The organism is Candidatus Bathyarchaeota archaeon, from assembly GCA_030739585.1.
Taxonomy (GTDB): domain Archaea; phylum Thermoproteota; class Bathyarchaeia; order TCS64; family TCS64.
In genome coordinates this window covers 114,799-155,329 of the sequence record JASLYX010000004.1, presented here as the reverse complement: position 1 = coordinate 155,329, position 40,531 = coordinate 114,799, and the positions used below count along the sequence as shown (strand labels likewise).

General features: G+C 47.1%; 33 protein-coding genes, 1 tRNA gene and 1 pseudogene (1 of these 35 cut by a window edge). 22 read left to right on the top strand and 13 right to left on the bottom strand.

Annotation, left to right across the window (positions count from 1 at the left end):
- Window positions 1-115 precede the first annotated feature (115 nt).
- From QGG23_05415 to QGG23_05395, 5 genes are all read left to right on the top strand, one after another.
- Window positions 116-1,273, top strand: coding sequence for a glycosyltransferase family 4 protein (locus tag QGG23_05415; protein MDP6048864.1), 1,158 nt, complete (start codon window positions 116-118; stop codon window positions 1,271-1,273).
- Window positions 1,203-2,081: a glycosyltransferase gene (locus QGG23_05410; protein ID MDP6048863.1), complete on the top strand. Its 879-nt coding sequence runs from the start codon at window positions 1,203-1,205 to the stop codon at window positions 2,079-2,081. The genes QGG23_05415 and QGG23_05410 overlap by 71 nt, the downstream gene beginning before the upstream one ends.
- A 350-nt stretch (window positions 2,082-2,431) precedes the next feature.
- Window positions 2,432-5,314, top strand: a complete 2,883-nt coding sequence (locus QGG23_05405) for an alpha-(1->3)-arabinofuranosyltransferase family protein (protein ID MDP6048862.1) — start codon at window positions 2,432-2,434, stop codon at window positions 5,312-5,314.
- A gap of 121 nt (window positions 5,315-5,435) precedes the next feature.
- Entirely contained in the window at window positions 5,436-7,136 is a 1,701-nt protein-coding gene (locus QGG23_05400) for a hypothetical protein (protein ID MDP6048861.1), read from the top strand.
- 141 nt (window positions 7,137-7,277) lie between these two features.
- A complete protein-coding gene (locus tag QGG23_05395; GenBank protein MDP6048860.1) occupies window positions 7,278-8,000 on the top strand; it encodes a glycosyltransferase in 723 nt (240 codons plus the stop codon).
- A 402-nt stretch (window positions 8,001-8,402) separates the two neighbouring features.
- On the opposite strand, the gene QGG23_05390 is transcribed toward QGG23_05395, so the two are convergent.
- Both QGG23_05390 and QGG23_05385 read right to left on the bottom strand, forming a co-directional pair.
- On the bottom strand, window positions 8,403-8,645 hold the full coding sequence (locus QGG23_05390; GenBank protein ID MDP6048859.1) for a zinc-ribbon domain-containing protein: 243 nt from the start codon (window positions 8,643-8,645) through the stop codon (window positions 8,403-8,405).
- Between the two features lie 471 nt (window positions 8,646-9,116).
- Window positions 9,117-9,395 carry a hypothetical protein gene (locus QGG23_05385; protein MDP6048858.1) on the bottom strand — a complete coding sequence of 93 codons (279 nt, stop codon included), beginning with the start codon at window positions 9,393-9,395 and terminating at the stop codon, window positions 9,117-9,119.
- Between the two features lie 543 nt (window positions 9,396-9,938).
- Here QGG23_05385 and QGG23_05380 point away from each other — a divergent pair.
- The 10 genes from QGG23_05380 to QGG23_05335 all read left to right on the top strand — a co-directional run bounded on the left by QGG23_05380 (window position 9,939) and on the right by QGG23_05335 (window position 19,076).
- Window positions 9,939-10,385, top strand: a complete 447-nt coding sequence (locus QGG23_05380) for a 30S ribosomal protein S15 (protein ID MDP6048857.1) — start codon at window positions 9,939-9,941, stop codon at window positions 10,383-10,385.
- Between the two features lie 53 nt (window positions 10,386-10,438).
- A complete protein-coding gene (locus QGG23_05375; GenBank protein ID MDP6048856.1) occupies window positions 10,439-11,821 on the top strand; it encodes a DHH family phosphoesterase in 1,383 nt (460 codons plus the stop codon).
- Complete coding sequence (locus QGG23_05370; protein MDP6048855.1) at window positions 11,796-12,059, top strand: KEOPS complex subunit Pcc1; 264 nt, start codon at window positions 11,796-11,798, stop codon at window positions 12,057-12,059. Before QGG23_05375 ends, QGG23_05370 begins: the two co-directional genes overlap by 26 nt.
- Before the next feature lie 513 nt (window positions 12,060-12,572).
- Window positions 12,573-13,148 (top strand): 30S ribosomal protein S3ae, encoded by a 576-nt coding sequence (locus tag QGG23_05365; GenBank protein ID MDP6048854.1) that lies wholly within the window; start codon window positions 12,573-12,575, stop codon window positions 13,146-13,148.
- Between the two features lie 47 nt (window positions 13,149-13,195).
- Window positions 13,196-13,810, top strand: a complete 615-nt coding sequence (locus QGG23_05360) for a nucleotidyltransferase domain-containing protein (protein ID MDP6048853.1) — start codon at window positions 13,196-13,198, stop codon at window positions 13,808-13,810.
- Window positions 13,807-15,162: a phosphoglucosamine mutase gene (glmM, locus tag QGG23_05355; protein ID MDP6048852.1), complete on the top strand. Its 1,356-nt coding sequence runs from the start codon at window positions 13,807-13,809 to the stop codon at window positions 15,160-15,162. Before QGG23_05360 ends, glmM begins: the two co-directional genes overlap by 4 nt.
- Entirely contained in the window at window positions 15,159-16,433 is a 1,275-nt protein-coding gene (locus QGG23_05350) for a sugar phosphate nucleotidyltransferase (protein ID MDP6048851.1), read from the top strand. Before glmM ends, QGG23_05350 begins: the two co-directional genes overlap by 4 nt.
- A 45-nt stretch (window positions 16,434-16,478) precedes the next feature.
- Window positions 16,479-16,811, top strand: coding sequence for a DUF2095 family protein (locus QGG23_05345; GenBank protein ID MDP6048850.1), 333 nt, complete (start codon window positions 16,479-16,481; stop codon window positions 16,809-16,811).
- 113 nt (window positions 16,812-16,924) lie between these two features.
- A complete protein-coding gene (locus QGG23_05340) occupies window positions 16,925-18,136 on the top strand; it encodes a redox-regulated ATPase YchF (protein MDP6048849.1) in 1,212 nt (403 codons plus the stop codon).
- A 10-nt stretch (window positions 18,137-18,146) separates the two neighbouring features.
- Window positions 18,147-19,076, top strand: coding sequence for a hydroxyacid dehydrogenase (locus QGG23_05335; protein MDP6048848.1), 930 nt, complete (start codon window positions 18,147-18,149; stop codon window positions 19,074-19,076).
- Window positions 19,077-19,145: 69 nt separating this feature from the next.
- Here QGG23_05335 and QGG23_05330 read toward each other — a convergent pair.
- The 8 genes and pseudogenes from QGG23_05330 to QGG23_05295 all read right to left on the bottom strand — a co-directional run bounded on the left by QGG23_05330 (window position 19,146) and on the right by QGG23_05295 (window position 30,336).
- A pseudogene (locus QGG23_05330) lies at window positions 19,146-19,586 on the bottom strand (50S ribosomal protein L15e).
- A 130-nt stretch (window positions 19,587-19,716) separates the two neighbouring features.
- Window positions 19,717-21,723 (bottom strand): sodium-translocating pyrophosphatase, encoded by a 2,007-nt coding sequence (locus QGG23_05325; protein ID MDP6048847.1) that lies wholly within the window; start codon window positions 21,721-21,723, stop codon window positions 19,717-19,719.
- 82 nt (window positions 21,724-21,805) lie between these two features.
- Entirely contained in the window at window positions 21,806-24,553 is a 2,748-nt protein-coding gene (locus QGG23_05320; protein ID MDP6048846.1) for a cation-transporting P-type ATPase, read from the bottom strand.
- Window positions 24,554-24,950: 397 nt separating this feature from the next.
- Window positions 24,951-25,400, bottom strand: a complete 450-nt coding sequence (locus tag QGG23_05315) for a hypothetical protein (protein MDP6048845.1) — start codon at window positions 25,398-25,400, stop codon at window positions 24,951-24,953.
- A complete protein-coding gene (locus tag QGG23_05310) occupies window positions 25,364-26,608 on the bottom strand; it encodes a translation initiation factor IF-2 subunit gamma (protein MDP6048844.1) in 1,245 nt (414 codons plus the stop codon). The genes QGG23_05315 and QGG23_05310 overlap by 37 nt, the downstream gene beginning before the upstream one ends.
- A gap of 355 nt (window positions 26,609-26,963) precedes the next feature.
- Entirely contained in the window at window positions 26,964-27,593 is a 630-nt protein-coding gene (locus tag QGG23_05305; protein MDP6048843.1) for a ribulose-phosphate 3-epimerase, read from the bottom strand.
- Window positions 27,594-27,701: 108 nt separating this feature from the next.
- Complete coding sequence (locus QGG23_05300; GenBank protein MDP6048842.1) at window positions 27,702-28,856, bottom strand: Xaa-Pro peptidase family protein; 1,155 nt, start codon at window positions 28,854-28,856, stop codon at window positions 27,702-27,704.
- A 196-nt stretch (window positions 28,857-29,052) separates the two neighbouring features.
- Complete coding sequence (locus tag QGG23_05295; GenBank protein MDP6048841.1) at window positions 29,053-30,336, bottom strand: MFS transporter; 1,284 nt, start codon at window positions 30,334-30,336, stop codon at window positions 29,053-29,055.
- Between the two features lie 202 nt (window positions 30,337-30,538).
- Here QGG23_05295 and QGG23_05290 point away from each other — a divergent pair, with 202 nt between their 5' ends.
- The 3 genes from QGG23_05290 (at window position 30,539) to QGG23_05280 (ending at window position 32,423) form a co-directional block, all read left to right on the top strand.
- Window positions 30,539-31,753 carry a phosphoglycerate kinase gene (locus QGG23_05290; GenBank protein ID MDP6048840.1) on the top strand — a complete coding sequence of 405 codons (1,215 nt, stop codon included), beginning with the start codon at window positions 30,539-30,541 and terminating at the stop codon, window positions 31,751-31,753.
- Between the two features lie 45 nt (window positions 31,754-31,798).
- Window positions 31,799-31,875: transfer RNA gene (locus QGG23_05285), tRNA-Pro, on the top strand.
- 413 nt (window positions 31,876-32,288) lie between these two features.
- Window positions 32,289-32,423: a hypothetical protein gene (locus tag QGG23_05280; protein ID MDP6048839.1), complete on the top strand. Its 135-nt coding sequence runs from the start codon at window positions 32,289-32,291 to the stop codon at window positions 32,421-32,423.
- Window positions 32,424-32,524: 101 nt separating this feature from the next.
- Here the strand turns inward: QGG23_05280 and QGG23_05275 are convergent, their stop codons facing one another.
- Entirely contained in the window at window positions 32,525-33,298 is a 774-nt protein-coding gene (locus tag QGG23_05275; protein ID MDP6048838.1) for a nitroreductase family protein, read from the bottom strand.
- Between the two features lie 453 nt (window positions 33,299-33,751).
- Here QGG23_05275 and arsB point away from each other — a divergent pair, with 453 nt between their 5' ends.
- The 4 genes from arsB to QGG23_05255 all read left to right on the top strand — a co-directional run bounded on the left by arsB (window position 33,752) and on the right by QGG23_05255 (window position 38,832).
- The gene (arsB, locus tag QGG23_05270) at window positions 33,752-34,789 is read left to right on the top strand and encodes an ACR3 family arsenite efflux transporter (protein MDP6048837.1); all 1,038 of its coding nucleotides are present in this window, start codon (window positions 33,752-33,754) and stop codon (window positions 34,787-34,789) included.
- A gap of 661 nt (window positions 34,790-35,450) precedes the next feature.
- Window positions 35,451-35,810 carry a nucleotide pyrophosphohydrolase gene (locus QGG23_05265; GenBank protein ID MDP6048836.1) on the top strand — a complete coding sequence of 120 codons (360 nt, stop codon included), beginning with the start codon at window positions 35,451-35,453 and terminating at the stop codon, window positions 35,808-35,810.
- A 154-nt stretch (window positions 35,811-35,964) separates the two neighbouring features.
- On the top strand, window positions 35,965-37,014 hold the full coding sequence (locus QGG23_05260) for a PrsW family intramembrane metalloprotease (GenBank protein MDP6048835.1): 1,050 nt from the start codon (window positions 35,965-35,967) through the stop codon (window positions 37,012-37,014).
- A 663-nt stretch (window positions 37,015-37,677) separates the two neighbouring features.
- Entirely contained in the window at window positions 37,678-38,832 is a 1,155-nt protein-coding gene (locus QGG23_05255) for a CoA transferase (protein MDP6048834.1), read from the top strand.
- 253 nt (window positions 38,833-39,085) lie between these two features.
- Here QGG23_05255 and QGG23_05250 read toward each other — a convergent pair whose 3' ends face one another.
- Complete coding sequence (locus QGG23_05250) at window positions 39,086-40,093, bottom strand: NADH:flavin oxidoreductase (protein ID MDP6048833.1); 1,008 nt, start codon at window positions 40,091-40,093, stop codon at window positions 39,086-39,088.
- Between the two features lie 106 nt (window positions 40,094-40,199).
- Window positions 40,200-40,531: the 3' end of a pyridoxal-phosphate dependent enzyme gene (locus QGG23_05245; protein ID MDP6048832.1), read on the bottom strand. Its footprint extends 643 nt past the window's final position; 332 of the gene's 975 nt are visible here — the last part of the coding sequence; the start codon falls outside the window, past its right edge; its stop codon occupies window positions 40,200-40,202.

Below are 40,531 nucleotides of genomic sequence, written 5' to 3'. Positions count from 1 at the left end.
CGCGATGATATATGGATCTAATATGTGGGCGCTACTCATTGTGGGTTTGCTCCGAGATTTCATTATTCTGTTTGCTCGGTAGATATAATTAGCTGTCAGGTTAGAGAGTTGAATAATGAAAATTGGGTTCATCACTGACAAGATTTATCCCTTTTATGTCGGTGGCTATGAAACCCGTTTTTGGGAGTTAGCGAGAAGATTAGCGGGGGATAATGATGTTCATGTTTTCACTTCCTGTCCGAAGAATTATGTTATTGAGGGCGTGCATTTTCACAAAATTGCCCCCTATGTTTCATATGTTGACGAGTTTGGATACCGCCTTTTTTTAAAAGATTTTTTTTATATGATTCAACTTTATAAAAAACTCTTGAGTAAAATGGATGTTATTGATTGTAATACAATCCCCTTTTTTCATTTACCATTTGTAAAGTTGCTTTCAAAGATGAATGGGGAGCTTATGGTTGCCACTGTTCATGAGGCGTTGTTTTCTGGGTTATCTCATTATTTTGGGAAATATACTGAGCATAAAGGGGCGATCACTAGAGCTTTTTTCATGAGTAATTTTCCCTTCATTTTTCTGAATGAAGTCCTGAAGCTCCCTGATGAGGTAGTAGCTGTCTCCAGAATTACCAAGAGTGTCCTAACAAATCAATTTGGTTTATCTAATGTCACTCTTTCTTCTAACGGTGTTACTCTTCCTGAATATCCTATTCCCTCGATGAATGAGCGTAATGATAGTCTCGTCTATATTGGTCGGTTGGCCCCGGAAAAGAGAGTGGATGACCTCATTTCTGCTATGGCCGTTGTGATAAAGGATCATCCGACAGTAAACTGTCATATTATCGGTGCCGGATCTGACTCCAAGAAATTAAGCCGTTTAGTAAAGGCAAATGGACTTTCTAACTCAGTTATTTTACATGGGTATGTTTCTGACAGCGTGAAGAACAAGTTTCTAAAGTCTTCTCGTGCTTTCATTCTACCTTCTGAACGAGAGGGATTCTCGATTGCAGCCTTAGAAGCGATGAGTTATGGATTGCCGGTAATTGCAGCTTCTCCCAAACATTATGAGTTTTCTGGAGTCTTTGAATTTCTTCTCCCAGAGAATAATGGTCTCCAATATCCCGTGGGAGATTCAACAGAGTTAGCTTCAAAAATTTCCCTGCTGCTGAGTGATATCAATCTTCAAAAGCAGCTATCAAAAAATGCGGTTACTACGGCGAAAAAGTATTCATGGGACAACATTATTGTATCTTATAAGAAAATACTTGGTTGATTTGCAAAAATCTGCGTTAATCTCTGTCGTTGTACCTACAATGAATTCCGAGAAATATCTCCAGAAATGCCTATCCTCAATTCGAGATCAAAAAAACACTGAGATCGAGATCATTGTGGTTGATGGATTTAGTACAGATGCTACGCGTGACATTGTGCAATCGTACGATTCAATATTGGTGACGAGGCGTTGTAACGTTTCTGAGGCAAGAAACATTGGTTTAGAGTTATCTCAAGGGGATTTCATACTGTTCCTTGACTCAGATCAAGTGTTGTCCCCTTGTGCACTATCTAAATGCATTCAGGTGTGTAATGATGATAAAGTTGACTCGGTGATCCTCCCTGAGGAATCCAAGGGAAACTCTTTTTTGGCTCGATGTATTGCCTTTGAAAAACAAATTAAGATAATTATATCTGGGAAAGAATTGCCCCGCTTTTTCCGGATTAGAACGGTGAGATCTTTGGGGGGTTATGACGAAGCGTTAACTTTCGGTGAAGACTTGGACTTGGTGATCAGACTCAAACGAGCTGGGTTCAGTGTTGGCCGGATTAGTGAGCGAATCTTTCATTTTGAACCTTCGTCATTTTCAGGGGTTGTATTAAAATATTTTTCTCATGGTAAAAATATAGGTGTTTTGTTAAACAAGTATTCCCAGAGAGAAGTCTTTTCAGGCTATTCTCTTATTTTTTCTCGTCCAGTTCTTTTTTGGAGAATTGTTATTTTGAATCCAATTCATGGCTTTGGGGCCTTATTTTTAAGAATTGTTCGGGGTTTCAGTATTTTATTTGGACTGCTGAATGAAAGGTAGTTTTATCAAGATTAATTATAGGTTCTTACACTTCAATCAGTATTTATAGTGTGGCTTAAATAACTTGGATTTTACCTACATGGATATTGTTGATTGGTTTAGTTGGATAGATTTTATTTGGTAGTGAATGAATGAGTTTTTTAGTTGAATTATTTAATCGAGACAAAGTTGAGCGATTAATTAATATAATTAACAAACTAGGCCAAAGCATTCTCTTTTGGTATTCTCTGCTTATTTTCATTGTAATTTTCTCGTTCCGGTCGTTCGTCAGGCCAGGGCTCGTTTGGAAAGATGATTTTATTCCCCGTCATCCCCTCTATTCTTACTTTTCATTATTTACATGGAACCCATTGGAACATGGTGGCACACTTAATGATGATCTCTCAAATGCCTTGTTAAATTCCCTTAGAGCCTTTTTATCTTCAATTTTTGGTTTAGAATTAGTATCCAAGGTATATGTCGTTGGGGTGGTTGCATTATGCGCTGTCTTGATGTTTAAAGCATTGGTTGGTTTTCGAGATTTATTTAATCAATCCAGAAATTATATGGTATGTTTTATTGGTGCCCTGTTTTTTACCGTAAATCCTTGGGTGACTGCAAGAATATTATCGGGTCATTATTTTATTTTAAGCTCATATGCTTTCACTCCTTTATTTCTTTATTATTTAGTTCAATACCTTGACGTAGATGCTGAAAAATATGGATTTATTAAATGCTCTTTTCTTTTTTCACTAGTTTCAATGACATCTAATCACGGATTCATTATGAGTTTATTTTTGTCATTCATTATCACACTTTGGTATCTTATCATTTTTAAAAAAGGCGTTGTAATTTTGAAAGCATCATTAGTGTTTATTATTTCCCTTTTGATTAATTCTTTTTGGATATTCCCCACACTTAATATGGTATTTAGCGGGGTTCGCAACATCTCATTTTTTCAAGATATTTCCACCTCCCTAAGTGTAAATGCTAATTGGGTTAACACTATACGTTTACTCGGATATTTTTGGACTCCGTACAACCAGGAAATCTACACATCCGGTGGTCTTTTCTACAAAGTCTGGTTTGGGTTATCTTTTTTATTACCCGCACTGGTTTTGATTTCTGTTATTTCTAATCGGAAAACTCAAACTTTTAATCTTTTTTTATTATTCGTTTATGTGGTTTCGACTGTTTTGGGTCAAGGCACTAATTTTCTAGGGGGTTATTATTTAGATTTTGTTCGTATGCCCTTTATGCAGTTGTTTAGAGATCCCAACAAACTTTTGTATTTATCATCGATTTCCTCCGCATTAATTATTGGAACTTCTTTGCATGTAGTTCTATATCAAATTAGATATATTGTATCTCATGGAGGATTTGCTGTTGAAATCAATAAATTACTTATTTCATTTCTTATCGTTTCCGTTTTTATCGTGAATTTTCCCTGGTTGTCTGGTGATTTCAATGGAGTCTACAGTCCCTCTGTTAGGCCCCAATATAGTATAGCGTCTGAAGATTGGTTGGAACAGCAACCTGGAGATTTTAGGGTGTTATATCTTCCTTTGATGAATTACCTCTGGTTTAATTGGACCCAGACGGGGGTCAATGAGCCGATTAGATATTTGTCACCCGTTCCTGTTTTTAACCCTCCTTTTACAGCTGAGTATGATATTTCCCCGGCTTCCACGTTTTTTATGAATTATATTGCGAACTCCTTGTATGATGGATCCATCGAGAATATCGGCCAATTATTAGACATGGCACTTGTGCGGTATGTTGTGGTTCGGTTGGACTTCGATCCTCCCGGTATACCTAGTACCTATTTAGATGTACTGAATGGATTGGAAGATATAGAATTGGTTTGGAATGAAGGGCCCATATATATCTTTGAAAATTCATTATTTTCGTCAGATCTGATTCACTCTTCAAGTAACCCCGCAGTGATTTTTGGAGGATTTGATGGTTTGACGACATACATTTCTTCCGGATATAACACTTCGGGGAGGGCACTAATTTTTCCAGAGCAAGTAGATCTGAATCTAATATCCGAATATCCGTTATTTATTCCTGCAGATTCGTATTACGATTTTTTATTCTCGTTTGAGGATGATTTTGAGGGATTTATCCGCGCTTTTCGTTTTTTGGATGGATGGGAGGTGGACTCTTGGCTCCAGACATTAGTTGGCGCTATAAATGCCGGCGGATATTCTTTGAAGACAACAGTTGGTACTCCTTTAAGGCTAACTATTGATGTTAATGAATCTGGAGACCATCATATATGGATGAAAGCCTTTGGTTCTAAACCGTCTATTTATCTTGATGGACAGAAAAGTTCACGTAGACTTAAGGATTATTCACAAGAAGGGTTTAGATGGTTCTCTTTAACTGAGAATCTGTCTCAAGGGATTCATGAGATAGCAATCTCTCCTAAAGAGTCTCTTGCTATAGATAGACTACTAATTTTTTCTGATAACGATTTCAGTGAACTAATTTCGGAGGTTTCATCCGTTCTCGAGAGGACTCCGTTCCTATATACTATTGAATTTGAGGATTCTTCTTCGCGATACCATCCCATAAAATATAATGAACTGTTTTCTGAAAATTTAGGGGTTGTATTGGTGAGTAACAGGGTCTTTAAAGTTGATAGTCCCCTGGTTCTCCCTGGAGGCCAGAGTCTTGTCGCTGAGATACGGATGGATGTCCAATCTTTCCAAAAGTCATCCGGTCGAGTGTTCTTTAAGAACATAGATACACGTCAGGTTTTTGTGTACTACGTTTCTCCATCTTTTACTGGAGTTGGCAGATATTACTTGAACGATATGCATCTGGACCAAGGAATGTACGAGGTCTCGATCTTAGGTAAGGGTCTAACAGTGGATTCAATGCTTATCCATCCAGCGGAAACAATGAACCCGTTTTCCAGTCAAAATCGAGAAACGAGACTGGATTATAAGGATGTTCATCCTACAAAATACGTCGTAAACGGGGTAATGGGACCCGGTGTCTTGGTATTTGCTACCTCACATACTGATGCATGGCAGCTCGATATTAATAACCAAGAGGTTTCTCCCTTTGTTGTTAATTTATTCAGTATGGGGTTTAAAGTGACTCCAACTAGAGATGCTGCCACTTTAGAGTTTGTTCCACAGAGATTTATGAACCTCGGATATTTGGTATCCACCACCACCGTATTGGGCCTTCTAGGTTGCATTTTTTTTAGGAATATATTTGGGAAGGACGACTCCTCCTAAAAGATTGACCTTCCAGCCCTCTGAATTCCGAAAGAGCATTCATTAGGACCTTGTTTCTATAGTCTGGAAAATTGTGCTCTTGGTAATCCATATCTATTAGAATGGATTTTCTCATATACCAATGGGCTGTTTCCACTTTAATCTAGAGGCTCTTCCAGAGGAAGCAGTTCATGCTTCTGTTGTTCTGACTTTTTTTCTTATGGTTTTATCCGTGCTTCATTGGATAAAGGTTCCAATTTTGCATTTACAATCTGGTTTCTTTCAACGAACCATTTTTTCGGTCACTGTGCCGCTGTTTATTATGATCTTTAATGTCGGATTAAATATTCTTATTTTATTATATTTTAGAAAGTATTTTTATTTATTTTCAAGCATTATCATTTGTATTTTTACATCATTATTTTTAGGATATATTCCTGTTATAATAATTTCATCTTTTTTGTTTATTTACTGCATGCATTTAGATGGCCTTGATCTAAAATTACTTATATTTTATGGACTTTTTTTATTATTCATTATAGAATTATTCTCTTTAATCAATTGGATTATATTTGTTCCCTTAGGCTTATCTTCCATTTTTTTAAACATAGCCATTATGGAAGAACAAATATATTATTTATTCTCTCTTTTTTCACCCCTCTTGGTCCTCCTTTTTTTGTTTGGTTGGATCCCAAAACGGATAATCAACTGGTATAAAAAAGACAACTTATTCAACAAAAGGATACATCAAACAAGTATTAATCATCTACCCCTAATTGGCTCCCGATTTTTCTTCGTTTCAGCTTTATTATTATCCATATTCATTCCAATTTATCCCTATTTTTCCACTATCAATCCCGCTAAAGAGGTTCTGAGTCCTGATTTAATGCTAAGGGCAAGAGTAGTTGATACTATCCGGTCGGATTGGACAAGCATTTTTCGAGAGATGAGCGGTTCTAGACCTGCTTATTTAATGGTAGTTTTTATTCTGCAGTCGATTTTTCATATAAAGTCAGTTTCTTTCATTATGTACAGTCCGATTTTGCTTTTCATGCTATTAGTTTTTTCGATGTATTACTTTGTAAGGCAGTCCTATGGTAAAAATGATTTAGCTGTCCTGTCTTCTTTCCTGTTATCCTCCGGAGCCAATTTTCTCCTTGGGATTTATCTATATCCTTTATCTAATTTGCTAGGTTTATGCTTAGTGTTTTTTTCATTAGGCTTATTATTTTCAAGTCTTAAAAGAGAGGCTGTATGGACTGGATATTTTTCCATTGCCCTATTTTTTATGGTCTTGTTCGTCCATCCTTGGACTTTTTTTCAGTATTGTATTGTAATTATCCCGTTTTTAGTCATTAAGTTGAAGGAAAACAGTTATAGTGATTATTACCGTTTTCTGGTAAAATTTTTGGTATCTGGACTTGTTCTTATACTTCCCGTATTTTTTCTTCTATCCACGAATAGCATTCGACCATATTTAAATCTGGTAACTTTATCTCTATTTATTGATACTTTTAAAGCGGTAAATTTCGTTTATGCTGGCGCATTATCAAATATTGTCCCATGGTTGCTTTCTGCATACTATCTAAGTGGGCAGAGCGATGAAAGGGATGTCTCAAAATTCCTGCGTCTTTTGGTCTTTTTAACGTCTATATTATTCTTATTTTTGAATCCATTTGATAAATCACGAGCGCTAATTAATCTTCCTTTAGGCTATTTTGCAGCTCTCGGATTATCAAAGCTTAATTTAAAGTTAGATTCTAAAAATGGATTGATTTTCGCCCTGTTCCTATTATTCCAATCGATAGTTTTTGTTTTTAGAACCCTGTATTTCTTCGTGTGATAACGGGTTTTTTTTTGAATCCTTTTTCTTTAAATAGAGAATTTTTTCTGATCCTTTTAAGTATGTTCTCTCCCTGTTATTGACGCCTTGTATATCTCTGATGGACACGCATTATCACCATACAAATGAGTTAGACCGGCTTTGGTTTTCGAACGTTCTTTGTCTCCGATAGTTTCTGTGGTCGTTCCGGCTTATAATGAAGCTGAAATTATCGAAGAAAATATTTTAATGTTGAGAACAGCACTGAAAGACGCGGATATTTCTTTTGAGATAATTATTGCTGAGGATGGAAGCACAGATCGCAGTTATTCCATTAGCCTGGGTCTATCTGACTTATATCCTGATGTAAGAGTTATCCATTCTGATGCCCGTATTGGGAAGGGTGAAGCCATCAAGCGCGCTTGGCGTATTTCGTCGGGAAGTTTTATTATTTTCATGGATATGGATATGCCCGTAGATCTATTTTCTTTGGGGCCTCTTGTTGATTATCTAAAGCATGGGTCTTCATTGGTGATTGGATCACGTTATCTGGGGGATTCAAGTTTACAAAGGCCTTTTTTTAAAACGTTGAAGAGTAAACTGTATAATTTTTTATTACGTTCTTTTTTTGGTCATGAGATTTCTGATTATCAATGTGGTTTCAAGGGAATGATAAAAGATGACCTTAGTGATCTTCTTCTCTCTGTTGAGGATTCGGTTTATTTTTTTGATACTGAGCTTATTATCAAAGCTATTAGGGCTGGTTTATCGGTCAGGGAGCTACCTGTTTCTTGGAGAGAGCCTGAAGGACGTGTCTCGAAAGTTACATTGAGCGATGAGATTGTAATGATTTTTCGTCTTGTTTCATTTTTACTATCTAATTGAATTTTACTATATAATTGAAAATAGTGATTTTTAAATACCTTTTGAAGTAATCCGATTTTTTCTTAGCTATACATTTTGGCGGACGCGGACATTATCTAAATCAACTTATCGTACCCCTGAAAAAATCGCAAAAGACGATAATCATACTATTGACCAGCAGATATATAGTCGCGCACAAAGAGTTGGGAACGCTTCAAATCACAACTAGGGCTTAGCTTAGCTCCCTTGTATCTTCACCAGTTGCTTAGCTTGCTTTTGAGGGTCGCTAGATAAGGATTAGTGATACATCACTCGTACGAGCAAGCCAGACCTCCTTGGTTTGAACAATGAACTATTTGGTGTCAAAAAACCATGACCTGAGTCGTTTATTTGATACATAGAAGAAAAAAAAGACTGCCCTATTCAGATTTCGTAGTGCGCGCGCGCCTTTCTATATATTCCGCATCGATCCTCCTTGTAGCATTCCGGACAACCATTTCCACTTGTCCTGCTATTAATAGCTGCTTCCCATTCATGCTCTTGACTGCATCTCCACCAGACCTTTCTGCTGCTTCCTGGAGTGACTTGATATAGAGTCAAATCCCCGTTCCTGGTCAGGTGCCACTCCTTAGCTAGCTTCGGATGCAGCGCGGCGAGGTTATACATCGGGGAAAGCTTCAACTCAGATAAATCACGATACTAGAGCATAAAAGACCCGTCAATCGAGAATACAATATCTACGTTTCATTCCGCGCGCTCTCACTTTGCTTGCTCTTTCCTGCCCTCGCTCCAACTCGGCGAGTTCCAGTCATACATCATCACGTCTATGAACTGCCCCTCAATCTCAGAAAGCCGCCTGACCGCCCCGGACTCATCCTTGTAGTAAGTGCCGTTGGATCACAGATAATGCACTTGGAATCGCCAACTCTGACGGACCTCTCTAAAACTCTGATACGTGACTCCAGTCTTTTTGGAGTCATGCTCACCACTCCAGACGCTGACCCATTGTCTCCGAATCCCAATTCGTCAGAGAGTCAGACCAAACTCCATGCCAGACTCACGCACACGCAGATGCCCTAGACTTCCATATAGCGGATGCCTCAAAACCTCAAAGAGACTTTATCTCGTCCCCCCTTCTCATCCGAGAGAAGTCTCCAACGCCTCAACACGCTCGAGGAGGTCCGAGATTTCCGAGTCTTTCTTAACCGCTCCCAGAGTCTTCAAGGCGTTTATCTCGATTCGTTTCTCTTTCTGTTTGGTCCCGATAGGGGTTTTCTGGCTCTTCCATCTCCTCCGTGAATCCATAGCAATTTTCCATAATGCGATCTCCATCTCGTTTCGAGTGGGAACCCTAGACACAGACCCAACGCCGTTCTCTTCTCCGTTGAAGAACGAAATAATTGACTCTTTACCCAATCCTACACCTCGATTTATTTCTGTGACTCCCTGAAGCGGGTCAAAACGCCATATTTCCTGGTGATTTATGGAGGGGGGGTATGGAGTTGTGTTTTTGATTTGGTTGTTTTGAAAGAGTGTGTTCTGAGAGAGATGTGAACAAAGGAAATGAAGATGTATGGTTGCTTGGATGTTCTTCAGGTATTGTTCTTTTCTCTAATCTTTAGTTGGGTATAAATAGAGATGGCGCGTACCCACGGGCTCTAACGCCTCCCAGAAGCTTTACGGTGTGTGCGTGGTCAGTAGGAGTTACTCAGAAAGTATTTGAAACTAGGTTTTATTCCAAATAGTTGGTTCACGCTAGAGTGCCCTCAATAAAATAATCTCAGAACTCATTTATTTCAAAATATTCTCACTACTTTTTCTTTTCCCCTGAGAAGCGCATAAGATCAGTCGGAGGAAAATTATCTTGCTATAAACATTGACCAGGAAAGCAATGTTTAAAAACAAACGAGTCATTTGAAGTAGGGCAATCAGATAAACACTAAATACAGGATGTTTACAATGGTCGGCAAAAACGCATATATGAGGGGTAGATCCCGCTCCACGAGACCCGTTTCCAAAAGACCCCCTAACTGGGTGATCTACCAGCCGGACGAGGTCAAGGCACTAATCATCAACCTTGCCCGAGAGGGCAAACCCCAGAGCGAGATCGGCAACATCCTCAGAGACAAGTATGGCATCCCCTTAGTAAAGTCAATCGTGGGCTACGGGATCCATCGTGTTCTCCAGGAGGCCGAGCTCGCACCTAGGATACCCGAGGACCTCTACAACCTCATGGTCAGATCCACAAAGCTGAGGCGGCATTTAGACAGGAACCGCAAAGACTTCAGCAATAAACGGGGCCTCCAGAACACGGAGTCCAAGATCTATGCCCTCACCCGTTATTACAAAAAACGGGGAATGTTGCCGGAGGACTGGCGTCATAGGGACGAGATCGTAACCATCTGAGGGGGAAACCCATAGCCTCCCAGACCGCTTTTCTCAACTCATATAAGCCAGCAGTGGAGACCCTCAACTACCACGTCATACGAGGTGATCCCATCCGTATAGTGACCCATAACGACGCCGATGGTGTCGCTGCAGGGGGAATCCTCAGCCAGCTTGCTAGACGCCTCAGCGCTAGATTCAAGACTACCTGCGAGAAGCGGGTCGACGAGAATATGGTTCGATCCGTCGCAGCTGAGAAACCCCCGCTAGTTCTATTCTCAGATCTAGGCGGAGCCTACCTCGACATGTTTGAGGAGCATCTCAAGGAGTCCCAGATAATTGTTCTTGACCACCACCTCCCCGTAGAGATTGAGGCCCCTAATATTATCCACATCAATCCCCTACTCCACGGCCTAGACGGAGCGCAGGGGATAAGCGGTGCAGGAGTCAGTTACTTTCTAGCCAAATTAGTGGATAACAAGAACGCTGACCTGAGCCCTCTTGGTATTGTAGGTGCCCTTGCTGACCGACAAGATAAGGGGGAGAAAAAGTCCTTTCTGGGAATGAATACGGTCATCGAGTCCGACGCTAAACGCCTCGACCTGGTTGAGACTCACAACGACCTCATCTTCTATGGTCACGAGACAAGACCCTTGGCTCGGGCGTGCGCCTACACCACGATCCCCTTTATCCCCGGCCTCAGCGGGCGGGAGGATAGATGCCTCGCTCTCCTCAAAGAGGCCGGCATTGAGCTTAAGAACAAGGGCCGGTGGAGGGCTCTTAGGGACCTCTCTGAGGAGGAGAAGCGCACCCTATTCTCAGCCATCACCAAGCACATGGTCTACGAGGGATGCGATGCCAATGCTGTACACGACCTCGTTGGCACCATCTACACCTTCAAAGGCGAGGAGCCCTGGACTGCCGTCAGAGACGGCCGCGAGTTCGCCTCCCTTCTCAATGCCTGCGCCCGCATGGGGCACCCCAGCATAGGTCTCAGCATCTGCATGGGTGATCGCAATGACGCCCTTAAAGATGCTGCTGAGATCCTAAAGGGGTATCGCCACAAGATTGGTAAGTACCTCAACTGGGTCCGCCAAGCAGACCGTATCGAGGAAAGGACACACATATACACTCTCGTTGCCGACAACGACATAGACGAGCGCATCATCGGGGTCGTCTCATCCATCCTCCTCTCCACAGGCATCCTCAAGAAATACAAACCAATCATCTCCTCCGCAAGAGCTGACGGAGATCTTATAAAGGTCTCTGCGAGAGCTACCGACGACATGGCTAAACTCGGTCTAGATCTAGGGGAGGTCATGATGAAAGCCGCCGAACCCCATGAGGGACGAGGTGGAGGCCATAACATCGCTGCCGGTGCCTTCCTCCCCGAGGCAGACCAAGAGGAGTTCCTCCAAAGGGTGGACGTACTTGTCGGAGAACAGTTTCAAGCCTGAGACCCGGGTCAAGATAACCCTCCCCTACAAGGACCCCGAGACGGCTTCATCCATTCGACAAGCTACAATGCCCGATAATCAGGAGAGCCCTTTGGGTGTTACACTCAAAACCATTACTGAAGGCGCCACGCTTGAAATCACCATCAAAGCCGATGCAATAATAACTCTCATCGCTACCCTTGACGATCTCCTTTCCTGCATTCAAGCAGCGGAGAAAGCATTACACGAAATAGACTGAAAAAGTTGCAAAAGAGGAGAGTCTTTAGAATGTGTAGCACGGAGCTCAGGCCTTCCGCGCTTGCGCGCGTATTAAGATCCTCTCGGCCGCGAGCACCCACGCCTTTGCACACATCCGGATGGTCCCAGGCTAACCCGAGCCTCGCCCGCCGCTTATTCCCCTCTTGCAAGGGGTTCCGCTTTGTGCTTTTCCGTTTATGCTTTTATCCGTGCTACAGAGCTAAAATTGATCTTATTTCATAATATCCTTATGTTTCCCGAAAACCCCAAAAATTGAACCTGAATAACACAGTAATGGCCAATTATTGATTCATGCTTGTTAAGAATGTCCCATCTTTAAGGGACCAAAAAATATTGAGGCATGAGGCTCAAAAGAACCCCTTAGATCGAGGCGTTTTTCCATATACCATTTCCATGTGTAGCTTATGATTAAACCCGCCTATGTCCCTTGGAGAAACATATAAATTACCGGGGGCTCTTTGGAGGACAACGACCCAAGGAGAGACTTTGAAACTTGTCTAGAGCAGTCAGGGATAAGTGGAGGAGGAAAGAGTGGTATAACATTTACCTTCCTCGCTACTTTGGCGAGACCAAGGTAGGTGAGACCCCCTCCGGAGATCCCTCAAAAATCATGGGCAGAGTATATAACACGACTCTTGCAGCGATCACGGGAGACTTTTCTCAGGAGTACCTAAAGATGTACTTCCAGATCATCGGGATCGAGGAAAACACGGCTCAGACTGTCTTCAAGGGCCACGAGTATCTCAGGGACTATCTTAGAAGCTTAGTCCGGAGGAGGAGCACTAAGGTGGACGGGTTCTTTAGGGTTGACACGATCGATGGATATAGACTAAAATTAGTCATTACCGCGCTAACTAATACCAGAATACAGACTTCTAAGGAGAAAGCGATTAGGGACATAATGCGAGACGTGGTTAATGAAAAGATCAAGACCCTCGATTTCGGTCAGATAGTTCATGAAGTGGTGTTAGGGAAGCTTGCTTCGGATGTCTACAACGAGGCCCGGAAGGTAACCGCCATAAGGCACATTGGGGTCAGGAAATCTGAGCTTCTTGGGATGCCATCATAGCCCCCGAGTTTAAATTCTAAGAACTGTTTCTATCACTAGACTTGTCTTTGGATCCGAGACGAGAAGTAGCCCGCGAGGCCGCCCGCCTCCTCTATACAAAGGCCTCCGAGGAGTACGTTCACGCCAAGGAGCGGGCAGCTCGGAGCTTAGGCGTCAAAATTATGCCCAGTAACCACGAGGTTGCAACAGAATTAGATCTCCTAGCGGAGGAGCTGGAGGGGAAAACCCGTATGGAACTTATAATCACGATGAGGCGACTCGCCCTCAGGCTTATGAGAGTCCTCTCTGATGTTAACCCTGTATTGAGGGGTAGCGTCTGGAGGGGAACAGCCCGTAAAGGTAGCGACATCGACATCGACGTCTACTCGAATGACCTCGTTGAAGTCAAGAGACTTTTAGAAGATTCTGGGTATAACGTGACTGGATTTAATGAGAAAGTAGTCATGGGTGGGAGAGCGATTTCAAGGTCAACCCATATTCTGGTCCGCTTGAAGGAAGATATCGAGGGAGAAGTCGTCGGTAGACCTATTGAGGAAAAGGGCCTTGATGTCCGATGCGAAGTATATGGCGATGTTAAAAAGGGTATACGCCTCCTTGGGCTGGAAAAGCTTATGAATACAGACCCCCTTCGAAAGTTCGTTCCTAGGAGGCGTTATCGATAAAACTATTCGGCTCTTCAGGAATTAGGGGCATAGCAAATGTGGATATTACTCCATTATTGGTCCAGAAAGTCGGCACCGCCATAGCATCGATGTTTGAGGGTGGGGCTGTCCTCATTGGGAAAGACACGAGGCTCTCAGGAGAGATGATCGAGCTAGCCCTCTCTTCGGGTTTCGTATCCTCCGGATTAGTCGTAGGTACTTTAGGTGTTATACCCACCCCTGTGGTGGCTTGGCTCACGAGGGAAATGCAGGCTGAGGCCGGCGTATCCATCACCGCCAGCCATAACCCCCCGCAATATAACGGGCTCAAGATCTTTGACTCCACTGGGATGGCCTATACAATGAAGAAACAGGAGAGGCTAGAGGAGCTCGTCCAAAAGGGAGAGTTCACGACCTCAGAATGGAACCGTGTGGGGCATGTTGAGGCGATGGATCTGAAGAGGCTCTACATAGAGGCGATCTCCAATCTTATCGAGGCCCCCCTGGAGAGGCGAATCATATGTGACCTATTCAACGGGGCGACTACAACCATCGCAAAGGATCTATTCGAGGAGCTCGGTAGTCAGACTATAATGATAAACGCTCAACCCGACGGGTATTTTCCTGCTGGTAACCCCGAGCCGAACAAGGAATCCCTCGAAAGGCTCGGAAAAATGATTAGAGACTCCGGGGCTGAGATCGGCTTTGGTTTTGATGGTGATGGGGACCGTATGATTCCAGTCGATGAGAATGGTGTAACCCCGAGTCCTGATAGAGTCCTCGCTGCGTACGCCGGATATATAGTGAGGGCCAACGGTGGTGGGACCGTGGTAACCCACGTAGGTGCATCAATGTCTGTCGAAGAGGCTGTAGAAGAGGCCGAGGGTAGCGTCATCAGGACGAAAGTAGGGGATGTACATGTCACAGAAGCGATGCTGGAAACGGGGGCAATCTTCGGCGGTGAACCTATTGGGGCTTGGATCCATCCAGATGTCCATTTTTGCCCCGACGGTATCCTGTCGGCAATAAGGCTGATACAGGCCTTGGACTCTGAAGAGAAGACTCTATCTCAGTTCGTTTCAGGTATCCCAGCGTACCCCATCTATAGGGCGAAGGTGTCTTGCCAAAACTTGAAGAAGCAAGCAGCTATGGACTCAATATCAAACATTGAAACAGAGTTTGGAGAAGTGACGAACATCTCCAAGGTGGACGGAGTTCGCTTTCAGCTTGAAGACGGATGGGTGTTGATTAGACCCTCCGGCACAGAGCCTTTCATACGAATAACTGTTGAGGCCCATGACGAAGAGCGGGCTAAAGGACTTCTTGAGACCAGTAAAAAATTTGTCCAATTGGTTTTAGGTGGATTAAAATGAAAGCTGTTATTTTAGCGGCCGGGAGGGGGGAGCGTTTGAGGCCACTTACTGAGACAAGACCAAAACAATTACTCCCAGTCGGTGGTTTGCCCCTCCTAGAATGGTCCCTCAGAGGCCTATCCGAGGTGGGGATCAATGAGGCGCTAATCGTGACTCACTACATGGAGGATAAGATCAAGGATCAGCTAGGTGACGGCTCAAGGCTCGGAATCTCAATTAACTTTGCCCACCAGGATGAGGTAAAGGGGACGGCTCACGCCTTCGCCTTGGGGAAGGACTTTGTTGGTGATGATGAGTTCATTGGGTTCTACGGTGACGGATTTATTGCAGTCGAAAGTTTCAAAGCCGTACTAGATGCCCATGAGACAGGAGAAACGACGTTAGGTGTCATCCCCATAGATGATCCGTCGAGGCTTGCTGCCGTGGAACTTGATGGAGACTATGTCATAAGACTATTGGAGAAGCCCCAGCAAGGTGAGACTAGCAGCAAACTCGCCAATACAGGGATCTATCTGTTTAATTCCGAAATTTTCGATCATATTCGAGATACGGGAATCTCCTCCCGAGGAGAATATGAGGTAACGGACTCGATAGGTTTGCTGATCGAGTCCGGTGCTAACGTAAAGGCCGCAATACTCCCGGCGAATGGATGGATGGACGTCGGCCATCCTTGGGATCTCCTTGAAGCTAATGCAAGAGCGCTCAACGGATTAGTCTCCTCCGTTAGTGGGGATATAGAGGAAAACGTTAGTATATATGGTCCAGTCCACATTGGAAAAGGCACTAGGATCAGGTCTGGAACGTACCTAGAGGGGCCGATATACATCGGCGCTTGTAGCGATATCGGACCAAACTGCTACATTCGATCATACACTAGCATTGGCTCAGGCGTCAGAATTGGGAACGCTTGTGAGATTAAGAACAGCATAGTCATGGATAGCAGTCATATCGCGCATCTCTCGTATTTCGGGGACAGTGTAATTGGGGCAGGCTGCAACTTCGGAGCCGGAACCATTACCGCCAATATCAGATTTGACAAAAAGTACATCAAAATGAACCTCAAAGGGAGCAGAGTCAACTCAGGATGCCGTAAGTTTGGAGTCGTGGTGGGTGACAGCTCTCAGACTGGGATCAATGTAAGCCTCCTCCCAGGAATCAAGGTAGGTTCTGAAGCTTGGGTGGCACCGGGTCTTATTGTGGACGAAGATGTGCCTTCAGGTTATTTTCTGAAGAAAGGTGAATGTGTTCTCCGGAATGACATGGAAAGTTAGTCAATCAAATTTATATTGCCTCATTCCACTTTCTCAGTGAAACCAATGGAAAAGAAGAAGTTCAGGGAGCTCTTTCCTCACCTTGCCTATGAGCTCGTGAACGGGAAGAGCGTAGCAGATCAAAAGAATGAACCGATCGGACCGAAAAGATTCCCCCAAGTGAATCGAAAATGGGAAGGATACGATCCCGATATCATCGATTTCATTCGCCGTTGTAAAATCCCCGAGCAGGTGACCCAGATCATTGATTACATGTCAAAACAAGGAAAGGTCTCCCCAGAGATTGCGGAGAAGCTTGTAATACAACTAGAAGAGAAAGGCATTAGGAGTTTTGGCAAGTATAAACAGAAGGGATTTTATCACAGAAACACCCGCTGAATAGATTTCTTAGGTTTACGTCAAAAGATATTTTTTAACAGTCAGGAACCGGGCGAATTGAGATCTTAGGACAAGAGGTTTAAGCCCCAGGCTCCATTATTTAGTTGATTCAGTTGGCTGGTATCGTTGGGCTTGTTGGTAAGGCGAATGTCGGCAAGAGCACGTTCTTTGCAGCTGCTACCCTGAAGGCAGTGGATATCGCAGGCTTCCCATTCACTACCATCAAGGCCAATAAGGGGGTCGGATACCTCCATTCGCCATGTGTATGCAATGAGTTCGGAGTCAAGGACGAGCCGGTTAACTCCGCTTGCGTCGACGGGGTCCGCCTTATACCCGTCGATCTCATCGACTGCCCGGGTCTTATCAGGGGAGCTCATCAGGGCAAGGGACTGGGGAACCAGTTCCTCGATGAGGTGAGGAGGGCTGATGCCCTCATAGTGGTTGTGGATGCAGCTGGGGAGACGGACGATAACGGCCAATCGATTCTTCCGGGTACCCACGACCCCATCGAGGATGTGCGGATGCTTGAGGCGGAGTTCGACCTCTGGCTCACGAGGATCCTTAGGAAAGACTGGGAGAGGGTAGCGAGGACTGCTCAGGCTGCTCGAGAGGAGATCGGGCGCCATCTAGAGGAAAAACTCACTGGCCTAGGGATGAACAGGTTTCACATCGCGAAGGCCGTGGAGGAACGGGGGCTAAATGCTAATGACGCTTTGAGTTGGAGCCACAACGAAATTACCGCATTCGCCTCAGGTCTCAGGAAGGCCTCGAAGCCCCTTATCGTGGCAGCAAACAAGGCAGATAAGGGGCCAGCTGAGGAAAACGTGCAGTCTCTCAGAGATGCTGGTTATCATGTCATTCCCACCTGTGCGGAGGCCGAGCTTTCCCTCAGGAGAGCGACCGCTGCGGGCCTCATAAACTACACCCCCGGGGACGGCGACTTTGAGATCCCTAATCCGGAGAAACTTTCAGGAGGCCAGACGAAGGGTTTGCAGCTTATCCGCGAGAGAGTTCTTGATAATTGGGGTTCTACTGGCGTCCAAGAGGTCATCAACTCCGCCTTTTTCACACTCTTAGATATGATACCCATCTACCCCGTAGAAGACTCAGACAAGCTCACCGATCACCAGGGGAGGGTTCTCCCCGACTGCTTCCTAGTTTCCCGGGGTACTACAACGAAGCAGTTTGCATCCCTTATCCACACGGATCTCGGGGAGAGTTTTATTTTTGCTATTAACGCGAGGACCAAAAAGAGGATGGGCGAAGGTCACGCCCTAAATAAAGATGACATCATCCAGATCGTCGCGGCGAAATCTAGGAGGTAGGCAAGGGCCAATGGGTGGACCCGTGATTCTAGTTTGCGACCAGATACACGACGACGGGGTCAAGGTCCTCATGGAAGCCGGTTATATAGTCGATCTCAGGACCGCAATCACAGCCTCAAAGTTAATCGAGGTTGTTGGAGGCTTCGATGCCCTCGTAGTCAGGAGCCGGACTAAAGTAACTAGGTGTGTCCTAGAGGCGGGGAAGAGGCTTAAGGTCATAGGCAGGGCTGGAGTAGGCCTTGACAATATCGACTTGGTTGCTGCCAAGCGACTCGAAATCATTGTGGTTAACTCCCCGGAGGGTCCAAGCAACGCAGTAGCTGAGCTTGTGATGGGGCTGATGTTCAGTCTCGCTAGGAGAATTCCTGAAGCTGATGCCAGCATGAAGAAGGGGGAGTGGATCAAGGGAAGGCTTACCGGGATAGAGCTGAAAGGTAAGACCATCGGAATCATTGGATTCGGGCGTATAGGAAACCAGATCGCGAAAAAGGCGAGGGCCTTGGAACTAAGTGTACTGGTATACGACGTCTCCTTCGAGAAAGTTATGCAGTCCATTGATGAAGCTGGGGCGGAGGCCGTAACCTTAGATGAACTCCTCAGGTCATCAGACTTTATTACTGTACATGTCCCGTTACTCCCCCAGACCAAATACATGATCGGTGCCGATGAGATAAGCACGATGAAGGACGGCGTTTACCTAATCAATGCCGCCCGAGGAGGTGTCATCAATGAGGAGGCTCTGAAAGAGGCGTTGCTGACTGGTAAGCTGGCGGGAGTCGCTCTTGATGTCTACGAAGAGGAGCCCCCCCGGGACCAATCCCTCATAGGGTTATCCAACGTGGTGAGTCTGCCCCATATTGGGGCGGCAACGGTCGAGGCTCAAAGAACAAACAGCATCATCGTAGCAGAGAAGCTGATCAAGATACTCGGCCAAGATTAGAAGCCCCCTGGCTCTTTATGGGTGATGTGATAATGAGAATATTTTCTTGGATTAATTCCGGTTCCCGTTGATCCAACCAACGTTCTTATCCGATATTATCGACGGGCTGTTTGGATCGACAAGAATTACCTCAAACCACTTAGAGATCCCGTCCTCCCAAACCCAGTACGAGTTAAGGACCTCGAGGTTGGGATACTTCCTGGCTACCCTTTCCTCACCTATCAGTTTAATGCTCTTCGCCGGGGTGTATTTTTTGACGCCCATTCGCTTCGGACGCCTCCCCATCTTGGGTCTTGGTTTACGCCGTCCACCTCTACGTACCCTTACTCGGACCATGACAAAACCCTTTTTTGCTTTGTATCCGAGGCGCCTGGCCCGGTCTATCCTTGTTGGCTTGTCGATCCTCACTATGACCGGTTGACGGCGCCAGATGATAACTCGTTGCCGCATCAGGTCTTTAATATAGCTCTGGCTAGGCTTTTTCCATGCCTTCTGGAGGTGGCTGTACATTCTGATTATCCTCACTGAGCGAAACTACTGAACAGAACAGGCTTCGTTAATATAAACGTTGATGGCTTTCTCCTATCCTAACGGTTTTCCTGTGAACTAAATAGTTAGAAAAATGGATAGGCGTTGGGTGCTACCCTAGAAGCGCGTATACAACAATAAGGGGAGCGAATAGGGACGCGATCTGGCTCATTACCGTGACGAGTGTGTTTAGCGATGGCCCAGCGGTATCCTTGAAGGGGTCGCCCACGGTATCTCCAATAACTGCCGCCTTATGGGCGTCTGAGCCTTTTCCCCCAAAGTTACCAGACTCAACGTATTTCTTAGCGTTGTCCCAGAGGCCTCCCGCGTTGGCCATAAGGATGGCCAGGAAGAATCCGCTGAAAATGGCGCCGCTGAGGTATCCTCCGAGGGCGTGGATCCCTCCGACGAAGCCGAGGACCAACGTGCTGACTATGCTGAAGACTATGAGGGGCAGGAGCTCTTGGAGGGCTCCCACTGTGGCGATGTTAATGCAGGAATTATAGTCGGGCTTCCCGGTGCCCTCTATGAGCCCCGGGATCTCCCTGAACTGGCGACGGATCTCCTCGATCATCCTGAAGGCGTTCTTGGAGACACCTAGGATGATCATTGCGGAGAATATGACTGGAATCGACATCCCGATGAATATTCCCATCATCACTAGAGGATTCATTAGATTGAAGACTATGGGCTCTCCCGTTATGCTCATCACGATTTCCTGGAATGAAGCAAGTAGAGCTAGTGCCGTGAGTCCTGCGGCCCCTATCGCGAAGCCCTTTGTGATTGCCTTGGTTGTGTTCCCCGCGGCGTCGATCTCATCCGTTATGTCTACGATGTCGTCCCCAAGCTCAGCCATCTCGGCGATACCCTTGGCGTTATCCCCTATGGGTCCATAGGCGTCTCCGGCGATGATGATCCCCGCTATGGAGAGCATCCCGACTGCGGCGATTCCGATCCCGTAGACCCCGTAGAGGGAGAAGGAGATGGCGGCCCCGATGCCTATCCCCAGGAGGGCGGGGAAACAGCTGATGAGACCATAGGAGAAGCCTGTGAGTATGCTGATGGCGGCCCCCGTCTGGGATGCCTCGGCCGTTTTGATGGCTGGGGACCTGTTGATTGAGGTATAATAGTCGGAAGTCATGCCGATAACTATGCCCGCTAGGAGGCCAGCAATATTGGCGTACCATATCTTGATGTCATATCCTAGGTACATAGTGACCGCATAGGTGAGGACTCCGAATACGAGTGTCGTGGTGTATGTTCCCATGTTTAGGGACTTCCCGGGGTCTGCTCCCTCCTTCCCGACCCTGACCAGTAATATTCCTATGATTGACGCGATGATCCCGAGTCCTGCGAAGACGAGGGGCAATGTCACGAGATACGGAATCTGAGATGAAGCTCCCAGGATCATTGCGGCCATAATCGCCGCAATGTATGAGTCGAACAGGTCGGCGCCGGAACCTGCGCAGTCCCCGACGTTATCTCCCACGTTGTCCGCGATGACAGCGGGGTTCCTCGGGTCGTCCTCTGGGATACCGAGCTCAATCTTGCCCACGAGGTCGGCGGCGATGTCCGCTGTCTTAGTGAAAATGCCTCCCCCTGCTTTCATGAAAAGAGTGAGAGTGCTTGCCCCTATGCTCATCCCGAGGAGGATATCAGGATCTCCCGTGATCCAGTAGACGATGCTGATACCCGCGAGAGCAAGCCCGACCACCATGAGGCCCATGACCGCCCCGCCTCTGAATGCGATGGGGAATGCCGCTGAGAGACCCCCCTTCCGGGCTGCGTTGGCTGTCCTGACGTTAGCCTTCACCGCTATCTCCAATCCGATCACTCCAGCCAAGGCTGACAAGACCGTACCGAAGACGTATGTGATGCCGATCTTTACGCCTAGGAACGCTGAGAGCGCGACGGTCATGACTGCCACGAATATCCCAAGGTACTTATACTCCGTCTTGATGAATGCCCGCGATCCCTCCTGGATCCAACCAGCGATCTCTTTCATTCTGTCCGTCCCAGCGTCCTTGTTGTTGACGTACTGGAAAAGAAAGAGTCCAAGCCCGATTGAGAACACTGATGCGACGGGCGCGATTAACCATGGATCAAACGAAACCAACATAAACCCTTCTAATTCTCAGATATGAAACTACCCAATCTCATTTACGAGATAATATAAAAGTATAGGGGAAAGACAGCGCCTTTCAAACTTTCCTGTGAGAGACGTATCTACGCCTCGGTATCAGTTTGCCCGGTATTATCAGGAACGCTGTGAGGGATCCTATGACGCAGACGAAGAGCTGGAAACCCGTCAGAGGAACGACTTTGAAGATCGGGTTGAGAGCAGGAATATACAGGATCGCCATCTGCATCGCCAGGGAGACCACTATAGCGAGGAATAGCATTTTGTTCTCCGTCCACCCCTTCCATCCTAGGCTGAAGATGTGGTGAGTCTCTGACCGGCACTGGTAGGAAAGGAGGAACTCGAAGAAGACGATGCTGGTGAACGCTATAGTCCTGGCAGTTGTGGCTGCGAGCTCGTAATCGCCGGTCGCTATCCACGTTGTGCTGAACGCCCACATAAACGGAATAAAGTCAGAGATGAAATCCACGAGCGCCGCGAAAATGATAAACCGCCAGAACCTCGTGAGCATCCCCTCATTCGGGTCCCGAGGCGGATACTTCATCAGGTCGGGATCAGGTGGATCAATGCTCAACGCAATGGCGGGTAGGCCGTCGGTTACAAGATTGACCCAGAGTACATGAATCGGTAGGAACGGCAGAGGCAGGCCTAGGAGGGTCACAATCGTGATCTCGATGAACTCGTCGAAGTTGGCGGCAAGCATCAGACGGATGTACTTTGTGACGTTGTCATAGATGTGTCGCCCTCCTTGGATGGCCTTCACGATGGTGGCGAAGTTGTCATCCTCGAGGATCATGTCAGATGCTTCTTTGGTGACGTCTGTTCCCTTGATCCCCATTGCGATCCCAATGTCCGCCGCCTTCAATGCTGGGGCGTCATTGACGCCGTCTCCCGTCATGGCCACGATATGACCGTTCCTTTTCAGGGACAATGCGATGCGCATCTTGTGCTCGGGAGAGACCCTAGCGAAGACGTTGACATCCTCGATGATCTCGTCGAGCCTGTCGTTGTCGATGTCCTCCAGCTCCTCTCCGGTCATCACGGAGCCGGGGCCCTCCTCTTTCAACATTCCAATCTCTTTCGCAATAGCGACGGCGGTAAGCCTGTGGTCCCCCGTCACCATCACAGTTTTTATCCCTGCTTGATGGGTGACTTTGATGGCCTCAGGAACTTCCTCTCTTGCAGGATCGATCATCCCGACGAGGCCGACTATTGTAAGACCTGACTCGATCTCCTCAATCTCATACTCTTCAGCTACGGAGACCTCCTTGTAGGACATAGCCAGCACCCTCAAAGCGTCGCTCGCCAATCCCTGCATGGTGAACAGAACTTGTTCCCTATCCTGCTCGTTGATAGGCCGGACGGTTCCCTTGTCTATTATTGATGTACATTTCTCGAGAATGATCTCAGGAGCGCCTTTCACATAGGCGACCCTGCCCCCTTCTGGCCCATCGTGTATCGTAGTCATCATCTTCCGAGTGGAATCGAAGGGGAACTCTGCCACTCTGGGGTAGGTTTCCTTTGTCTTATCGCCAAGACCCGCCTTCACGCCCAGCACGGTTAAAGCGCCCTCTGTGGGATCTCCGAAGACCACCCAGTTTCCCTCGTTCTGCTGGAGATGGGAGTCGTTGTTCAAGAACCCGATTCTCATCAGGAGCTCTCGGTCGGAGTCACCGAAGGGGTCGACGGGCTCGCTGTACATTGTGAACTCGCCAGTTGGTTCGTACCCGGATCCCGAAATGTCGATGATATTGTCACCATAGGAAAGCTGCTTTACCGTCATCTCGTTCTTCGTTAGGGTGCCAGTTTTATCGGAACAGATTACAGTAGTGCTCCCCAAGGTCTCCACTGAGGCAAGTTTCCTGACGATGGATTTCTGCCTCGCCATTCTCGAGACTCCCAGTGCCAATGTGATCGTGAGTACCGCAGGGAGACCCTCGGGGATGGCGGAGACCGCGAGGCTTACCGCCATCATGAACATTTTCTCCAGCTCGTGCTGGTGGACGAAAACGCCGATGAGGAAGACCCAGATGGTCAGGATCACGGAGATCGCGCCTAGCTGACGTCCCATTTTCTCCATCTTCTGCTTCAATGGTGGCTCCTCGACCACCACCGACTGAACCATCCCCGCAATCTTACCAAACTCTGTCATCATTCCCGTCTCGGTGACCACCGCGATTGCCCTCCCCCCAGTGATGACTGTGCCTGTGAAGACTGTGTTTTTCCTGTCACCGATGCTGGCTTCGGTGCTCAGAACCCTTAGGTTCTTCGTAACCGGTGTCGACTCTCCTGTCAATGCAGCTTCGTCCACCTGGAGGTTGGCTGCTTCAATCAGTCTCGAGTCCGCAGGGACCCTGCTACCCGCTTCAAGGATTATAATGTCTCCTGGGACCAGATTCTTAGAGTCGATCGAGGCCTCCTTCCTGTCTCTCAAGACGAGGACTTTTGGGGATATCATCCTCTTGAGAGCCTCGACGGCCTTCTCTGCGCGGTACTCCTGGACGAATCCCAGGATCGCGTTCATGATCACGATGATGAGGATGACGTACGTGTCTGTGAACGCCTCTCCTTCCTTAAATGAGATGTATGCTGAGACCAGCGCGGAGATAATGAGGATGATCACGAGGACGCTCTTGAACTGCCCCATGAGGAGCTTGAGGGCTGTCGTCTTCTTCTCTTCTTTAAGCTCGTTCGGCCCGAATATCCCAAGCCTTCTCGATGCCTCTTCCTCGTTTAGGCCGCTTCTAGAAGACCCAAGATGTTCAATGACTGAGTCAATATCTTCAGAATGCCAATCCAACTTTTCCAAACGTTTCACCAAAGTACCAAAGGCTTGCCTAGGGCTGCTATTGCCTCAAGGTGAACTCGCTGTCAAATTTAAAGATTCTTTTGGTTGGAAATGTGTTAGCTAAGCTTGTTTTAAACCGAATACTTCTAGATCATACCTGAAGAGGAAGGATCGGGTAAACACCTCGCTGGTCCCTTCCGTCAAGAAAACTCAGAGATCGCCGGTTAATCGTTCTCTTTCAGGTGCTTCTCTCTAAGGCGACTCTGGAGACTACAGTAGGTGCTGAAATTAATGATGATATAGCAACCGAAGAGGATCGTGACCTTTAGTCCTATAATCATCAATTAATCCCCAACAATGGCTACCGTTTATTTTGTTTGATTATGTATGAATGATGGTAACGCGCTTGAATAGTTAGCTATCGAATACTTCCCTCAAGCTCGAGGAACGCCCTTTGACGGAGGAAGACCACTGACACACCCTCTTTCTTAAGTGTCTTTCTAAGTTCAGAGTCATTGGTTGCGACGTTGAATCCTTGCTCTATCGCAACCCTTACTAGCGATTGATCTACGGTCTCCCCGCCCCTTAAGGAGTCTTTGAATACCTCGCATTTATCCGCCATTTTTCTTGCAAAGCCGATCTCCTTTAGAAAACCCGGTTTAGCCCCCTGCCCCACTAGGTCAAGTTCTTCGAGGATCGGGAGTGTTACAAGGCACCTTGTATTTTCCCCCAGGACACGTCTTAGTTCTTCGAAAATGTCCACGCCAAATTTTAGTGGTATAAACAGAAAGTTTGAGTCGAGGAGCACCGAGACTTGGTGCCTATCCAGGTCTACCCCTTTAGTATGCCTACACCTATCAGCCGCCATCTGCTGCCTATCCTCCTGCTGAGGGCCACCCGATCCCCGGCTTCACCGCAGACAGGGATGGTCAGTGTCGCCTCTAGGTAGTCTTTGGCCACCTTAGTGACATTCCCCATTGTCTTCGCAGTCCCTAGATTTAAAAGGAGCTTCTCTCCCTTGGCGACCGAGACCACTTTTCCCATCTCCCGGCTCCCAATAATGTTCTCGAATAACCGGATGTCGAGGCTTATCTCCCTAATAACGGGGGGAAGCGTCCCTGGCTTACCTATAAGGCTCCCCACGAGACCGTCGGACTTTGTGAGGGAGGGGTCGAGGAGTGTGCCTACTCCTACAAGTCCCCCTGGGATGGCCTGCTTCACCGTTGTGTTCCCTGAGTGAAGGCTCGTGATCTCTGTAAAAAGCTCCCTCATCTTGATCCTGTTCTTCTCTCGGACAGGGAGGCCTGGTCTGATCTCGACCTGTTCACCGGCCTCAAAGCACCCCTGGATTATGGACCCCCCCACTACGCCGCCCTTTAAATTATCGATGGAAGTACCGGGGACGTTGACATCGAAGCTCCTAACAATGTACATCCTGGATGACTCAGTGGTGGTCCTCTCGGGGGTCTTTAGGTGCTCTTCCATAGCTTGGAGAAGGAGGTCCATGTTGACCTCATGCTGGGCGGAGACTGGGATTATAGGGGCATTCTCAGCTATTGAGCCTTCTACGAACTTTTGGATATCGTTATAGTGCCGGATCGCGTCATCCCGAGTTACTATATCGATTTTATTTTGGACTATGATTATGTTTTTGAGGTCAACGATATCAATGGCTGCGAGGTGCTCTCTGGTCTGGGGCTGGGGGCAACGCTCATCGGCTGCGATGACCAATATGGCTCCATCCATGACGGCTGCTCCGCTGAGCATCGTAGCCATGAGGATCTCATGGCCTGGGGCATCCACAAAACTGAAAGCCCTCTGGAACTCTGCTGTGTTTCCGCAGTGAGGGCACAATGGAGATGTACAGTAACCTTGAGGCTCGTTACAGCTTGGGCATTTGTAGACAGCTGCGTCGGCGTACCCAAGTTTGATTGTAATCCCCCTTCTCAGCTCCTCACTATGTCGGGAAGCCCATACACCGGTGAGTGCCTGGACCAGGGTGGTCTTACCATGATCGACATGGCCTATGGTGCCGATATTTATCTCCGGTTGGCTTTGAAGTCTATGAATCTTAATTCTCCCCTTTGAACAGTCAAAGTACTTGGGTGGGTTGTTCCTATAAACGTTTATGAATTGCTCCTTGAGACTGTTCGGAGCCCCTTAAAACAGCGCGTCCTCCACCTTCAATAGCTCCAAAAGTGTCTTAAAGAGTTATCAAGAACAAAGCTAGAATCTTCGCTCCCGACAAGAACGAGTCCCCAAAGAAATGAGAACCTCTCATAGAGGCGATCCGGAGTAACGGGAACTGCGCGTTGTAGCGCGCGAATATTGAAGAAGTTTTTTCTTTTAAATCCAATCAAGAACAACGCGTACGACAGAGAAGAGGAGGCACGGAACACCATGGATAAATTCATCAACGCGAAAAATGATCCTAGTCCCCGAGAGCCTCTCTCAACAACTGTAGCCCCTCGGCTACATCTTCGAACTTCATAAGATAGGAACCACAAGCAAAAAAATCTACCCCGGCATTCTTGATCTCTTGAATTGTGCCCGGATTGACCCCCCCGTCCGCCTCGAACGGTAACGTCACTCCCAATGCTCTCAACCGCCTAATCTTTTCCAGGGCCTCAGGCCTAAACTCCGCCCCGTGTTTGCCTGGATTAACTGTGAGGAAAAGGACTCCATCCAATAGGTCTAGATAAGGCAGGAGCGCCTCAAGGGGTGTTCCTGGGTTGACTGCCAGGGAGACCTTGAATCCATTCTCCTTGAAATATAGAATATCAGTCTCAGGATTTTCCAATGTCTCAATGTGAATCATTGCCCAATCCACGCGACCAGCCAACTTTTCCACGTACGCTGAAGGATTCTCAACCATGAGATGAACCTCATACTTGAAGCTTGACGGCAGCTGAAAGTCGAAATCCAGCGAAGTGTTAGTCACAAACCTGCCGTCCATGATGTCAAGCATCACTCTGAGAACTTTCCCGTTCAGCCGGGCGAGCATCTTATCGAGCTCATTCTGAGTTTTTACTATAACCGTTGGCACTATTCGATTTTCCATCTTTATGACGTCTCAGGCCTGTAATGATAAGGAATAATGGGTTGAAAGATAAAAAGAGGGTCCTAGCAGAGAGATCCCGTGGTCACAAATAGCTGAGCGCGCGAAAGCTCACCAAGTCAAATCCCATGGCAGCTTGTTGAGACGCATAGGCTCGCCCTTAGTGACTAGTACGATGTCTTCTATGTGGCTCTGGAACCCAAGCTCTGAATCCTTATGTTGAGGCTCAAAGGTAAGGGTCATCCCTGGCTTGAGGAGCTGGTTGTCCGTCTCAATGGGTCCAAAGTTCGGGGCGTACGGCATGGTGTAATCATGTACATCGAGCCCTATCTGATGACCGCATCGCAAAAGGGGCTCGAGGCCGTGTTCCTGGTTGATTTCTGAGGCCTTTCTGAGAACTGTATTCCCTGTGGTCCCGGCTTTGATATTCGCGAATGACTCTTCATGGGCCATAAGTATCCGGTCCAACCAATCCTTCACGACCGGCGTAAGGTCCATGGGCCATGTGCGTCCCATGTCACTGCAGTATCCTGAGGGGACACGGCACCCTACATCGGTTACCAAGATGTCCTCGTGCTTCACAATCCTCTCTGGGTGCCTCGGGCCATTCCCGAAGCCTACGTTCGACCAGAAGCTGAACTCGATAGCCCCTCGTTCAATCATTCCGGTGTCCAATATCTTTTTGAGATCCCTCGTATGGGTCCCAGGCTTTGAGGCCTCTACCATCTCCAAGACGGCATCCTCTGTGATGCCAATCGCATCCCTTATCTCTCGAATCTCATAGCTATCCTTGATGGACCTCATCTTAAAGACGTGGTCAGATATATCAACTTGCTCGTTGAGGGTGACGCCGAGATCTTTTGAAAGCCGGAGGGAAAGCTGAGCGCTCAATGTGGAGAGGTCGAAACATATCTTGCTGGGATCGTAGTCATCGAGGGCTTGCTTCGTCGCTCTCAGTTGGTGTCCTTTCTCCTGCTTGATCGCTATGACCTTCCCGTATCGTCCGCTATCCGTCATCTGTTTTGCTCCCCAGTGAGGAACAACCACTGTGGATCCCCCGTGAATGTCAAAGACAATGGTGTTATGTTCATCCCCGAAACCCCATGGCCCCGATGCATAGACAAAGTTAGACGGATTGAGGCCGATGACCTCATTCATGAAGACAGCAGCCTCGAATCCCCGCCTCTCCACCTCATCTAGGATGGAGTTGATTCTCCTCTTCAGCGACTCTTTGAGATTCATCTCTACTGGGCAGATATAGACCAATTCAATATATCTGATCTTCTGTGCCCCTAAATGAGATCAAAATCTCTAACTAGCGCGCGTCAAGCTCATAAAACTCAAGGACGAAAACAGAAACGCGCGTGTCTTTCCTGCTTGATAACTTTGAGGTTAGCAACAAAGGAGGGGGACTCCTAGTTCTGATTTCATGGACTTTATCAGAGCTGCTCGAAAAAGCTCTCTAATCAGTAGCTAAATTTGCTTTCAGCGGGTTCATGAAGAATGCTGTTATCATAGCGCAGACGATCATAGCGGTCCCCATGAAGAACCATGGAAGCTGGGGGGAAACCTGATAGATGAATCCTCCTAGGAGGGACCCCAGTATTGCGGGGATTGTGAGGATCGCCCCCATTGCGGGTCCACCACCGCCCCCGCCTCTCATGTTGATGAACAGCCCTCCTTGGCCGATCGCCGCCATAACTCGCCCCCTCATTTTTTTGGGGACTGACTCAGCCATATAGGCTGGCGCGCCGATATTAAGGAATGCGCTGACTGTGCTCCCCAAGACGACAATAAGGGCGACATCCCAAAATCCCCGGCTGAAGGGGAAAAGGAAGAGGGAAATCGAGGAGGCTAAGAGGGCGAGGGTCAAGACTCTCCTAGCCCCGATCCTATCAACTATTATGCCAGCGGGGTAAAGGAGAGAGACGTTGACGACAGAGGTCATTAGAAGGACCGTGCCCCACTGGAGTTTTTCGAGACCAATCACATCTATGGCGTAGATAACCCAATAGGAGCCGACCAGATTGTTGCAAAAGAAGCTAATAGCCAGGACGGCGGAATAGTACCTGAGGTTCCGAGGGAACCAGCGGAGCACCGCAACAACGTCCCTATATGAGTTTATCACTATTCTCCGAATGCTCTCTCCCCCTGTTCCTTCTTGCTTGGATGAGTTGTCCTTGAGGAACCTGAGGTTCATGGTGGCGATCCCTATGGAAGTCATGAACGTGAGGGCGTAAAGGAATCGCATACCACGTATTACCCCCCATGTAGTGACCAAATACCCACCTATAAACGGAGAGAAGACTCCGATGGCCCCAGGGATACCGTACCATAGGGAGTAGCCAGTTCCACGGCGGTCCTCTGGGATGGAGTCGGCCATGAGGGAGTTTGCAGCGGGGAAGTAAAAGGTCACCGCACCCATGAAGAAGTTTCCAATAGCTAGAACCCTCCAATCTGGGGCGAACAGGAAAACGAGCCAGAGAACAGCGGTAAGGTAACTCGTAGTGGTGAGGACCCGGACCCTATTATAACGGTCTGAGAGGTATCCAGCGATGGGGTAAATAAACAGGCTGAGGATAGGGCGAAGGCTGTTCACGATCCCAATGTGCGCTGGGCTCCCCCCGAGGGCAATTACGTAGAGACTGAAGTAGGGAAATGTGATAAACATGGAGAGTTGTCTTATAGCGTCCCCGATGGTAAACACGAGAAGGTTTCCCTTCATAACCTCTCGTATGGATCTCAATTGCCAACCTCGTAGTCCTTCTAGTTGAAGGGTTGTTCTATTAAGGAGTTTTCATGGAGGCGTCTCTTATAACCCCGGGTGTTTCACTTGCAACTTCAACGTCCAATTGAAGAAGTTGATCAACCTCTATTTTTCCAATGATTTTGGTTGCTCGGAATATTTATATCTTCTTTTGTATGTATCGGGAGACTAGTGTGAGATTTTGCCCTTTAACTTCCTGACGCTGGATGATATCGACGTCTCAGGGAAAACTGTGTTCCTGAGGGTTGACATAAACTCGCCTCTGGATCCAGTCTCCAAGCGGATCCTCGACGCCTCCCGAATCAAGGCTACGTTGGAAACCTTGAAAGATCTGGAAAACGCTCGAGTTGTACTTGGAGCCCATCAGAGCAGACCTGGAAAATATGACTTTACGTCACTAGAGCTCCACGCCAGGGTTCTCCAAATGTATCTGGGAGCTAAGGTCACCTATGTAGGAGACGTTATGGGAGAGGAAGCAGTAACTGCTATCGAGGCGCTGAGACCCGGCGGAGTCCTAGTCCTGGATAATCTCAGGTCTATTCCGGAGGAGAACGTTCAGGCATCCCCTGCGAAGCATATTGAGACTGAGTTTGTTAAGACTCTTGCCCCTCATTTCGATCTAGTTGTGAATGACGCATTCGCAGCAGCCCATCGAAGCCAGCCTAGTCTAGTGGGGTTCGCGGAAGTGATGCCGATGGCTGCAGGGAGGCTCATGGAGAGTGAGCTCAAAGCAATGGACCAGGTACTAGTGGATCCTGATAGGCCATGCGTCTTCGTTTTAGGCGGGGTGAAAGTGGAGGACCGGCTCCCAGTGATAAAGAGGGTGTTGGGAGAGGGGATCGCAGATCGGGTCATGGTGGGTGGCTTAGTGAGGGAGACTTTTCATATGGCCGAAAAACGTCCTCAGGAAGAGGTGGAGGCACTGCCTATTGCAGAGAGGGTTCTCGTAGAAGAAGCGAAAAAATTACTGGAAGATTATAAGGATCAGATAGAGATCCCTATAGACGTGGCTCTAGACGTGGGGGGTGAGCGGGTTGAGATCCACGCTGACTCCGTGATGAATGAGCGGAATATTTTTGATATTGGGCTTAACACCATGGCTAGTTTCTGCGATCTGATAAAGAGGGCGGAGACAGTGGTGGCTGAGGGACCCATGGGAATGTTTGAGAGGCGTAATTTCAATACTGGGACAAAGGAGATTCTTCGCGCAATGGCTGAGTGTGAGGGATTCACCTTAGTCGGGGGCGGACACCTAGGGGTTTTGGTCGCGATGATGGATCTGGGCTCTCAGATGAGCCACGTGAGCACAGGGGGAGGGGCGATGCTTAATCTGTTGGCAGGGAGTTTGATGCCAATAGTGGAGTCCCTTGAGAGGTCCAAGCAGCGCTATGGTTAGCTGTTCGATATCATTAAATTGCTTAGCGCCTATCCAGAATGTCGCGGGGTCGTGGTCAAGCTTGGCACGATACGCGGTTTGGGTCCGCGTGATCCCCGGTTCAAATCCGGGCGACCCCACCATTGTCAGCACGCGAGTCCATTGAGATCCATATGGTCGAGGGAGGCGCTATCGAACCCCAAAGTCCAGTCCTAGACGTTTATCTGCGGTAGGAGATGGTGGACTATAGAGTCAACTCTTCGAATAATGATTATATCACAAGAAAATCCGTGACCAAGGAGATCAGGGAGGCATTGAAGCTCCATATGCGCGTCACTATGTGTTGAGGGCTTATTTCGACGCACGCTTCCCAAAGGTGAAGAGCAACATATCTCATGTCTATTGATAGTTATTCATAGACCACATGAAAGATATCAAGGCGAGGAACATAACCAACAAGGAAAGACTTCCTGAGTCTATTATTAAGGACAAGAGAAAAGTCTTCAGAGTGAGCTAATGTTACTTCTAGACCACTGGAACGAAGGAGGTTGAGGATTTGAAGGAGACTCTTAGAAAGCAGATTCTGGGAATTACTGGCTTCAGTTCAGATAAAGTGGATGTCGTAGAACTGACGATTAACTACGAAGACTTTGTAGTGCGCGAGAAGCTTCTTGCGCGCGTTGATGCCTAAACCCATTAGGTGAGGCGGAGGAGCGGGACCTTCGTACTCTGGTTCACAACTTGAACAAGAAAAGAAGTACCAGAGGTGCGCGAACCGCATATAAAAACGGATCAAGGGATGGACTCACTGAATGTGAATCCAGCCTGTTTCAGTAGCTTTATCAATCTTTCCTCTGATTTTCTATCTGGAACCATTTTTGATTTCACATTGTCAATCCACGTATAGTTTCTGTCTCCCATTTCATAGTTAACGTAATATTGTTCTTTCACCAGCTTTTCGGTCATGCATCTAATGGAGTTCTCGAGCTCCTTGATTGTGAGATCCCTATATTTGTCGATAAACAAGATGTTTTCAAGTGGATGCCTAGGCCTGAGGGGAGGGTTTTCAGAGGGATATCCAATACAAAGAAGACTAATCGGAAGTACACCTCTTGGGAGGTTCAAGGCCTCGATAACTTTTCGGTTAGCCATTGCGCCACCGATATATACTGAGCCCAGCCCAAAGGACTCTGAAGCAATCACCATATTTTGGGCTACCAGCGCAGCATCTATGAGTGAAAAAAGCTTCCAGCGATAACCCATACCTTCTTCAAGGGAGGATTCAAAGTCCAAAGCTCCCATCATTCTGGAAACCTTCCTAACATCTGAGCAAACACACAGGGTTAATGGTGCATCTAAGATCCAAGACTGCTTCCCACATGACTCCCAAAGCTTTTTCCTCCGCTCCTTCTCTTTGATCCATATAATTGAATACGTCTGCAATGAACAAGCGGACGGTGCTCTTATGCCAGCCTCAACGATCTTGACTATCATTTCATCTGTAATTGGGGTTTCATCAAATTTTCGAATAGTTTTACGATTTAAAATTACATCAATGGCTTTCATATCTATCGAATCCCCCCTCAGGGGGACTTTATAAAAACTTCGCGCTGCTGGCTTTAGAAATAACGTAGTAGAGAACCTGGGACAGCGTATCCGTTCAATGAAATGGCGATTAGACAGGTTGTTTTCGCAAGCTCTACGCTTTGCAAGGTAGAGATAATTTCCATAACGCTCATGGATATAAGTTCACCACTATGCAACGACTAAATGGCTATGTCAATATTGAACTTTCTAGCTGCAGCTTCTTGGCATTTTTGGACACACATATGTATATCAAAGACAAGAGAAGACTCAAAAATATTTAATCTAATCTTTGATTGTTACTTCAGTAAATTAGCTGACTAATCTGCGTGCGCCCCCAATCACCAGATTCTTCCCTTTCCGGGTTTTTTCCTTTAAGTGCGGCGATCATGTCGATAAACTATAATAAAGTTCCTTCCCTACCCATCGAGATTTATGATGGTTGAGGGCTCAGAGAGGGGGAGTGCTCTCGGATTGTTCGATAGATACCTTGCAGTCTGGATAGGCATTTGCATGGTGGTGGGGTTGGCTTTATCCCAGTTGTTCCCTGACTTGAGTCTAGCTATTGACGCTTTGAAGATCGGCGGCATCTCAGTTCCCATTGGCATATGTCTCTTCCTAATGATGTATCCGGCACTCCTGAACCTGCAACTCTCTGAGCTCAGAAAGTTGATGATAAACCCTAAGCCCATCCTTTTCACGATCTTCTCCAACTGGATCCTAGCGCCCCTAGTTACCGCTTTCTTGGCTTATGCCTTCCTAGGAGGGCGAGATCAGCTAATCATCTCCTTGATCCTACTAGGCTCGAGTCCGTGCACCGCAATGGTGCTGGTTTGGGGCGATCTTGCTGAGGGTAATCAGGAACAAAACGTGACTAATACGAGCCTGAATACATTAACCATTATGTTCCTATATGCGCCGATAGTATCCTTCCTGACGGGGATCAGGAAAATTCAGATTGATCGGTGGGCGCTAGTGGTATCCGTATTCGTGTTCATCGGGGTACCGATGATAGTGGGGTACATCTCGAAGAGGTACATCTTGGGGACCAAGGGGGCTGATTGGTTCCACGAGGTCTACAGACCACTTGTGGCGCGAGTCTCTTTGATCGCGTTGCTCACCACCCTCATCGTATTATTCTCGTTAAACGGCAAAGTTCTGATCCAAAACCCCGGAGAGTTAGTGCTCATCTCTCTCCCATTACTCCTAGGTTTCGTTATTGTGGTCGGCGTCAACCTTGTGATGACCCGGTTGATTGGTTTGGCATACCCTGAGGCGATCATATCCGTGATCATAGGCTCCTCAAGCCATTTTGAGATTGCAATAGCGACGGCCATCAGCCTTTATGGGCTCGAGTCTCTGGCGGCGCTGGGGACAACAATGGGGCTTTTCTGGGAGGTTCCTATTATGCTGGGACTGGTCTATCTGGGTAAAAAGCTACATGTGAGAGATTTCTGGAAGGCAGTAGATTAAGTCCCGAGGCGCGCACACAAGGCACAGATAATTCCGATTGTTTTGATGAATAGAATAATCTTCATTTTTTTAATGTATTTAATAATATGGATTTAACGTTTAATTGATTATTTTGGAGGCCGTATGGGAACGATTGGTTTTTCAATTTAGTCTTAAGGATTATCATTTTATGAGATCTATTGAATCGTGGAATGACACTTTATGAAATTAACCGAAGTTCTCCTTGGATTTGGCCTAGCCATCTTGCTTCGTTCCGTTTTAGTTTATATCATCCGTTTTCTTTATGAATATAAACAAACACAAAGGAACGTATGGTGAACGGTTACCTCATTCTTCAAGTTTGACTGAAAAACATCTCTCTTCAAGGTGTAGCGCTCAGAATATCCTTCCATTCCGTAACTGTCACCAGAACGTCTGAATCCTCCGAAACGTTTACAGACCTTCCTACTAGAGGCGTTAACTCAAAAAGCAAGGATTAGCAATAACATGTGATCTTTTTTCTTGAACAACCGAGCGATGAGGGCTCTTAAAAATTAGATAATGAAAACGAGTTCTTCAAATTCTCATTTCTACTATTCTGATTATCTATATAGACGTTAAAACCAATACAGTAAATGAAATATGGTTATTCCTTGTAGTTCCATTCATCTGTGAGATAATCGTGGGTAAACAACTCCAACTTAATCAAATCCAAGAAACCGTCGATGCATGGATCAATCAGTTTAAGGAGGGATACTGGCCTCCTCTTTCAATGCTTGCTTGTATCGTTGAAGAGGTAGGAGAACTAGCTCGCGAAATAAATAGTCTCGAAAAGATTAAAAAGAAGAAATCTTCAGAAACAAATACTGATATTGGATTGGAACTCGCAGATATCTTGTTTAGTCTTGTGTGTCTAGCTAATTATTATGAGATCGATCTTAACGACAGTTTTGGGAAGGTAATGAAAAAATATGCTACAAGAGATAAAGATCGTTGGACTAGAAAAAAGTCTCAGCATGCGCTGGAGTCTCATTCATATTGATCAAGGTCTTACCTGTATCTAGGTCGTTATAATTGAAGTTGGGACGGTATTTAGTTCTTTTTAAATACCCTATATACTATAAACGATTTTACATCAACGAAAACTTTTTTTCTAGGTGAATATAGTGCAGTTCTGCCCAAATTGTGGAACCCCCGTGGATACCAACAACAGGTTCTGCGGAGCCTGCGGGATGAATCTGACGCCTAAGAGCGTTCCACTGCCGCCGTCTCTTTCTAGTTACACACCTCCGCCCCCATCTCTCCCTTCGAACTACATTCCTCCCCCGTTCCCGTCTCCTCAGAAGGGCGATGTCATGGGCAACATCATAGGGGCCTTCGCGGGTCTTTTCGCCCAGCGGCCCCGTCTTATAGACGTCTCAGACGTGGTCTACGAGAAGCTTCCCCAGCCACTGGTCTCCCAGTCCTGGAAATTGATCGTAATCGCTGTAGTGCTGTTCGCTGGGTTCTACTTACTTGAGTTTGGTGAGCAGGCTGTCTCCATTATAGACAGCAATCTGATGTACTTTTTCTCTACCTATGCCGTCGCGTTTCTCTTCCTGTTCTGGGTCTACAGGAGCGACAAGTATGAGAGGGAGCCTCTCAGGTTCATTATCGCCCTCTTCGCTTGGGGGGTCTTCAGCGGACTCCTTGCCGCTCCTCTGAACATTGCATTTGGTCCTGCATTCCAATCCCTGTTTGGCAACGGGGCACTTGTTGCACCCTTCGTGGAGGAGCCCCTCAAGGCACTAGGTCTGTACTTGTTGGTCCGGCACAAGGTCTGGAGCAAGGAGTTCAACAGCCCGCTGGACGGCGTCATCTATGGCTTTGCGTCGGGTCTCGGATTCTTCGCGATGGAGAACTTTCAATACTTCCTTAACTTTGATGCCTCAGTCCTCGTGATGAGATCCCTACTCTGCTGGGGCCACGGGGTCTGGGTAGGCACCACAGGGCTATGGCTTGCAATCGCGAAGGTGAGGCGGGGCAGGGTAGTGAGTTGGGATCTCCTTCCGGGGCTCCTCGTCGCAATTACCCTCCACTTTCTCTGGAACGGGTGGACGGGGTTCTTGGGGGAATTAGGAGTCGTTGCAATGCTGGCCCAGGGCATCCATCAACTCTGGTACTCTCGGAAGATGATCAAAGAGGCCTTTAGGGATGATGTCCTCTTGGGTTACGGCGCGGGTATGGCTCCCGTCGAGAATTATTGATCATGCTCCCCATTTATAGTCTCCAGGGCTGTCCCCTTTAGCATAGGACTATAAGAACGTTCCAAGATTCCGCGAGGGAGTCTAACGGTTATCGCCAGCAGTTCCTATAATACTAGCTGTTGACTTTGGAATTAACTCTAAGAGTGCGCGCAAAATTATACTTAGTTCAGCCTACACCATCTACTTCCCCAAGGAAGGTACCTAATCTCATTCTACTGCAAAGTCCCTTTAGATGGTCCCCTGCCCAATCTCTTCTCTGGAATAGTTGTATTGGAAGACACAAATGCACAAAATCTCATCCTGTGGATAGGACTCTAGGCTTGTCCGCATATACGATGGACTGGAGTGTAGGCGTAGGTACATTTCTTGAACACCCACGCGTATGCAACTAGAACTTTTATATAGCCAACTAAATGCGAGAATGGTCTTCAGTCTCGAAAAAATTTTCACAGTTCTAATAAGTTGAAATATTCAAGATTGAATAGCTTGAAATATGAACCTGCGCGCAATCAGGGAATTAAATTCACAAGCAAGGGGGATAGGGTTGCGCGCTACGAGGATAATTTAAATGTCGCGCGCGCGTCACCCCTCCACTATTTTTTTACCTTTTTTTCGGAGTCCTTGTGATCGCATTTAACTATAGAAACAAACCCAACATTATCAATGTCTAAAATTCTCGATGACATACGTGTTGCAGACTTGAGTCACGTCTGGTTTGGCCCTTGGTGCACTATGATGCTTGCTGATCTTGGAGCTGAGGTGATCAAGATTGAGCCCCCCTGGGGTTCTATAGGGCGTGTGGCCCGGGGACCCCTCTTTGGGGGTGCCAGCACCATTTTCCATCATCTGAATATGAACAAGATGGGTATCTCTCTGAACCTCAAGGACCCTCAGGGGGTAGACGTTTTCAAGGACCTAATAAAAATCTCTGATGTCGTGGTCCAGAACTTTGCCCCCGGAACCATGGAACGCCTTGGCCTTGGGTACGACGTTCTCACAGAGATCAACCCTAAGTTAATCTATGCTGCACTATCAGGCTTCGGCCAGTACGGCCCTTATACCAGCCGCCCCGCTTATGCCTCCATTGCTGAGGCTATGAGTGGCCACACCCGGCTCACGGGGGACGGGGTCGACCCCAAGGGCCCTCCTATTCAAATAGCACAAGCCTACGGAGATCTTGGGCCAGGTACCATGGCGGCCATGTCCATCATTGCCGCAATAAGGCACAGAGACCGGACAGGTATGGGCCAGATGATTGACGTGGCTCAGCTAGACTGCATGCTAGCCTACAACACGGGGATCACCAGCTACATGCTTACTGGGCTCAGGCCCCATGAGATCAGGAAACATTATCCTAGAGCCCACATGATTGGAGGCCTAAAGCAAGCTAAGGATGGGGGCTGGGTACAGATCGCCGGCCACAGGCCAAAAGCTATAGAACGGTTGAAAGTGGAGCTGGGGATCGATGAGGTGACTCAGGAGATCTTAGACAAGATCATCGCCGGGAAAACTAGAGACGAGTTGGTTGAATATATGGCCAGATTCGGGATCCCCGTTGCCCCCGTCTACGACATCCCTGAGATCGAGGAAGATCCGCATGTTGAGGCCCGGGAGATGATCATTGAGGTGAATCACCCTAAGGCAGGTAAGATTAGATCCGTCAACTTCCCGGTGAAGTTCTCTGAAACTCCCATAGATGAGAGACGTCCTGCCCCTGTTTTCGGACAGCATAACGCAGAAGTGGTTAAGGGTCTCTTAGGATACTCTGAAGAGCGTTTTCAAGAGCTCAAGAAAACGGGTATAGTATTTGGGGAGTGAAGTTCTCGACGCCTATTATGGCTCAGGTTTTCCATAAAGCCCTCTCGAAAGTAGCTGCGGACCCTATCCCCTTATCCAAACCAGACGTGGTTGATACCGCAGATCTCGAATTAGTCACTAAATACTCCCCTATTTTTGCCCTGCTGAAGTGGTTTATGGCTCGACTGTTTTTTCGCTAAATCCGACATGCGCCCGTCGAGGTAAAGAAGACAATCGAACTTTACAAGAAGATAATATCGGGATTCTGAACTCGCTATTCAAATAAAACTGAGCCGCTAAGCTCCTCTACAGCCTTAGTAGCCCATTTTGCCTCTCTGAGCATAGCCCGGCCCACCGCCACGAGGTCCACCTTACCAGATTCTATAATATCATTGGCCTCCGAAGCTGTCTTTATCCCTCCTATACCAATAACAGGAATATCAACAACATTTTTTACGGCTTTTGCATGTGGAACGAAAAAGCCCGGACCACTTAGCCTTTTAGGGGTACTTCCGCAGAGACCGCCCGATACATCAATTATGTCAACGCCTTTCTCGGCGAGGAGCCTCGTGGCCTCGACTCCCTCTTTTAATGTGAGTCCTCCTGGGTATAGATCGGTTACACCGATCCTGTAGATCACGGGGAAGGCTCTGCCTAGGTTCTGCTTCACTGCCTCGATGATCTTGCATGGTAGGCGGGCTCGGCTTCTCAGGTCTCCACCGTACTCATCGCGTCTCTTGTTCGTCGCCGGAGAGAGGAACTGACATAGGAGGTAGCCGTGGGCTCCGTGGATCTCAACTGCATCGAATCCAGCATCCTTGGCTCTTCGAGCCGCATCAGCATAGCTAACGATTAAATCATCGATCTCTTCTAAGGTCAACTCATGGGGGATTTCCATACCTCTTATTGGGTGTACCAAAGCCGAGGGGGCAACGGGCATTGTGTCTGTGACCTCTCTTTTCGTCGTTCCTCCCCCGTGATTCAACTGCAGAACAATGGGGGTTTCGTTATCATGAACTATATCTACGAGTCTGGCCAAGCCAGGGATGAGATCATCGGAGTGGGCCCCGATCTGATTTGAACTCGCCTTTCCCACAGGTTCAATATAAGAGTGCTCCACGATCATAAGTCCCAAATCTTGGGATCTAGCTGCGTAGAAGTTCAACAGTTTCTCGGTGACCTCTCCATTACCGTTGGCATAATTTGTGGCCATTGGGGGCATAACTATCCTGTTCCTGAGTCTTAGGCAGCCAACTTTCAAGGGATCTAAGAGGTGTGTCATATATTCACAATTGATTGTGTCCGGCGTTTAAACTATATCTTCCATCGGTAGGCAAACCCTCTCATTGATCCATTTTCATCTTGACATTGACCTCGTTAGAACTAACCTACTTGAGGGAGGTCGTAGTGTTCGTGTTCCCCCTGCCATTAGCCGGGAACAGCGTTGCGATCACAGCGTTCTCCTCTTTTTTGGCTATCTTTTTCGCTGCGGCGTAGTTCAGTCCAGAGGAAAATCCCACTGGATATCTATTATTCCAGAGCCCCTCCATAGCCTGGAATGCCTCTTTGTCTCCCACATGGACCCAGTCATCAATGAGGTCCTCGTTGTCGGAGAAGATTATTGATTTCATCGACTCCTCAAAGTTCCTGACACCCTGGATCTTGTGGTCTCTCTGGGGTTGAACGGTTATAATCTTGATCTCCGGGTTCTGGCTTTTCA

Bases quoted from the DNA above. Each gene is read 5' to 3' on its own strand.
- QGG23_05415 (MDP6048864.1), top strand. From the start codon at position 116: ATGAAAATTGGGTTCATCACTGACAAGATTTATCCCTTTTATGTCGGT.
- QGG23_05410 (MDP6048863.1), top strand. From the start codon at position 1,203: ATGCGGTTACTACGGCGAAAAAGTATTCATGGGACAACATTATTGTAT.
- QGG23_05400 (MDP6048861.1), top strand. From the start codon at position 5,436: ATGGGCTGTTTCCACTTTAATCTAGAGGCTCTTCCAGAGGAAGCAGTT.
- QGG23_05390 (MDP6048859.1), bottom strand. From the start codon at position 8,645: ATGTATAACCTCGCCGCGCTGCATCCGAAGCTAGCTAAGGAGTGGCAC.
- QGG23_05380 (MDP6048857.1), top strand. From the start codon at position 9,939: ATGGTCGGCAAAAACGCATATATGAGGGGTAGATCCCGCTCCACGAGA.
- QGG23_05350 (MDP6048851.1), top strand. From the start codon at position 15,159: ATGAAAGCTGTTATTTTAGCGGCCGGGAGGGGGGAGCGTTTGAGGCCA.
- QGG23_05345 (MDP6048850.1), top strand. From the start codon at position 16,479: ATGGAAAAGAAGAAGTTCAGGGAGCTCTTTCCTCACCTTGCCTATGAG.
- QGG23_05335 (MDP6048848.1), top strand. From the start codon at position 18,147: ATGGGTGGACCCGTGATTCTAGTTTGCGACCAGATACACGACGACGGG.
- QGG23_05325 (MDP6048847.1), bottom strand. From the start codon at position 21,723: ATGTTGGTTTCGTTTGATCCATGGTTAATCGCGCCCGTCGCATCAGTG.
- QGG23_05315 (MDP6048845.1), bottom strand. From the start codon at position 25,400: ATGGCGGCTGATAGGTGTAGGCATACTAAAGGGGTAGACCTGGATAGG.
- QGG23_05305 (MDP6048843.1), bottom strand. From the start codon at position 27,593: ATGGAAAATCGAATAGTGCCAACGGTTATAGTAAAAACTCAGAATGAG.
- QGG23_05275 (MDP6048838.1), bottom strand. From the start codon at position 33,298: ATGAAAGCCATTGATGTAATTTTAAATCGTAAAACTATTCGAAAATTT.
- arsB (MDP6048837.1), top strand. From the start codon at position 33,752: ATGATGGTTGAGGGCTCAGAGAGGGGGAGTGCTCTCGGATTGTTCGAT.
- QGG23_05255 (MDP6048834.1), top strand. From the start codon at position 37,678: ATGTCTAAAATTCTCGATGACATACGTGTTGCAGACTTGAGTCACGTC.
- QGG23_05250 (MDP6048833.1), bottom strand. From the start codon at position 40,093: ATGACACACCTCTTAGATCCCTTGAAAGTTGGCTGCCTAAGACTCAGG.